Origin of the sequence: Clostridium sp., assembly GCF_029258205.1 — a bacterium.
In the GTDB taxonomy this organism is placed as follows: Bacteria; Bacillota; Clostridia; order Clostridiales; family Clostridiaceae; genus Sarcina.
Genome location: NZ_JARHZJ010000092.1, coordinates 1 through 55930 on the forward strand (window position 1 = coordinate 1; position 55930 = coordinate 55930).

At 26.6% G+C, this 55930-nt stretch carries 53 protein-coding genes, 1 other RNA gene and 1 riboswitch; of the genes, 46 read left to right on the forward strand and 8 right to left on the reverse strand.

Annotation, left to right across the window (positions count from 1 at the left end; genetic code table 11):
* The 13 genes from Q1J60_RS11550 to Q1J60_RS11610 form a co-directional block, all read left to right on the forward strand.
* Positions 1-1628, forward strand: a 1628-nt coding sequence (locus tag Q1J60_RS11550; protein WP_300262357.1) for a V-type ATP synthase subunit A, incomplete at its 5' end; no start/stop codon positions are given.
* Positions 1621-3003: a V-type ATP synthase subunit B gene (locus tag Q1J60_RS11555; RefSeq protein ID WP_003449785.1), complete on the forward strand. Its 1383-nt coding sequence runs from the start codon at positions 1621-1623 to the stop codon at positions 3001-3003. The genes Q1J60_RS11550 and Q1J60_RS11555, both read left to right, overlap by 8 nt.
* A 2-nt stretch (positions 3004-3005) precedes the next feature.
* Entirely contained in the window at positions 3006-3650 is a 645-nt protein-coding gene (locus tag Q1J60_RS11560) for a V-type ATP synthase subunit D (RefSeq protein WP_300262360.1), read from the forward strand.
* A 212-nt stretch (positions 3651-3862) separates the two neighbouring features.
* Entirely contained in the window at positions 3863-4429 is a 567-nt protein-coding gene (locus Q1J60_RS11565) for a helix-turn-helix domain-containing protein (protein ID WP_300262363.1), read from the forward strand.
* 142 nt (positions 4430-4571) lie between these two features.
* Positions 4572-5531, forward strand: coding sequence for an MraY family glycosyltransferase (locus tag Q1J60_RS11570; RefSeq protein WP_300262366.1), 960 nt, complete (start codon positions 4572-4574; stop codon positions 5529-5531).
* Between the two features lie 155 nt (positions 5532-5686).
* Positions 5687-6154: a peptide deformylase gene (gene def, locus Q1J60_RS11575; protein WP_300262369.1), complete on the forward strand. Its 468-nt coding sequence runs from the start codon at positions 5687-5689 to the stop codon at positions 6152-6154.
* A gap of 139 nt (positions 6155-6293) precedes the next feature.
* Positions 6294-7226 carry a ribokinase gene (rbsK, locus tag Q1J60_RS11580; RefSeq protein WP_300262372.1) on the forward strand — a complete coding sequence of 311 codons (933 nt, stop codon included), beginning with the start codon at positions 6294-6296 and terminating at the stop codon, positions 7224-7226.
* A gap of 2 nt (positions 7227-7228) precedes the next feature.
* Positions 7229-7624, forward strand: coding sequence for a D-ribose pyranase (gene rbsD, locus Q1J60_RS11585; RefSeq protein WP_300262375.1), 396 nt, complete (start codon positions 7229-7231; stop codon positions 7622-7624).
* Positions 7625-7711: 87 nt separating this feature from the next.
* Positions 7712-9217 carry a sugar ABC transporter ATP-binding protein gene (locus tag Q1J60_RS11590; protein ID WP_300262378.1) on the forward strand — a complete coding sequence of 502 codons (1506 nt, stop codon included), beginning with the start codon at positions 7712-7714 and terminating at the stop codon, positions 9215-9217.
* A 13-nt stretch (positions 9218-9230) separates the two neighbouring features.
* A complete protein-coding gene (locus tag Q1J60_RS11595; RefSeq protein ID WP_300262381.1) occupies positions 9231-10166 on the forward strand; it encodes an ABC transporter permease subunit in 936 nt (311 codons plus the stop codon).
* Between the two features lie 21 nt (positions 10167-10187).
* Positions 10188-11093, forward strand: a complete 906-nt coding sequence (gene rbsB / locus Q1J60_RS11600) for a ribose ABC transporter substrate-binding protein RbsB (protein WP_300262384.1) — start codon at positions 10188-10190, stop codon at positions 11091-11093.
* A 75-nt stretch (positions 11094-11168) separates the two neighbouring features.
* Complete coding sequence (locus Q1J60_RS11605; protein WP_300262387.1) at positions 11169-12170, forward strand: LacI family DNA-binding transcriptional regulator; 1002 nt, start codon at positions 11169-11171, stop codon at positions 12168-12170.
* Between the two features lie 169 nt (positions 12171-12339).
* Positions 12340-15594 (forward strand): SNF2 helicase associated domain-containing protein, encoded by a 3255-nt coding sequence (locus Q1J60_RS11610; RefSeq protein ID WP_300262388.1) that lies wholly within the window; start codon positions 12340-12342, stop codon positions 15592-15594.
* A gap of 207 nt (positions 15595-15801) precedes the next feature.
* Here Q1J60_RS11610 and Q1J60_RS11615 read toward each other — a convergent pair whose 3' ends face one another.
* Entirely contained in the window at positions 15802-17727 is a 1926-nt protein-coding gene (locus Q1J60_RS11615) for an FUSC family protein (RefSeq protein ID WP_300262391.1), read from the reverse strand.
* A 112-nt stretch (positions 17728-17839) separates the two neighbouring features.
* Positions 17840-18505: a hypothetical protein gene (locus Q1J60_RS11620; RefSeq protein ID WP_300262394.1), complete on the reverse strand. Its 666-nt coding sequence runs from the start codon at positions 18503-18505 to the stop codon at positions 17840-17842.
* Between the two features lie 141 nt (positions 18506-18646).
* On the opposite strand from Q1J60_RS11620, the gene Q1J60_RS11625 reads away from it, so the two are divergent.
* Positions 18647-19645, forward strand: coding sequence for a YybI family spore inner coat protein (locus Q1J60_RS11625; RefSeq protein ID WP_300262397.1), 999 nt, complete (start codon positions 18647-18649; stop codon positions 19643-19645).
* Positions 19646-19827: 182 nt separating this feature from the next.
* On the opposite strand, the gene Q1J60_RS11630 is transcribed toward Q1J60_RS11625, so the two are convergent.
* On the reverse strand, positions 19828-20298 hold the full coding sequence (locus tag Q1J60_RS11630; protein WP_300262400.1) for a DUF2383 domain-containing protein: 471 nt from the start codon (positions 20296-20298) through the stop codon (positions 19828-19830).
* A gap of 406 nt (positions 20299-20704) precedes the next feature.
* On the opposite strand from Q1J60_RS11630, the gene helD reads away from it, so the two are divergent.
* The 7 genes from helD to Q1J60_RS11665 all read left to right on the forward strand — a co-directional run bounded on the left by helD (position 20705) and on the right by Q1J60_RS11665 (position 26335).
* Positions 20705-22996, forward strand: coding sequence for an RNA polymerase recycling motor HelD (gene helD / locus Q1J60_RS11635; protein WP_300262403.1), 2292 nt, complete (start codon positions 20705-20707; stop codon positions 22994-22996).
* A 16-nt stretch (positions 22997-23012) separates the two neighbouring features.
* A complete protein-coding gene (locus tag Q1J60_RS11640; protein ID WP_195381663.1) occupies positions 23013-23270 on the forward strand; it encodes a DUF1292 domain-containing protein in 258 nt (85 codons plus the stop codon).
* Positions 23271-23286: 16 nt separating this feature from the next.
* Positions 23287-23682: a hypothetical protein gene (locus Q1J60_RS11645; RefSeq protein WP_300262405.1), complete on the forward strand. Its 396-nt coding sequence runs from the start codon at positions 23287-23289 to the stop codon at positions 23680-23682.
* 98 nt (positions 23683-23780) lie between these two features.
* Positions 23781-23976, forward strand: a non-coding RNA gene (gene ssrS / locus Q1J60_RS11650) — 6S RNA.
* Positions 23977-24115: 139 nt separating this feature from the next.
* A complete protein-coding gene (locus Q1J60_RS11655; protein ID WP_300262407.1) occupies positions 24116-24328 on the forward strand; it encodes a hypothetical protein in 213 nt (70 codons plus the stop codon).
* A gap of 204 nt (positions 24329-24532) precedes the next feature.
* Complete coding sequence (locus tag Q1J60_RS11660; protein WP_300262410.1) at positions 24533-25843, forward strand: murein hydrolase activator EnvC family protein; 1311 nt, start codon at positions 24533-24535, stop codon at positions 25841-25843.
* Positions 25844-25969: 126 nt separating this feature from the next.
* Positions 25970-26335 (forward strand): hypothetical protein, encoded by a 366-nt coding sequence (locus tag Q1J60_RS11665; protein ID WP_300262413.1) that lies wholly within the window; start codon positions 25970-25972, stop codon positions 26333-26335.
* Positions 26336-26426: 91 nt separating this feature from the next.
* Here the strand turns inward: Q1J60_RS11665 and Q1J60_RS11670 are convergent, their stop codons facing one another.
* Positions 26427-27080: a TVP38/TMEM64 family protein gene (locus Q1J60_RS11670; RefSeq protein WP_300262415.1), complete on the reverse strand. Its 654-nt coding sequence runs from the start codon at positions 27078-27080 to the stop codon at positions 26427-26429.
* A 100-nt stretch (positions 27081-27180) separates the two neighbouring features.
* Here Q1J60_RS11670 and Q1J60_RS11675 point away from each other — a divergent pair, with 100 nt between their 5' ends.
* Together Q1J60_RS11675 and Q1J60_RS11680 are read left to right on the forward strand one after the other, a co-directional pair.
* Complete coding sequence (locus tag Q1J60_RS11675; RefSeq protein ID WP_300262418.1) at positions 27181-27453, forward strand: hypothetical protein; 273 nt, start codon at positions 27181-27183, stop codon at positions 27451-27453.
* 115 nt (positions 27454-27568) lie between these two features.
* Entirely contained in the window at positions 27569-28552 is a 984-nt protein-coding gene (locus tag Q1J60_RS11680; RefSeq protein WP_300262421.1) for a polysaccharide deacetylase family protein, read from the forward strand.
* Between the two features lie 43 nt (positions 28553-28595).
* Here Q1J60_RS11680 and Q1J60_RS11685 read toward each other — a convergent pair whose 3' ends face one another.
* Positions 28596-28895 carry a hypothetical protein gene (locus Q1J60_RS11685; protein ID WP_300262424.1) on the reverse strand — a complete coding sequence of 100 codons (300 nt, stop codon included), beginning with the start codon at positions 28893-28895 and terminating at the stop codon, positions 28596-28598.
* Positions 28896-29075: 180 nt separating this feature from the next.
* On the opposite strand from Q1J60_RS11685, the gene msrB reads away from it, so the two are divergent.
* From msrB to Q1J60_RS11760, 15 genes are all read left to right on the forward strand, one after another.
* Positions 29076-29519 (forward strand): peptide-methionine (R)-S-oxide reductase MsrB, encoded by a 444-nt coding sequence (gene msrB, locus Q1J60_RS11690; protein WP_300262426.1) that lies wholly within the window; start codon positions 29076-29078, stop codon positions 29517-29519.
* A 42-nt stretch (positions 29520-29561) separates the two neighbouring features.
* A complete protein-coding gene (locus tag Q1J60_RS11695) occupies positions 29562-29870 on the forward strand; it encodes a DUF6483 family protein (protein ID WP_300262429.1) in 309 nt (102 codons plus the stop codon).
* Between the two features lie 42 nt (positions 29871-29912).
* On the forward strand, positions 29913-30719 hold the full coding sequence (locus tag Q1J60_RS11700; protein ID WP_300262432.1) for a RelA/SpoT domain-containing protein: 807 nt from the start codon (positions 29913-29915) through the stop codon (positions 30717-30719).
* Positions 30720-31051: 332 nt separating this feature from the next.
* Entirely contained in the window at positions 31052-32755 is a 1704-nt protein-coding gene (locus Q1J60_RS11705; protein WP_300262435.1) for an MFS transporter, read from the forward strand.
* A gap of 46 nt (positions 32756-32801) precedes the next feature.
* A riboswitch (TPP riboswitch) is annotated at positions 32802-32905 on the forward strand.
* A 125-nt stretch (positions 32906-33030) separates the two neighbouring features.
* Positions 33031-33225, forward strand: coding sequence for a sulfur carrier protein ThiS (gene thiS / locus Q1J60_RS11710; protein ID WP_300262438.1), 195 nt, complete (start codon positions 33031-33033; stop codon positions 33223-33225).
* Between the two features lie 79 nt (positions 33226-33304).
* Entirely contained in the window at positions 33305-34120 is an 816-nt protein-coding gene (gene thiF / locus Q1J60_RS11715) for a sulfur carrier protein ThiS adenylyltransferase ThiF (RefSeq protein ID WP_300262441.1), read from the forward strand.
* 115 nt (positions 34121-34235) lie between these two features.
* Positions 34236-35000, forward strand: coding sequence for a thiazole synthase (locus Q1J60_RS11720; protein WP_300262444.1), 765 nt, complete (start codon positions 34236-34238; stop codon positions 34998-35000).
* A gap of 12 nt (positions 35001-35012) precedes the next feature.
* Positions 35013-36116, forward strand: coding sequence for a 2-iminoacetate synthase ThiH (gene thiH / locus Q1J60_RS11725; RefSeq protein ID WP_300262447.1), 1104 nt, complete (start codon positions 35013-35015; stop codon positions 36114-36116).
* Positions 36117-36149: 33 nt separating this feature from the next.
* Positions 36150-36731, forward strand: a complete 582-nt coding sequence (locus Q1J60_RS11730) for a thiamine phosphate synthase (RefSeq protein ID WP_300262450.1) — start codon at positions 36150-36152, stop codon at positions 36729-36731.
* A 111-nt stretch (positions 36732-36842) separates the two neighbouring features.
* Positions 36843-37271 carry a DUF3783 domain-containing protein gene (locus Q1J60_RS11735; RefSeq protein ID WP_300262452.1) on the forward strand — a complete coding sequence of 143 codons (429 nt, stop codon included), beginning with the start codon at positions 36843-36845 and terminating at the stop codon, positions 37269-37271.
* A gap of 168 nt (positions 37272-37439) precedes the next feature.
* Positions 37440-37991 (forward strand): sigma-70 family RNA polymerase sigma factor, encoded by a 552-nt coding sequence (locus Q1J60_RS11740; RefSeq protein ID WP_300262455.1) that lies wholly within the window; start codon positions 37440-37442, stop codon positions 37989-37991.
* On the forward strand, positions 37992-39356 hold the full coding sequence (locus Q1J60_RS11745; protein ID WP_300262458.1) for a DUF4179 domain-containing protein: 1365 nt from the start codon (positions 37992-37994) through the stop codon (positions 39354-39356).
* Positions 39357-39471: 115 nt separating this feature from the next.
* Positions 39472-39795, forward strand: a complete 324-nt coding sequence (locus Q1J60_RS11750) for a thioredoxin family protein (RefSeq protein ID WP_300262461.1) — start codon at positions 39472-39474, stop codon at positions 39793-39795.
* A gap of 151 nt (positions 39796-39946) precedes the next feature.
* The gene (locus Q1J60_RS11755; RefSeq protein ID WP_300262465.1) at positions 39947-41656 is read left to right on the forward strand and encodes a phosphatidylglycerol lysyltransferase domain-containing protein; all 1710 of its coding nucleotides are present in this window, start codon (positions 39947-39949) and stop codon (positions 41654-41656) included.
* 351 nt (positions 41657-42007) lie between these two features.
* A complete protein-coding gene (locus Q1J60_RS11760; protein ID WP_300262468.1) occupies positions 42008-42775 on the forward strand; it encodes a hypothetical protein in 768 nt (255 codons plus the stop codon).
* A gap of 120 nt (positions 42776-42895) precedes the next feature.
* Here Q1J60_RS11760 and Q1J60_RS11765 read toward each other — a convergent pair whose 3' ends face one another.
* Together Q1J60_RS11765 and Q1J60_RS11770 are read right to left on the reverse strand one after the other, a co-directional pair.
* On the reverse strand, positions 42896-43387 hold the full coding sequence (locus tag Q1J60_RS11765; RefSeq protein WP_300262471.1) for a threonine/serine exporter family protein: 492 nt from the start codon (positions 43385-43387) through the stop codon (positions 42896-42898).
* On the reverse strand, positions 43384-44154 hold the full coding sequence (locus Q1J60_RS11770; protein WP_300262473.1) for a threonine/serine exporter family protein: 771 nt from the start codon (positions 44152-44154) through the stop codon (positions 43384-43386). Before Q1J60_RS11770 ends, Q1J60_RS11765 begins: the two co-directional genes overlap by 4 nt.
* 237 nt (positions 44155-44391) lie before the next feature.
* Between Q1J60_RS11770 and Q1J60_RS11775 the strand changes: the two genes are divergently transcribed.
* Positions 44392-45075 carry a YybI family spore inner coat protein gene (locus Q1J60_RS11775; RefSeq protein ID WP_300262476.1) on the forward strand — a complete coding sequence of 228 codons (684 nt, stop codon included), beginning with the start codon at positions 44392-44394 and terminating at the stop codon, positions 45073-45075.
* 323 nt (positions 45076-45398) lie between these two features.
* The gene (gene pulA, locus Q1J60_RS11780; protein ID WP_300262479.1) at positions 45399-48593 is read left to right on the forward strand and encodes a type I pullulanase; all 3195 of its coding nucleotides are present in this window, start codon (positions 45399-45401) and stop codon (positions 48591-48593) included.
* Positions 48594-48724: 131 nt separating this feature from the next.
* Here pulA and Q1J60_RS11785 read toward each other — a convergent pair whose 3' ends face one another.
* Complete coding sequence (locus tag Q1J60_RS11785) at positions 48725-49189, reverse strand: rhodanese-like domain-containing protein (protein ID WP_300262481.1); 465 nt, start codon at positions 49187-49189, stop codon at positions 48725-48727.
* Between the two features lie 221 nt (positions 49190-49410).
* Here Q1J60_RS11785 and Q1J60_RS11790 point away from each other — a divergent pair, with 221 nt between their 5' ends.
* From Q1J60_RS11790 to Q1J60_RS11815, 6 genes are all read left to right on the forward strand, one after another.
* A complete protein-coding gene (locus tag Q1J60_RS11790; protein ID WP_300262484.1) occupies positions 49411-49968 on the forward strand; it encodes an ECF-type riboflavin transporter substrate-binding protein in 558 nt (185 codons plus the stop codon).
* A 140-nt stretch (positions 49969-50108) separates the two neighbouring features.
* Entirely contained in the window at positions 50109-51815 is a 1707-nt protein-coding gene (locus tag Q1J60_RS11795; protein ID WP_300262488.1) for an ABC transporter ATP-binding protein, read from the forward strand.
* Positions 51815-52642: an energy-coupling factor transporter transmembrane component T family protein gene (locus tag Q1J60_RS11800; RefSeq protein WP_300262491.1), complete on the forward strand. Its 828-nt coding sequence runs from the start codon at positions 51815-51817 to the stop codon at positions 52640-52642. The genes Q1J60_RS11795 and Q1J60_RS11800 overlap by 1 nt, the downstream gene beginning before the upstream one ends.
* A gap of 396 nt (positions 52643-53038) precedes the next feature.
* Positions 53039-54328, forward strand: coding sequence for an NCS2 family permease (locus Q1J60_RS11805; protein WP_300262493.1), 1290 nt, complete (start codon positions 53039-53041; stop codon positions 54326-54328).
* A 141-nt stretch (positions 54329-54469) separates the two neighbouring features.
* Positions 54470-55384: a patatin-like phospholipase family protein gene (locus Q1J60_RS11810; protein WP_300262496.1), complete on the forward strand. Its 915-nt coding sequence runs from the start codon at positions 54470-54472 to the stop codon at positions 55382-55384.
* A gap of 403 nt (positions 55385-55787) precedes the next feature.
* Positions 55788-55930 (forward strand): hypothetical protein (locus tag Q1J60_RS11815; protein ID WP_300262499.1); only part of this gene is annotated, 143 nt, incomplete at its 3' end.

Genomic DNA, 55930 nt, shown 5'->3' on the forward strand with positions numbered 1-55930 from the left:
AGGTATATGAAGAAACATCAGGTATTGGACCTGGGGACCCAGTTATAACTACTGGTGAACCACTTTCAGTAGAATTAGGACCAGGACTTATAGAGTCAATGTTCGATGGAATACAAAGACCTCTAGACGCTTTCATGAAAGCAGCTAATTCTGCTTTCTTAAGTAAAGGGGTAGAAGTTAAATCTTTAAATAGAGAGAAAAAATGGCCTTTCGTACCAACTGCTAAGGTTGGAGATAAGGTTTCAGCTGGAGATGTAATAGGAACAGTTCAAGAGACTGCTGTTGTTCTTCATAGAATAATGGTTCCTTTCGGAGTTGAAGGTACAATAAAAGAAATAAAAGCTGGAGATTTTAATGTAGAAGAGGTTATCGCTGTAGTAGAAACTGAAAAAGGTGATAAGGATTTAACATTAATGCAAAAATGGCCTGTAAGAAAAGGTAGACCATATGCAAGAAAATTAAATCCAGTTGAACCAATGACTACAGGACAAAGAGTTATAGATACTTTCTTCCCAGTAGCTAAAGGTGGAGCTGCTGCTGTTCCAGGACCTTTCGGAGCAGGTAAAACAGTAGTTCAGCACCAAGTTGCTAAATGGGGAGATACTGAGATAGTTGTTTACGTTGGATGTGGAGAACGTGGTAACGAGATGACAGATGTTCTTAATGAATTCCCAGAACTTAAAGACCCTAAAACTGGGGAAAGCTTAATGAAGAGAACAGTTCTTATAGCAAATACATCTAACATGCCAGTTGCTGCCAGAGAAGCATCAATATATACTGGTATAACAATAGCAGAGTATTTCAGAGATATGGGATACTCAGTGTCAATCATGGCTGACTCAACTTCACGTTGGGCAGAGGCTTTAAGAGAAATGTCAGGAAGACTTGAAGAAATGCCTGGAGACGAAGGTTATCCAGCATACTTAGGATCAAGACTTGCTGATTATTATGAGAGAGCTGGTAAGGTTGTAGCTTTAGGTAAAGATGGAAGAGAAGGAGCTGTTACAGCAATTGGAGCAGTATCACCTCCAGGAGGAGATATATCTGAGCCAGTTACACAATCAACTTTAAGAATAGTTAAAGTTTTCTGGGGACTAGATGCTCAATTAGCATATAAGAGACATTTCCCATCAATTAACTGGTTAACATCATACTCATTATACTTAGAAAAAATGGGTGAATGGATGGATGCTCATGTAGCAGACGATTGGTCAACATTAAGAACAGAAGCTATGGCACTTCTTCAAGAAGAAGCAAACTTAGAGGAAATAGTAAGACTTGTTGGTATGGATGCACTTTCAGAAGGTGATAGATTAAAACTTGAAGTTGCGAAATCAATAAGAGAAGACTATTTACAACAAAATGCATTCCATGAGAATGACACATATACTTCATTAAATAAACAATATAAAATGTTAAACTTAATATTAAGTTTTAGACATGAGGCTGAAAAAGCTTTAGAAGCTGGCGTTTATTTAGATAAAATATTAAAACTTCCAGTTAGAGATAGAATTGCAAGAAGTAAATATATTTCAGAGGAAGAAATAAGTAAGATGGATGACATTTTAGTTGAATTAAAATCAGAGATGAATAAGTTAATCAGCGAGGGAGGTGTTCTAAATGCTTAAAGAGTACAGAACAGTTACAGAAGTTGTAGGACCCTTAATGGCTGTTGAAGGCGTGGAAGGTGTTAAATACGATGAACTAGTTGAAATAGAAATGCAAACTGGTGAGCTAAGAAGAGGTAAAGTTCTTGAGGTTAACGGAGATAAAGCTATGGTTCAGCTTTTCGAAGGTTCAGCAGGAATCAACCTTAAAAATACAAAAGTAAGATTCTTAGGAAGACCGCTTGAAATTGGTGTTTCAGAAGATATGTTAGGAAGAGTATTCGATGGTATGGGAAGACCAAAAGATAATGGTCCAAACATAATACCAGAGAAGAGATTAGATATAAATGGAGAAGCTATAAACCCAGTTGCTAGAAACTACCCATCAGAATTTATTCAAACTGGTATTTCTGCAATAGATGGACTTAATACTCTAGTTAGAGGACAAAAACTTCCTGTTTTCTCAGGATCAGGTCTTCCACACAAAGAATTAGCTGCTCAAATTGCAAGACAAGCAAAAGTTTTAAACTCAGATTCTAAGTTCGCAGTTGTATTTGCTGCTATAGGTATAACTTTCGAAGAAGCTGAATTCTTCGTAGATGAGTTTACAAAAACTGGAGCTATAGATAGATCAGTTCTATTTATGAACTTAGCATCAGACCCAGCTATTGAGAGAATAGCTACTCCAAGAATGGCATTAACTACTGCTGAGTACTTAGCATATGAAAAAGGAATGCACGTTCTTGTTATAATGACAGATATAACAAATTACTGTGAAGCTTTAAGAGAAGTTTCTGCAGCTAGAAAAGAGGTTCCAGGAAGAAGAGGATATCCAGGATACTTATATACTGACCTTTCAACATTATATGAAAGAGCAGGAAGATTAGTTGGAAAAGAAGGATCAATAACTCAAATTCCAATATTAACAATGCCTGAAGATGATAAGACTCACCCAATTCCAGACTTAACTGGATACATCACTGAGGGACAAATAATCCTTTCAAGAGAACTTTATAAAAAAGGAATAATGCCTCCAATAGATGTTTTACCATCATTATCAAGACTTAAAGATAAGGGTATTGGTAAAGGAAAAACTAGAGAAGATCATGCTGATACAATGAACCAGTTATTCTCAGCATATGCTCAAGGTAAGCAAGCAAAAGAACTTGCTGCTATCTTAGGAGAATCAGCATTATCAGATGTAGATAAAGCATACGCTAAATTTGCTGAAGCTTTTGAAAATGAATATGTTTCACAAGGTTTCACAACTAACAGAACAATAGAGGAAACTCTAAATCTTGGATGGAAATTACTTAAGATCTTACCTAGAACAGAGCTTAAGAGAATTAGAGATGAATATCTTGAAAAGTATATGCCTGTTGGAGAGGATGAGTAAGAATGGCACAAAGATTAAATGTCAATCCTACTAGAATGGAACTCTCAAAGCTAAAGAAAAGATTAGTAACAGCAACAAGAGGACATAAATTATTAAAAGATAAGCAAGATGAGTTAATGAGACAATTCATAAATCTTATCAAATATAATAATCAATTAAGAGATGAAGTTGAAAAGGAACTAGGAAGTTCCTTAAAAGACTTCGTTATGGCTAGAGCTGTTATGAGTTCAGAGTTCCTAGAGGAAGCTATAGCATACCCTAAAGAAGAAATTGAGGTTGAAGTGGGAAATAAAAATATAATGAGTGTAAATGTGCCTATAATGAACTTCAAAAGAAAATTAGAAGGTGATGAAGGTAGTATTTATCCTTATGGATTTATGAATACTTCAGCTGAACTTGATGATGCAATTTCTAAATTATATGGAATTTTACCAAAGTTATTAGAACTTGCAGAAGTTGAGAAATCTGGTCAGCTTATGGCAGACGAAATTGAGAAGACAAGAAGAAGAGTTAATGCTCTTGAATATATGACAATTCCTCAGTTAAAAGAAACTATAAGATACATCAGAATGAAGCTTGATGAAAATGAGAGAAGTGCTTTAACAAGACTTATGAAAGTTAAGTCTATGATAGAACAAAGAGGATAATATATTTAGATTAATAAAAGGCAATCTTATGTTAAAAAAACATCAAGATTTGCCTTTTTTCTTTACTATTTTCAAGATAAAATGTATAATTTTATTAAGAAAAATAGATATTTTAATGTAATAAATATTTTAATAATATTTATATATGTAAAATATTATTAAAATATGGTATAATGAGTAAATATTATGCTTAATATTAGGGGGGGCTTAAAATGAACAGTGTTATGAATTTAACTACTTTAGAACAAATAAAAGCATATTCAGATCCTTATAGACTGAAAATAATAACTTATCTTAGAAATAATCAAGAATCTGCTACGGTAAAAGAAATTGCTGATTTTTTTGGGGAAGTACCAGCAAAAGTTCATTACCACATTAAAAAATTAGAAAAAGCAGGAATAGTAGAACTTGTAAAAACAAAAGAAATAAAGGGAATAATAGCAAAATATTATTACCTGACTGCAGAAAGCTTTAATATAGAGGGAAATCAAATTAAAAATGAAGTTAAACAAGTATATAAATCTCAAATATTAAATATTTTAAGTGAATATTATGATAGTTCAAAGGAACAAACTATTAAAAAAATATCTGAGAAAGTAGATACTGGTAATGCAGAAGATTCTATTGGTTTTAATTATAAAAACATATATTTGAATGAAGAAGAGTTTAAAGAAATAAACAAAAAAATGAGAGAATTGATTAAGAAATACGAAAAAAAAGAACAAGGAAAAATGCCATGTCATGTATTTTCAGTTTGTTTAAAATATGAAGCAGAGTAATTCTTAAATCTATGACTAATTTTTTGGATTAGTGATATAATAAGTAATAAAATAATTTTAATTAAAATGTCATTAATATGACTTATTAATCTACTAGAATAATATATGTAAGAAAAATGTTTTTAATACAGAGGGAGAAAATATGATTAAGTATTTAATTGTAATGCTTATTCCTTTTGTCATAGTATATCTATTAATGCCAAAGTTTATTGAATTTGCAAATGAAAAGGGTTTTGTTGACAAGCCAACAAGAAGAAAAAAGCATGATAAATTAACACCTCTAATAGGTGGAGTTGTTATGTATATAGGATTTTTTGCAACATACCTTTTGGGAATAGATTCTACAAGGAAATTATCACAAACTTTTATTATATTTATAGCATCTACTTTGGTAATAATAATAGGAGTAATTGATGACTATTATAAAGGAAAGGGAAAAGAGTTTCCAATATATCCAAGAGTTATAATTCAAATTTTAGCTGCAACTATAGTTTTTAAAGCTGGGATTATTTTTAGAGGTGTAACTAATCCGTTTACTGGAGAATTTATTCAATTTTCAGGATGGATTCAATATATACTTACAATAACATGGATTTTTGGAGTTACTACAGTAATAAACTGGTCTGATGGAATGGATGGATTAGCAGGAAGTATTTCTATAATATCTGCTATGACTATGTTTGTTGTTGCTCTTGCAAAAGGACAATTTAACTCTGCATATATGTCAATAACTCTAGTAGGATCAATATTAGCCTTTTTAAGATACAATAGACATCCAGCACGAGTATTTATGGGTGATTCAGGTGCTAATTTCTTAGGGTTTATTTTAGCTATTATAGCCCTAGAAGGTGCTTTTAAACAAGCAACAGCATTATCTATATTAGTACCAGTATTAGCCTTAGGAGTTCCTATTTTTGATAATATATTTGTAATTTTTAGAAGATTCCAATCTGGAAAGCCTGTTTATGAAGCAGATAGAAGTCAAATACATTATAGGCTACAAGAAAGAGGAATGTCTGTAAAGCAAATTGTATCATATATATGTATACTAAGTGGATGTTTAAGTTTAGTATCATTATTAATAATTATGATAATATTATAAGTATTGACTGTCTTTAAAGTATAATAAGTTTTAACTTAGATGCTTTAAAGACAGTCAATAATATTTTATAGAGAATATAATATATAATTTATTAGTGAAAAATTTATATTTTTATGTTTTAATATATTTATAGGAATTTTGAAAGGAGAAGTTAAATGGCTGTTAAGAAAATAGTTCAAATAGGACATGAAGCTTTAAAAAAAGTTTCAGAACCAGTTAAAGATGTTAATGAAGTTAAAGGATTGATACAAGATTTAAAAGATACATTAGCAACTGTGGAAGGAATAGGATTAGCTGCTCCTCAGATAGCAGTTAATAAAAGAGTTGTTTATATAAATTTTGGTGATGGAGAGAATGAATATGTTCTTATAAATCCAGAGGTAACAGGAGTTTCAAAGGAAACTTATGAAGACTATGAAGGATGTTTAAGTTATGTAATGCATGAAGGATTAGTTGAAAGACCAAGAGCTGTAAGAATAAAAGCTTTAAATGAAAAGGGTGAATTAAAAGTTTATGAAGCTCAAGATCTTTTAGCAAGATGTTTCTTGCATGAGATAGATCATTTAGAAGGTATTATGTATGTTGATAGAGCTAAAGAAATATACGAATTAGTAGAAAAGTAAATAATCTAATTTAAGAGTATAGAATTTAAAGTCTATACTCTTTTTTTATTTTTTTAAAAAACCTCTTGATTATCGTTTACAAAAGTATTATTATATAGTTAATCGGTTTAGTGAAGCGATTAACTAAGGAGGGATATTAATGAATAAGATATGTGTACTTGGAAGTATGAATATGGATTTAGTTTTAAAAGTTAAAGATATGCCTAAAGTAGGAGAAACTATACTTTCAAAATCATTTCAGAAAATAGCTGGTGGAAAAGGAGCTAATCAAGCTGTTGCAGCTAAAAGAAGTGGTGCAGAAGTTTTCATGATTTCTAAAATAGGAAAAGATGAAAATGGAAGAGAGTTAAAAAATAAATTAGTGGAAGATAATATAGATGTTAAATATGTTTTTGAAGATAGAATAGAGCCAACAGGAATGGCTTTAATAATGGTTAATGATAATGGAAATAATTCAATAATTGTTAATGCAGGTTCAAATATGACATTAACAAAAGAGGAAATACATAGTGCTGAAGATGTAATAAAAGAATCAGATATTATAATTTCACAATTTGAAACACCAGAGGATATTACAATAGAAGCATTTAAAATAGCTAAAGAGAATGGAAAAGTTACAATATTAAATCCAGCACCAGCTAAAAAAATAAAAGAAGAATTATTAAAATATACAGATATAATAATTCCAAATGAGACAGAAGCAGAACTTTTAACTGGAATTGAAATAAAAGATATAGAAGATGCTAAGAAAGCTTCAAAGATATTCTTAAGCAAAGGAGTTAAGTTTGTAATTATTACTCTTGGTGAAAATGGAGCAGCCTTAATAGGAAAAGATTTTTGTGAAATAGTTCCGGCTTATAGAGTTAATGCAATAGATACTACAGCAGCTGGAGATAGCTTCATTGGAGGGTTAAGTTCAAAGTTAGATACTAAAAATTTAGGAAGAGAGACTTTAATTAACTCAATAAGATTTGGGAATAAAGTATCATCAATAGCAGTACAAAGAAAAGGAGCTCAACCATCAATACCATTTTTAGAGGAAGTTTTAGAAGTTTATAAGGGAGAAGAGTAATTATGAGAAAAACAAGTTTGTTAAATAGTAACATAAGTTCAGTGATATCAAAGATGGGACATACTGATATGTTAGCTATAGGGGATTGTGGATTGCCTATACCAAATGAAACTGAAAGAATAGATTTAGCCTTAATAAAAGGTGTACCAGGATTTGTAGAAACTTTAAAAGCTATTCTAGAGGAATTACAGGTAGAAGAAGTAGTGATTGCCAAGGAAACAGAAGAAATAAGTCCTGAATTATTTAAAGAAATAAAAGATGTTATAAAAGATACTAAAATAACTTTTATATCACATGAGGAATTAAAGAAAGAGTTAAAAGGTTGTAAGGCTGTTGTTAGAACTGGAGAACAAACTCCATATGCAAATATAATCTTAAAATCAGGAGTTGTTTTTTAAAAAAAGTGTAAAAATGAATATTCTACTTATTATTTATTGAGTAGAATGTTCTTTATGAAATAGTAATTATTTTGGGAGGTGTAGTAAATGAGTGAAAGAACACCAATGCTAAAAATGGTAGGTGTATCAAAATCATTTCCAGGGGTTAAAGCTTTAGATAATGTTAGCTTAATGGCTTATGGTGGAGAAGTTACTGCTTTGATGGGAGAAAATGGAGCAGGAAAATCAACTTTAATGAAAATACTAAGTGGAGTATATAAAAAAGATGAAGGTAAAATATTTATTGAAGGAAGAGAAGTAGAAGTAAAGGGGATCAAATCAGCAGAAGAAGCTGGTATAACAATAATTCATCAAGAGCTTAGTGTTTTAAATAACTTAACTGTTTCAGAAAATATATTTTTAGGTAATGAAAAACATAATAGGTTTACAGGAAGAATAAATAAAAAGTTATTAGATGAAAGAAGTAAAATGTTCTTAGAACAAATAGGTTGTGATATAGATCCAAATAGACTAGTTAGTACTCTTAATGTAGGTGAAAAGCAAATGATAGAAATAGCAAAAGCCTTAACTAAGAATGCTAGAATAATTATTATGGACGAGCCTACTACAGCCTTAACTGACGTAGAGACTGAAAACCTTTTTAAAGTAATAGAAAATTTAAGAAAAAAAGGAATAGCAATAATATACATATCACATAGAATGGAAGAAATATTTAAAATATGCCATAGAGTAGAAGTGTTAAGAGATGGTAGATATGCAGGAAATGCGCAAATAAAAGACATAGATAATGATAAGCTTATAGCAATGATGGTTGGAAGAACAATAGAGGATCAATTTCCATACAGAGATGTTAAAAAAGGTGATTTAGCTTTAGAAGTTAAAAATCTTAGCTGTAAGGAAGGAGTTAAAGGAGCTTCATTTACTCTTAGAAAGGGAGAAATATTAGGAATTGCAGGTCTTATGGGATCAGGAAGAACAGAGCTTGCAAAAACAATATTTGGAGAATATAAAAGGACAAGTGGTGAAATTTCTTTAAATGGAAGTACTATTAATATAAATTGTATAAGTGATGCAATAAATAATGGTATATGTTATCTTTCAGAAGATAGAAAAAAAGAAGGATGTATTTTAGGAATGTCTGTTGGGGAAAATATGACCTTATGTAATTTAAATAAATATGAGAATAAGTTTAAAGCTATTAATAAGAAAGAAGAAACAAAAGATATAGATTATTATATTAAGAAGATAAATATAAAAACTCCAAATAAGGAGCAGCTTATTAAGAATTTAAGTGGAGGTAATCAACAGAAGGTTATACTTGCTAAATGGCTTATGTTATCTCCAGAAGTATTAATAATTGATGAGCCGACTAGGGGAATAGACGTAGGAGCAAAGAAAGAAATTTATGAGCTTTTAAATGAACTTAAAGCTAGTGGAAAAGCTATAATAATGATTTCTTCAGACTTACCTGAAGTCTTAGGAATTAGTGATAGAATTATAGTTATGAGTGAAGGTAGAATCTCTGGAGAATTAAATAGAGACGAAGCAAACCAAGAAAGTATAATGAAATTAGCAGTTGGAATAAACAATTAAGGAGGATTACATAATGAAAGCAAATGTTAAAGCAAATATATCTAAATATAAATCTCTTATAGGACTAGTATTATTATGTATAGTTATTACTATAGTTACTCCAAGTTTTTTAAGTGTATCTAATATAACTAATGTATTTACACAAGTTTCAGTTAATGCAATAATAGCAATAGGTATGACTTTTGTAATTTTAACTGGTGGAATAGACTTATCAGTTGGATCTACTTTAGCTATTAGTGGTGCTGTAGGAGCTTCTATTGTTAAATCAACTGGAAACGTATTCTTAGCTATTATAGTGGCTGCTGCTATTGGTATAGTAGTTGGATTGATAAATGGTTTATTAGTATCAAAGGGAAAATTACAAGCATTTATAGTTACTTTAGCTACAATGACAATATTTAGAGGGGCTACTTTAGTATTTACAGATGGTACTCCAATATCAAAATTGCCTGAATCTTTTGTTAAAATAGGAAATGGTAAGCTTGGATTCATGCCAATACCAGTTATAATAACAGTAATAATAGCAATTATAGCAATATATGTTTTATCACAAACAAGATTTGGAAGATATTTATATTCTTTAGGTGGAAATGAAGATGCTTCAAGATTATCAGGAATAAATACAGATAAGATAAAAACTTTAGTTTATGTGGTATCAGGTTTTGCTTCAGCTATTGCAGGTGTAATAATAACAAGTAGAATAGGATCTGCTTCACCTAATGCAGGAACAGGATTTGAATTAGATGCTATCGCAGCTGTAGTAATAGGAGGAACTTCTTTAGCAGGAGGAGAGGGAACAATCACAGGTACTTTAATAGGTGCTCTTATTATAGGTGTACTTAATAATGGATTAAACCTTATGAATGTATCACCATTCTATCAATCAATAGTAAAAGGTTTAGTTATATTAATAGCAGTACTTTTAGATAAAAAGAGCAGAAAAAATTAAGATGCTTAAGAGGTGAGTTTTATGCATATAAATAAAAAAATATTTTCAGTTGGATTAATGCTCATGATGCTTATGACTTCATTTATGGGATGTACAAAGAACAATAAACCTAAAATAGGTATGGTTTTATCAACACTTAATAATCCATTCTTTGTAAATATGAAAGATGGAGCAGAAAAAGAGGCAGAAAAATTAGGATATGATTTAGTGGTATTAGATTCTCAAAATGATCCAGCTAAGGAAAGAGCAAATGTAGAGGATTTAGTACAATTAGGAGTTATTGCTTTACTTATAAACCCAACGGATAGTGATGCTGTAGTTAAGACTGTTGAGGTAGCTAATGAAAGTAATATTCCAGTTATAACATTAGATAGACAAGCTAATGGTGGAAAAATAACATGTCATATAGCTTCAGATAATATAAAAGGTGGAGAAATGGCTGCTGAGTATGTATTAGATAAATTTAAAGATGAAAAAGGACCAATAAATGTAGTTGAGATACAAGGTATTCCAGGAGCATCAGCTACTAGAGATAGAGGAGAAGGATTCCATAATATAATGGATAAAAATAATAAATTTAACTTTGTTTCAATACAAGCTGCTGATTTTGATAGACAAAAAGGTCTTCAAGTTATGGAAAATATAATTCAAGCTAATCCTAATATACAAGTTGTGTTTGCTCACAATGATGAAATGGCTTTAGGAGCAGTTAAAGCAATTAAGGCTAGTGGAATAAATGCATTAGTTATAGGATTTGATGGAAATGATGATGCTAAAGATTCTATAGATATTGATGAAATGTCAGCCACAATAGCTCAACAACCAGATTTGATTGGAGCATTAGGTGTAGAATTAGCTAATAAGATATATAACGGTGAAAGTGTTAAAGATAAAATAGCAGCAGATCTTAAGGTGTATACTAAATAATTAGGATATAGGTAGGTATAATATGGTATAATTACTGTTGTTATAAAACGAAGCAGACAAGAGGTGTTGCGTAAAATGGGAAAGACTACATTACTAGACATAGCTAAAGCAGTAAATGTATCAAAGACTACTGTATCTATGGTTTTAAATAATAAAGAAATAAATGTTTCAAAAGAGACTAGAGAAAAAATATTTAAAGCTGCAAAAGATATGAATTATATACCAAATTCATTAGCTAGAAGCCTAAGTACTAAAAAGAGCTATACTTTAGGCATGATAATACCAGATATTCAAAATCCTTTTTTCTCAGAAATGGCAAAGGCTATAGAAATTGAAAGTGAAAAGCATGGTTATAGTATTATTTTGTGCAACACTCTCAATGAAAAAAAGAAAGAAGAAAAATACTTAAAACTTTTAATTAGTAAATTAGTAGATGGTGTTATAATAGCAGCTTGTGGTGATGGTAAAGAGTGGATTAAAATTCTAAAAAATAATAAGATTCCATTTGTCATGATAGATAGAATGGTTTCAGATGAAAAAAATGCTAATGGTGTATTTTGTGATAATAAGAAAGGTATTGAATTGGGAGTAAATTATTTAGTGAATAAAGGTAATAAAAATATTGCTTTTGTTACAGGAAAGGCTAATTTAGAAATAGCTAATTTAAGACTAGAAGGTTTCAAAAATACAGTAAAGAGATTGGGAATATCTAGTGAAGCCATAATAGAAGAATCAGATTTCTCTATGGAAGGTGGAATAAATGCAACAGAGAGGATAATTAAAAATAATAAAAAGGTAGATGCAATTTTTTATAGTAGTGATGTTATGGCAATTGGTGGTATGAAATATTTAATAAGAAACGGATATAAAATACCTGAAGATATAAGCATACTAGGTTATGATAATATCAACATATGTTCTTATATGGAGCCAGAATTAACCACTATAGCTCAACCAATATATAAAATTGGAGAATCTTCTTGTAAACTTCTTATAGATTTAATAAATAATAAATCTTTAAAAAGTAAAATAATAAATTTAGAGCCTTCTTTAGTTGAGAGGGGAACAGTAAAATAAAATACTAAAATGGGGTTGTGTTAAAAATTATTTTGATACAACCTCATTTTTAGTTTCTTTTTTTACTTAAAAATCAATTGTATAAAAAGTGAAATTAACATAATTTTTTAGAGAAAATAAATTTATGTTATAATTGTAAGATATGAAGCATGTAAATAGAGGAGTAAATATGTTAGTTGAAGATTTATTATTACAAAGGTTTAAAGAAGAAACTACAGGAAGAAATTATGTTAAGGCTCAAAGAATAATCAATAATGATTTTGTGGAGTCCATAGAAATAGAAGATGAAGAAGACTTAGTGGCTGTTAATGGAATAGTAATTTCAGAAGGATTATTTAGTAAATATAGTACTAAATTAGAGATAGATATTAAGACAAAGGGAATTTTATCAACTTATTGTACATGTAAAGATTATGAAAAGCACGAATTTAGCAAGGAAAATTACTGTTGCAAGCATTTAGTAGCAACTTTTTATAAAGCTTTAGGGGATTTATCTAAGAAAAAAGAATTTGGCGGAAATAAAAAATTATTTTCTAAAAACAAAGAAAGTAAAATTTTAGACTTAATTCTTAAAGAGGAAACAGATAAAGAAGAGTTAAAAATAGATGTTTATATAAATAAAAATGAGTGGAGCAATAGTATATTAGCAGAGTTTAAAATAGGAACTAAGTCTATGAGTTCAAATAAACTTTACGTATTAAAGGATATTGAGCAATTTTTAGTTGCTTACTATAACAGAATACCTATTAAATATAGTAAGGCTTTTACTTTTGATATAAGGGAACAAAAGTTAAGTACTAAAGATAAGGAGTTAATAGAGTTTATAGAAAACTTAAAAGAAATCGAAAAGCCAATAAAAAGCTTTTTAAGAAATAGAGATACATTTATAGGTGGCAAAAGTATTAGGATACCTAATTATTTAGTAAGAGATTTTTTTAGCATAATAAAAAATCATAGAATTTATTTGAATGAAGGATTTTTTTATAGAGCAGTAGAAGGTGAAGTGCTTTTTGAAGATGTTCCAATAGATTTTTCTTTAAAAGATTCAAAAAATAATTTTGAACTTAGCTCTTTAAATGGAATGCCTAAGGTCTTAGGAGATAGAGCTGATGTATTTTTATATGGAACTAATATATATATTCCTAAAAAAGATTTTTGTTATAAAATAAAGAGTTATTTAGATGTATTTTCAGACTTAAAAGTTATAAAGATTGATAAATGTGAAGAAGAAAGAGTGTTTAGAAAGCTAATACCTTCTTTAAGAGATTTAACTGAGAATGTAGTACTTTCTAAAAATATAATGAGCAAGATAGTTTTAGAGCCTGTGAAATTTAATTTTTACTTTGATAAAGAGGGTAAAGAAGTAACTTTAACCTTAAAAGTAAAATATGGTTCTTATGAATTTAATGTATTTGATGATTGTAAGGAAAAAATAATATATAGAGATATAAAAAAAGAAAAAGAGGTTATTGCTTTAATTGAGAGATTTAGCATTGAAGAGATAAATAAAAAGTTTTATTTTTATTTAGGAGATGAATATATATTTAGCTTTTTTAAATATGATGTATGTAAATTGCAAGAGTATGGAGAAGTTTACTATTCAGAGAATTTTAAAGGTATAAAAAGTTTAGGAAGCAAGGGAATAAAAGGAGATATTAAGCCTGGAAGATATAATTACTTTGAGTTTGACTTTAAAATAGGAGACATACCTAGTGAAGAAACAAGAGAAATACTTAGAGCTTTTAGGGAGAACTTAAAGTTTTTTAAACTTAAAAGTGGAGAGTTTCTTGATTTAGAAGAATTAGAATTAAAGCAATTTTTAAAGTTATTAGATTTATTGGATAATGGAGATTTAGAGAATAATAGTTTAGAACTAAATAATAGTAGAGCATTATATATAGCTAATTACATAGAAGAACATGGTATTAGATACATTAATGGTAAAAAGAAATTAAGTGAATTAAAAAATAAATTTAAGAATATAAATAAACTTTCCTTTGAAATTCCTAAGGATCTTAAGGCAGAGCTTAGAGAATATCAAAAGTTTGGATATAATTGGCTTAAAACTTTGGAACATTTAGGGTTAGGAGGAATTCTTGGAGATGAAATGGGACTTGGAAAAACTCTTCAGGCAATTACCTTTATTCTTTCTAATAAGGGAAAGAAGAACTTAATAGTAGCACCAACTTCCTTAATATATAACTGGAAAGAAGAATTTAATAAATTTGCACCTAATTTAGTTGTAGAGGTGTTAAATGAAGGAAAGGATAAGAGGGAAGAAGCTTTAGCTGATATAATCAATAAGGATGTAATTATAACTACCTATAACTTATTAAAAAGAGATTTAGAGGAATATAAGAAAATAAACTTTGATTATTGCTTTATTGATGAAGCTCAAGCTATTAAGAATCCAGATTCTCAAAATTCTGAAGCTGTTAAAGAAATTAATTCAGAATATAAATTTGCTTTAACTGGTACTCCTATGGAAAATTCTCTTATGGAACTTTGGTCAATTTTTGATTTTATAATGCCAGGATATCTTTATGATAGAAAAAGATTTACTGTTAGATATTATAAAAAATTAAATGAAGGTGAAGAAGTATTAAGGGAAATACATACTCTTATAAAACCTTTCATATTAAGAAGAAAGAAGAGGGATGTTATAAGGGAATTACCTGATAAAATTGAAAAGATGCATTTAGTTGATTTAGGAGAAGATCAGAAAAAGGTGTATTCAATATATGCTAATAATGCTCTAGCAATTATTGAAAAGAAGCAGGATTCAGATGAGTTTAACAAGAGTAAAATAGAGATATTATCTCATATAACTAAACTTAGACAATTAGCCTTAGATCCTTCTGTAACAATAAATGATTATATGGGGGAAAGTGCTAAAATAGAAGCTTTAGTTGAAATATTAAATAAAGGAATAGAAGAAGGTCACAAAATTCTTGTATTTTCACAGTTTACTTCAGTATTAAAAAATATAAGTATTAGACTTAATAAAGAAAAAATTTCCTTTAGCTATTTAGATGGAAGTGTTTCATCTAAGAAAAGAATAAAAATGGTGAATGAATTTAATCAAGGGGAAAATTCAGTATTTTTAATAAGTTTAAAAGCTGGAGGAACAGGACTTAATTTAACTTCTGCGGATATTGTAATTCATTTTGATCCTTGGTGGAATCCAGCAGTAGAAAATCAGGCAACGGATAGGGCACATAGAATGGGACAAAAAAATGTAGTAGAGGTTATAAAATTAATAGCTAAAGGAACTATTGAAGAAAAGGTAGTAGCTCTTCAAGAGGAGAAGAAGGAATTGATTTCTAAGATTATTGAAGAGGGAGAATTAGGCGTAGGAAGTACATTTAATACCTTAAGTGAAGAAGAATTAATTGATTTATTCAAAGTAGATTATTTAGGGTAATAAAATTATTGATGTAAAATAAGAGTTTGTATCAAAATAGATTATAAATAAAACTTACAATTACTATAAAATGTTTTTATGTTTTTTTAGATTGTAAGTTTTATTAAGTTGATATAAGCTCTTATAATTATATAAAGAAGTTTTGTTTATATAATTATAAGTTTAATTCTAGATATTCTTAGAATGAGAGGATTGCTTAAGAGATAATTAATATATTAACCCATTAGAGGTAGGATTATAAATTATTTTTCTAGAGCAAGGACAATTAATAAGAGAATCAACTGTTGAGTCTAATAGGTTTATTATATCTATTAATGGAGCTTTTTCTTTAAGGGAATATTGTAATTTGCTTTGGAGATTAATTAATTCATCTTTGTTTATTCCACATACTAATCCTAAATCTTTCTTTAAAAGAGTATAATAGCTTAAAGAAGCAGTAAGATTTTCAGTTAAGCATATTAATCTACTTATATCCTTATTATTTTTCTGAATATTTCTAAGTGTAAGCTTGTTACACATAAGCTTTATGTGGATAGTCAAATTTATTATTTCCTCTTCATTTTTTAAAGGATTTTCTATTAGATCTTCTGCTAATATAGTTACATATTTTATTAATTTAAGGCTTAATTCCTTTAGTCCTTGATCTAAGTTATAAGGAAATAAAAATTTATTAACTAAGAAAGTTATTAATATTCCCAAAACTAGATAAAAAACTCTAAAAATAGCTAAGGTATTAACTCCATAGCTAAGAGATGCCATGCAAATAGCAGATATGGCAGTAAAGAGAGATAGTTTATAATAGCTTTTAAATCCATAGGTTAGATATAAGCTACAAATTAATATAATAATGTTAATAATTTGGCTTTCAAATAAGTTTAAAATAATAATTACAAGTAAAATAGCTAAAAGATTTCCCTTTAACCTATCTTTACTTTTATTTAAGGTATCTTCATAATAAGGTTGCATTATTGACATTATAGTTATTCCAAGCCAACTCATTTTAGTAAAATCAAATAGGTGGCTAAGAAGTAACACAAGGCTTAAAGTTAAAGAAATTCTTAGGGCAAAATTAAGTTTTATTGTACCAAAATGTAGGGAATCTCTAAATTTAAATTGATTTCTATCTGTATTTTTCCATAAATCGTAGCTTTTATATTCTTCACCTTCTTCAAGAGTAGTCATATCAGTAAAATATAAATAAAGATTTGTTACTGAAATTGATAAGTCATGAAAAAAGGTGAATTGATTAGGTAAATCTTCATGAAATCTATTTAATCTATATAGTTGCTTATCTATTTCATAATAAGAAATTTCATCATCTAAATATAATCTTAAAATATTTATAGATTTTTTTAATTCTTTTAAAAATGATTTAATTAGGTCGCTGTTATAATTAAATTTTGAGTAGAGATTATTTAGATTATATAAATCTAAGTTTAAGTTTTCTAATATTATATATATTTTAAATTGAATACTACCTAAATTATTAGTTAAAAATTTTCTCTTTCTGGTAGTATAAATGTTATAACAAATAGTAGTAAGCTCTTTAGAGATAGATTGCTGTAATTCTAAATTATAACTTTTAAAAATAAGGTTATTTACTTGGCTTTCTAATAAAAATAGAGATTTATCTATACTATTTTTTATTAAGGATTTATAACTTAGCTTATTTATAAATAAATGAAAGATTAGTGTTAAACTAAAGCCAAAGAATATGGATAATAATCTTTTGGGTAAGCCTTGGAAGTCTACCTTATAAAAATAAGTAAATACATATAACATTAAGAATGGTTTGTATAATAAAGGGGTGTAGGTAACTGAGAGCTTATAAGCTATAAAAAATATAGTGAAGAAGTTTATTATAATTGCTAATATAAATTTGCTTGATGCTAAAAAAGATAGAACAACTATAAAACAATATAAAAATAAAAGTCGTAAAGTCTTTTCTAAAGGATTTATTTTAAAATTTTCTTTTAAAAGAATTGAGGAAGTTAATGCTATTGGATATGCTAAAATTGCATTATTAATTCCAAAGAATATCCAAGAAGCTAAAAATATTAAAAATGCAATTGTTCCCTCACGTTTCATTGAATCCACATCTAAATTGTATTTTTTTATAATTTTATAAATCATAAACATCACCTAAACTAATATATAATAAATCTATTATTCCAATTAATATATAAATTTATGTTTGAAATTAAAAAAAAGGCATTTATCAAAATACCTTTTGATAAAGCCTTTTTTAGTTTAGATTTGGAAATATTGAACTAAGTAATGGAATAGTACCATTAAATACCATTACTATTTTATTATCTTCTACGTTTATAGATTTTATTTGAATATATTTTATTATATCCTTAAAAGAAAGGATTATATCTCCATTATTTTTATCAAAGGAAAGTATTGAATTATCTTGTAAATTTTTAAATATAGTATCCTTAGGAATATCAATAAAACCAACTTTTCCTTCTTTATAATGGAATATTCCTTTACCATCTTTGCTTTGAGCAGTAAAGGTAAGTTTTCCTTGGAAAGGTATATCTTTGTAGTTTATATCTATATAAACATTAATATTACCATTGTCTATATCTACTTTTAAACCTGTAAGATCTTTTATTGCATTAGGTTCTTCACGTAAAGCTAGTATAAATAAATCGGTTAATTCAGAATCAGAAAATTCAGTTGTAGATCTAACATTTATTTCTTTTAAAGAAAGATTTACATTGTTAGGAATAAATTTTTTTATCAAATTCCAATCGTTAAGTTGTATTGTAGAATCTATTGATGTTACAGGTACTTTAGGAGCAAAATATGATTTGTAAACTGTTTTTACTCCAAAAAAACAAGCTAATATTAAAATTAATATTGATAATATAACTATAAAAAGTTTCTTTTTCTTTTTAGTCATGCTGATTATCTCCAATCTATAAGAGTTTATTAATTCAATTATAAACTAAATTTATTTAAATTTCACTTATTTTTATACTCAAGTAACAGATAAGGATATAGAAGATAAAATAATATTATAACTATATAATTTGGAGTTAATATGCTTGAGAATAATAATGAAAAAATAATAGATTATAAATTAGGAGATGTTACAGGAAATGGTATTAATGATGAGGTTTATATTATGTCTTGTGCATTTACTCAATGTATAACTAAGTATTACTTAGTTATTAAGGAGGGCAATTCGGAAAAGGTTTTAAATTATGAATTACAAGAAAATAATTATAAGTTTGAATTTGATTTAGTATATTTTAAAGATAAAAATAAAAAACAAATATTCATAAGATCTATAGATGAGTGTTTTGGTGGATGTATTAAAGGACAAGTTCTTACTTATGAGAGAGGAGGACTAAAAGAAATTTTTAATAGCAATGAATTTTATGAGGAAAATAAAATAAGTGCTTTTTATAGAGAAAATTATAAGGTAGAAGTCCTTAATTATGAAAGAAATAAAAAATACATTGTTGATATAAAAGAAAATTTAGACTATTATTTAGATTTTGTATATTATTGTGATGGGAAAGTAAAAGAAGGAAAGGAGAAAGTAAATATAAGTAGTGTATGGGGATGCAACTCATATTATCCTATGGGAAGTGAAGTTGCCAACATAAGTATTATTCAGAAGGTTATTGGTCAATCTGATACCGATAATATATGTTTAATTGAAAGTACATTAAAATGGCAAGATAAGTCTTTTAATATAGTTGATCAAATTGTAATTTTAAATGGAAATTTGATAAATAAAAATAATAGAAGTGAAAAAAAATGTAATAATGAAGAGGTTTCAATTTGTACAAGAAATTCTTGTGAAAAGAACTGTAAAAGTTTAGTGAAATATTATAATGAGTATGTAGAATTTGATTTATCATCATCAATATATTGGTATTACTTAGCTAAATTACAGTTATTAACAAAAGATTTAGTTGAAGCTTTAAAATCAATAAATATGAATTTAAGTTTTCAATATCCATATCCTTCAAAGGAAAAAGCTTTAATATTAAAGGAAAATATTGAATATAGTCTTAGGTTAAATAAATAATTATCTTTTTAAAGTAACTTTGTCATATGAAATAATGATTAAAACATTTTATATTAAAATTTTATATTAAATTAGATATATGGAAAAGTTATTAACTCAAGGTAAAAGCTAAAATTTAAAACTTATAAATAGTATGAAAACTATTTATAAGTTTTATATAATATTTATATAGAATAGTATATTTAGAAAAAGTTAGCCTGATGAGGGCTTGAATATTCATTTAATTTTTTACTAAGCTCCTCATTTTCTTGTATAATATTTTTTATTAGATTAATTGAATCTTTATCTAATTGATCTTCTTTTTCATGTAAAAACTTTTGGAACATAATTATACCTGTCTTAAAAGCTTTTATACTTTCTTCTAAAATTTCACTATCTGTATCAGCTGCAACAGTTTTTATATTATAAATAATTTCAGAAGTTTTTCCTATAATTCCAATATTTGAAGCTGGAGAATCACCAAGAACAGATATTTTATTTGAAATTTCAGAAGCTTCCTTAGAATAAAGATTTATAACATCGTTAAGTAAATTTTTTAAATCATTAGATTTACATTTTTTAGCATAACGCTCAAAAATATCAATTCTCATATAAAGCTCTTTAAGATTATCGTTTAAAGCTTCACTAGGAGTTCTATCTGTAATTTTTTCCATGAATATCACCTCTAAGTTAGTTTAACCTATATAAAAAAATATATAACAAAAAATAGAATTGAACTTAATAATAAAATTTAATATAATTAAAAATATGATGTAGGAATGTTATAATAATAAGTTTATGAAAGAAAATAAATGTATTATACTTGAAAATATTAGCTATATTTAATATGATTTTAAATCAATGAAATTATATAATAATTTAATAGTAAAGATATATTTTACAAAACAAAGGTGTAAAAGGACTTACATTGTTATTAAATAATAATGAATTAGTCTTTTACACCTTTTAAGGTATGTTTTGGGAATTTGGATATTTTTATTTTATAAATAATATGGTTTAATTTATTTATTATGCATAACAAAAATTAAATAGGACTATTTAGTGAAGGAGGTATTTATTATGAGTGGTAATAAGATTTTAACCTATGAGAGAGAAGTCCTTTCAGAAACTAAAAGGTGGATTGAAAGCGAAGTTGAAAGACTAGAATGTGAAAAGTTAAAAGGAAATGAAAAATTAGATGCTTTAAATAAAAAATCTAAGGGAGCCTATAATCCGGAGATAGAAATTGTTAAGAAGTCTGTAGGATTTCTATCGAAGGAAGAAGAAAAATTTAAGGAAGCTTATAATAAGCCATACTTTGCAAGAATAGATTTTAGAGAATATAGAAAAGATTTTGAAAGTTTTTATATAGGTAAATGTGGACTTGGAGATATTATAGAAGGAGAAGAAAAGGTAATAGATTGGAGAGCTCCACTAGCAGATCTTTATTATAGTGGTACTCAAGGAGACGCATATTATAAGGCACCTATTGGAGTTATTGAGGGTGAGCTTAGTTTAAAGAGAAAATTTCTTTTTGATGATGAGAATAACTTAAAGGAATGTTTTGATGAGGGAATTAATGAGATTATTTTAAAATCTGGTCTTGATGAAGAAGGTGATGGATTAATAGACGAATTCCTTAGAATAAATTTAGAAAATAGCACAGGTACTAAATTAAAAGATGTAGTAGCTACAATCCAAAAAGAGCAAAATGATATAATAAGAGCACCGAAAAATTCACCTTTAATAATACAAGGGTCAGCAGGTTCAGGAAAAACTACTGTGGCTCTTCATAGACTGGCTTATTTATTATATAGATATAAGGAAACCATAACTGGAGAAGATATTTTAGTTATAGCACCAAATAAAATATTTTTAGAGTATATTTCTGAGGTATTACCTAACTTGGGAGTAGATAAGGTTAAGCAAAAAACTTTTGAAGAACTGGCATTAAAAAAGTTAGATATGAAAGGTAAAATTATAACTAAAGACAAAAAATTAGTAGAAATTTTAGAAAATGATCTAGAAAAAAATAAATATATAATGAATGATAGCAAAATAAAAGGGTCTATATTCTTTAAGGAAATATTAGATAGATATATTCAAATTCTTGAAAGAGAAGATAGTGATATAGATAATATAAGAATTTGTGGATATTCAGTTTTTGATTCAAAGGAGATAAAAAGATTATTCCTAAATGATTTAATAAAATATCCTGTTAATAAAAGAAAGAATGAAATCAAAAACTATTTTTCAAAGAAATTAGGAGAAAAGATAAGTAAAGTTTTAGATAAAGTTGATTTTCAGTATGAGTATAGAATAGCTAGACTTAAAAAAAGTATGGAAGATTCTAAAGAAAGAAGAGAAAAACTTATAGAGCTTTATGATGAAAGAGATAATCATAAAAAAGAAATAAAAAAATCGGCTAAAAAAGAATTTAATGAATATTTCAATAGATGGAAGGGTATAAATACAACCAATGTTTATAAAAATTTATTTGAAAACAAGCAGATTTTTAATGAAGTAACAGCAGGAAAAATACCATATAAGTTAGCTGAATATATGAGAGAAAATTTGTCTAATAATATAGATAAAAAAATAATAGACTCAGATGATTTAGCAGCTATGCTTTATTTGAAATTTAGAATAGAAGGCATAGAGGAGAGTAGCTTATTAAAACATATTGTTATTGATGAGGCTCAGGATTATTCTATGTTACAGCTATATGTTATTTCTATGATGGCTTTAGGCAAGTCTTTAACAATAGTTGGAGATATTGGTCAGGGAATATATTCATTTAAAGGTATTAATGATTGGAAAGAGACTATTAAGTTAGTTTATGATGAAAATGCAGAGTATAAGCACTTAAGTCAAAGTTATAGAAGTACAGTAGAAATAATAAATTATGCAAATGAGGTTTTAGTTAAACAAAATACCTATGAAGAACCAGCAAAGCCAGTTTTAAGACATGGAATGGTTCCAGAGGAATTTAAGTTTAATAATGCAAAAGAATTTTGTGAAAGAGTAGATAGCATAGTTAAAAAAGTAAAAAAAGAAGGAAAAACTTCAATAGCTATAGTCGGTAAGACTCTTGATGAATGTAAAAAGATAAGAACTTTAGTTAAGAAATATTCAAGTTATGACTTTGAATTAATAAAAGATGATCAAAAAGAGTTTGATTTGAACTTAATAATTATACCGTCATATCTTACTAAGGGGTTAGAATTTGATTGTACTATAGTTTATAATTTAAATAAAGAAAATTATAATGATAATGAGATAGATAAGAAGCTTCTTTATGTGGTTTTAACTAGAGCATTACATTATGAATATATATTTTATAAAGATGAAAAATCACCTTTAATAGGTTGATTTAGGAGGAGTAATAATGGAAGAAAAACAAATAATGGCTTTTAGAGATGAAGAGGGAAATAAAGTTGAATTTGAGGTTGTTGCTAAAATATATTTAGGAGAAAAGAATAAAAAAGAATATATAGTTCTTTCACCATTAGAAGGTAACGGAGATGAGGCTGATGACTTTGTTTTTAGAGTTGATAAAGTAAATGATTCAGTTGAATATAACCTAGTTGAAGATGATGAAGAATTTAGATTAGTAAAAAAAGAATATAAAAAGTTATTATACTAAAAAAGAGGTAAATATTATGGAAAAGTATAGAATAATAAATTTTTTATCAACTAATGGATTAACAGAAATAGAAGAAGTTTCTTCAGGAGATAACAAATTAGCTCTTAAATTTTATTATGATTTTGAAGATATAGAAATACAAGGAGCTAAAGCTTGTGCAAATGATGAAACAGACTATGAAGAAGATAGTAATCCATGGATTGTAGAAGGAGTTATTCCATATTTAGATGACATTGCAACAGATAGTGTTGAAGAAATTTTAGAAGAAGTTATGGAAGATTTTGAAATAATAGCTAAAGCTGAAGGATATGAAATAGAAGCTAGCAATTATTCAGGAAAACAGTTCTTAGCTGTGTTCTTACCAGAGGATGAAGAACTAGAAATAGATAATATTTTAGAGGAATTAAAGTAGTTTTAAGAACTATTTAACTAAATATAGATTTATAGTAAAAATATTTCAAAAAATTCAATGTTGATTTTTTTAAATCTTGTGTTATAATGAAATCATAATTAATCCTGAGATGTACGAGAAGCTTATTAATTTTAACCTACATGATAAATACGGGATTTGCAAAATAGCTAATGAAATCGGGCTTCAAGTTTTATTTCACTTTTGTGACGGAAGATGATAGAGTTAGTTTGCGTAAAACCCACCTGCGAGAGGCAGGTATAAAATTGTAAGTGTGACGGCATATTTGGGAATATTAATTGAGTTTGTTTAAAGGTTCAGCTTTTTGTTGGACCTTTTTTTCTTTGGATAAGTTTAAATTAATTTTATTTTATTTAAATAATGTGTATAATATTGTTATGAATAAGATATTAACTAACATGAGGAGTGAAAGATTATGAGCAAAGAGATAAGCAATAAAGATAGAGAGAATATAATAAAAAGAATATATGAAAGAATGAAACATGATTTTAAAGAAGAAGAGTTTTATACTGAAGTTTCATTATCAGAAATGGAAGATAGTATAAAAAAACATTACTTAAAAGGAAAAAATAAGTTTAAAACTCTAGAAGAACTTATAGATGATGAAATAAAAAATGAAAAATTTTAATTTATAATTACTGACTATATAAAAGCGTCTATTAAAAAAAGAATTAGGCTTTTATATAGTCTTTTTAAAAGTATAGGCAAGTATATATTAATGATATTCATTATATATACTTAATATATTAACAAAATTATTTTTATGGTGTATAATATGATGATGTGTGGTGTTTTAGTAAAATAATATATTTAAAGAAATAGGTGAAATATTATGAACAAGAGAAAACTAACTGCAATTATACTTAGTGTATCAATGATTTTTGCAGTTTCAATAAATAGCAGTAATATTGTACAAGCTAAGACTACAGAAGAAGCACAACAAGAAATTGATGATAATAATAATAAAATAAATGATCTTAAAGATAAGCAAAGTGATATAAATTCCGAGAAAAGTAAATCACAAAGTAAATTAGATGAAATACAAAAACAAGTAGCTGATAAAAATCAAAAGCTACTTAGTTCACAAAAGAAAGTTGAAGAATATAAAGTTAGTATTGATTCCTTAAAAGAAAATATAGATAAACTTCAAGGGCAAATCACTAATATCCAAAGTAGTATAGATAAGAAGAAAAAGGAACAACAAGAAAAAGAAGAAATACTTTCAAGTAGAATAAGAAGTGCTTATAAATCTAATTTAAGTAATCAATTTTTATACATAATGCTTGAATCAAAGAATGTAGGGGATTTCATAAGTAATATATCAAACATAAAATATGTAGTAGACACAGATAATAAGTTAATTGATGATATAAAGAAAGTTCAAGGCGAATTAAAGGAAGAAGAGTCTCAATTAAAAAATCAAGAGGAAGATTTATCAAGCAAAAAAACTAAGTTGGAAAATGAGAAGAAAGAATATGATACTTTAGTAAGTCAATATCAATCTCAATTAAATGAATTAAATTCTTTAGAGCAAGAAAAACAAGATGAAATAAATAGATTAAGTGAAAAAGAAAGATCATTATTAAATGAGATTAATAGTTATCAAGAAGATAATGCTAATCTTAAAGATTATATAAATAATTTAATTAATCAAAAGAAAAGTGCAAATTCAGATAGTAATAATAAAAACAACACAAGTAGTAATGAATCAAATTCAACTAGTAGTGAGGGAAGTTCAAGTACAAAACCTAATGTGTCAAGTGGTTTTATGAGACCTGCTCCAGGTGGAGTTACAGATCCTTTTGGACCTAGAGTGCATCCTGTTACAGGAAAAAGAAGTGTTCATACAGGCGTAGATTTAGGAGCATCTTATGGAACTCCTATTCTTGCATCAAAGTCAGGTACTGTTGTTGAAGCAGGATGGAATACGGCTTATGGTAATATGGTTATAATAGATCATGGAGATGGTACAAGCACTTTATATGGACATTCATCTAGTCTTGCTGTACAAGCTGGACAGCATGTATCACAAGGACAAGTAATTGCTTATGTAGGCTCAACAGGATATAGTACAGGACCACATCTTCATTTTGGTATAATGATAAATGGAGAATGGGTGAATCCTATGAACTATATAAGTTAATTTAAAGGAAGTGTATTAAAATTATATTTACAAAGAAAACTACAAGAGAATTTCTTTGAAGTTGAATTTTAATATGCTTCTTTTTATTTAATATATTTTACAAAAAATTATTTTGGAGATGATTAGGTGAAAGCTTTAATTTTAGTAGGAATAATATTATTAGCTGTAGGTTTATTATTTGAGTCAATGTATAAGATAAAAATGGTATTTAATAGTTTTTCTAAAGAGACTAATGGAAATTTTGGAAAAGATTTTGATTTTGACTTTAAAAATCAATTTAATAATATGTCAATAGAAAAAAGAGAAGAATTTATAAAAGTTTTACCAGAAGATAAGAAAGTTTTATTTAAAGAATATTTAGCTTGTAATAAAGATGATGAAAATGGGTTAAGAGAAAAATTAAATGAAAAACATGTTTTTAATATGTTTAATAGATGGGCAAGACAAAATAATATAGAACCAATAAATATGAGTAGCTATAAGAATTTATAAAAAATCATTTTATAAAGATATAAAAAATAGTCCAAGGAAGAAAAAATCTTCCATTGGACTATTTTTATTTTATGAAAAGTTTAAAAAAGCTTTAGTTTTCTTTAGATAAATGTTTGTTTATATAAATTTTCTTTAAGAATACTGATACTATGATAAATAATATTAATAGACTTATAGATAGATATATACTTGTTTTATTAAAACTAATCCATTGAGCTCCTAGATTTACAAAAACTAATATACCAGGAATAGTTCCTATTAAAGTACCTAAAGCAAAGTCTTTATATGATATTTTAGTAAGACCAGCTCCATAGCTTATTAAATCAAAAGGAAAAAGAGGAATTAATCTTAGAAGTAAAATCATTAAAAATCCATTGTCTTTTAACAATTCTTGTATATTTTTAAGTTTATCATTTTCAAATTTTTCTACAAATGATTGACCAAGGAGTCTAGAAATAAAGAAAGAAATACTTCCTCCTATTAAAGCACCAATACTGGTATATAAAAATCCTCCACTTAGTCCAAATATAGTTCCTCCTAATATGGCTAAGATAGAATCTGGGAAAAATGTTAAAGGAACTAAGGAAAAGGCTATTATATAAATTAATGGAGCAAAATAACCAGAATTTAAAATTAAATTCTTTAAATTATTCATATTTAATATATTGCTCTTAGCAAGGAAAAATATAATAAAGACTAGTGCCAATATTATTATAGAAATTAAAAATTTATGAAAATTCTTCATTATTAAACCATCCTTTATATTTATTCAGCAATTTTTATTGTAAAATAAAAATATAGAATTGTAAAACTTAATTTAAATATAGTTTTAGTGAGGGAGGAATATGATGATAAATTGGGAGTTTATTATAAGTTTTATTGTTGTAGCTTGCATTATATACCTTATATATGTATGTTACGGTAAATATTTAGAAAAAAAGCAAAGATATCTTAAAGCTTTAACTATATTTTTGATTATAGAAGTCTTAAGAAGGATTTTTATTTATGGAAAAGTAAACAGTAGTTTAATAAGTGGACTTTCTTTTATTCAATTAATATTTTTGCTGATTTCAGTAAGTATGTATGGATTTATGTATTTAAAGAATAATTTAAGCTAATAAATTGAAAATGTAACTATTTTGAAATGATAAATTTAAAATTTTAAAAGATAATTAGTTAAGTAAACTAATAGAATAATTCTAAAAATATATAAAATTAACATAGGAGGAAGAAATGAGTAAGGATATTTTTTCTAAAAAAAGAAACTCAGATAAAAATAAATTTTTAAAAATACTTTTAGCAGTTTTAGCAATTATAATACTATTATGGTCTGGAATAAAAGTTATTACAATGATAGGTAGCAATTTAGCTAATAAGTCTTCAAGCAATGTAGAACAAGTTAAACAGGATAATGTGGTAAAGCCTAATCCAGATGATATTATTCCTGGTATGAATATTACATATGAAGCAGATAAATATGCAGTTGATGCTAAAGACGTACAAGCAATGGCCAATGATACATATAAAGGTGATGGTAAATATGTATTTTTAACTTTTGATGATGGTCCATCTAATTCGACAGAAAAGATATTAAATATATTAAAAGAGAAAGATGTACATGCAACATTTTTCGTTTTAGGTACTAGTATAGAAAAAGACTCTAAAAGACAAGATTATTTAAAAGAAGAATTAAAAAATGGAAATGCAATTGCAAATCATAGTTATAGTCATGACTTTAAAAAATTATATCCAGGAAATAAGCTAAATATTGACTATTTTATGGAGGAGTTTAATAAGACTAATGATATAATGAAGGGTATTTTAGGAGAAGAATTTGATTGTAAGGTAATAAGAATGCCAGGTGGATATGGAACAAGAAAATATTATAAGGATCCGTATCTTAAAGAGTTTGATAATGTATTACAAAAAAATGGAATAGTAAATGTTGATTGGAATGCTTTAGATGGTGATGCAGAGGGAAAACCATATTCCACAGAGGAAATGCTTAATTATGTTAAAAAGACATCAAAAGGAAAAAATCATGTAGTTATCCTTATGCATGATGCAGCAGGAAAAGAAAAAACTGTAGAAATATTACCACAAATAATAGATTACTACAAAAATGAAGGATATGAGTTTAAAGTTATAAAAAATACTTTTAAAGAAGAAAATAATAGTAATCAAACTCAAAATAATACAGAAAAAACAAGCAAATAATAAAAGGATGAGAAAACATCATTAGAAAATACTAATGATGTTTTTATTTTTTACTTGCATTAAATTTCCATTTCCAAAAAGATTCATTAGTTAATTCGTATATATGTTTCTTTTCTTTAATTGTAAAATCTCGACTAGAAAAAATATCTCTAATCTCTTTTTCAAGTAGTTCTAAATAAATTTTTTTATCTTTTAGATCGTCATAAATTTCTTTTGAAAAATCTTCTTCTAAATTTTTTTTCTTTTTTGAATTTCTAAGCCAACTACATTGTTCTTTAAAATGACTTTCAGAGATCATTTTATTATTTTTTGCTTGAACTTCTTTTATGTTATCAATATTCATAATAACTCCTTTCTAAAAGAGAGATTATATTATATATTCTTCCATTTTATAGAAAATCCTTCAAAAGAAATATAAATACATTGATAAATTAAAAAGAGTATAAGTTTTCTTGAAAAAATTTAACATATAATTATATAATAGAATTTAAAATAGTAATAAATAAAAAATGGAGTGATTATTTTGAAATATACAAAAAAAGAAAAAGAGGAATTAAAAAAAATCTTAACTGATGAAGAATATTATGTTACTCAAGAAAATGGAACAGAAAGGCCTTTTATAAATGAATATTGGGATTTTAATTGGGAAGGAATATATGTTGATGTAGCAACAAATCAGCCTTTATTTACTTCAAAGGATAAATTTCATTCTTCTTGTGGATGGCCTGCATTTTCAAAACCAATAGATAGAAGCGTAATAAAAGAAAAGGTAGATAAAAGTCATGGAATGATTAGAACTGAAGTTAGAAGTAGATTAGGAGATTCACACCTAGGGCATGTATTTTGTGATGGACCAGAGGAGTTAGGTGGATTAAGATATTGCATAAATTCTGCTTCTCTAAAATTCATTCCAAAGGAAGAATTAAAAGAAAAGGGGTATGAAGAATATCTAAAGCTCTTTAAATAAATTGATATATTATAATAAAGTAATAGAAAAGTAGGTGTTTTAATGGGATTCTTATTAAATAATGATGGAGAAAATGATTTTCTTTTAGCTGATACTTATTCAAAGGATGATATATTTTGGATAACTTTAAGGGGATTAATATCTAAAGGTAAAATTGATGAGGCTGAGGATATGCTTTTTAAAGAAGCAGAAAAAAATCCTTCTATGAAGATATATGAAATAGGAGAGAAAATGTATAGCTTACTAGCCAATAAAAGTGAAGAAGAACTTAAAAAATGCAATTTCTCAAAAGAAGAAATTGATTTAGGGCTAGAAGATTTAAGGAGATTAATAGAGAAATATAGCTTATAGTCTATTATATACAACAATAAATCAAAATAAAGGGAGATAATTATGAGAAGTTTAAATAAAGAAATTTTTCTTCAAAAATATCCTCATGTAGAAGAATACATAGAAAAAAATAAAATTAAGTTTGAAGATTTACAGAGAATATATAAGGATTTTGTAAAGTTTGAGGGTTCTTATTATAATCAAGCTGATTTTATAGCAAATATACTTCGTTCTAATGAAAATGTTCATTCTGTTAAATCAAGGATAAAAAATCCAGATAGATTAATAGAAAAAATAATACGAAAAACAGAAGATAGAAAAGAAAAATATGGTGAAGATTTTTATTTTAATGAGGATAATTATAAAAATGAAATAACTGATTTAATAGGAATAAGAGTATTACATATATTTAAGGATCAATGGAAGGATATACATGATTTTATAATAAAGACTTGGAATGTAATTGAAATAACAGCTAATATAAGAGATGGAGATGATAGAAGTATATTTGATAATCTTGGTATTGAAGTTATATCAAGGCAATCAGGATATAGATCAGTTCATTATCTTGTGGAATGTTATCCTACCAATCAGAAGGTTATTGCAGAAATTCAAGTAAGAACTATTTTTGAAGAGGGGTATGGAGAAATAGACCATAGACTTAGATATTCTCATAATGAGATTCCAGAGATATTAAAATCTAATCTGTTACTTTTCAATAGAATTGTAGGAAGTGCAGATGAAATGGCTTCATTGATAAATATGCTAAATAATAATTTAGATGATAAAGACAATTATTATGAAAGTAAGCTAAAAGAAAAAGATGAAGAAATAAGAAAATTAAAAGAAGAAATTGAAAAGTTAAAATAATGAAAATGGGCTACATTTAGATATCTTTTAAATAAAACTCATAAATATTTGTTAAAATTATTTATAAGTTTTATTCTTAAGGTGAAATGTAGCCCTTAATTTTAAAAAAATATAATGTTAATAAAATATTAACTAAATGTGAATAAAAATAAAATTAATAAGGAGTTTTAATAAACTTTGGAGGAATTTAAGAAAATTTAAACTTTGATTTTATAAGATTTAAGGAGTAAACTGAACATAGTTCATTGTGAGGTTTATTAATGGTATAAAAAAAATAATATTAATAAAACTCACATTTAGAATAAATAAAAAATTAAGAAAGGATGACAATAATGAAGAAAAAATCAGTTGGAATTACCATGGCTGTTTTCTTATTAGGAATATTTATGGGAGCTATTGACTCTGGTATAGTTTCGCCAGCAAGAGATATAATAGCTGATGGATTAAAAGTTTCACAGAATGCTAGTGTTTGGGTTGTAACAATATATACTTTAGCATATGCAGTATCAATGCCTCTTATGGGAAAACTTTCTGACAAATATGGTAGAAAAAAAGTTTATATGTTTTCAATAACTCTATTTGGACTAGGATCTTTATTATGTGGAATATCAGATTACGTAAATAGTTATACATTTTTATTATTATCAAGAGTTATAGAAGCAATAGGTGGCGGTGGTATAATGCCAATAGCTACGGCGTATATAGGAACATCATTCCCAGTTGAAAAAAGAGGTTCAGCTCTAGGAATGATTGGAGGAGTATATGGAATAGCAACAGTTGTAGGACCAAGCTTAGGTTCAGGAATACTTTCTATCTTTGGAGATAAAAACTGGGGATTTTTATTCTTAGTAAATGTTCCAATCAGTATAATAATATTAATTATGGCAACTAAATTAGAAGAAAATACTTCTGCACAAGGAATTAAAAAGTTAGATATTCTTGGTTCAGGCGTATTAACAATACTAATTTTATCATTAATGTATGGAGCTACAAACTTAAAATTCTACGATTTTACTAGTTCAATAAAATCACTAGATGTTTGGCCATATCTTTTAATATTTATAATATCAATTCCAGTATTAGCTTGGGTGGAAAAGAAAGCTGAAGATCCAGTAATAAACTTATCTTATTTTACTAATAAGGAAATAGCTATAACTTTAATATTAAGCTTTGTTGTAGGTTGTGGATTAATGGCAACAATATTTATTCCTCAATTTAGCGAAAATATATTAAAAACTCCAATGGGTAGTGGTGGATATATAGTTACAATATTTGCAATCTTTGTAGGTATAGCAGCACCTTTAGGTGGAAAATTCATTGATAAAATAGGAGTTAAAAAAGTACTATTAATAGGGATGTCTTTAGTTATCATAGGAAATCTTTATCAAGGATATGTAACAACTAAAAATCCAGGTATGGTGAATTTGGTAATAGGACTAGCTATTATTGGATTTGGCTTAGGATTCTCTATGGGAACACCAATAAATTATTTAATGCTTAGTTTAGTACCAGATAATGAGGCTACAGTTGGACAATCAGCAGTATCATTGATTAAATCCATAGGTATTGCAGTATCACCAAACATTCTTATTAATTTTATATCAGATGCAGGTAGAAGAGTGCCAGAAGCATTACAAAAAGTTATGCCACATGTAGATGGAATATCTAATATTATGTCTAATAGTGGTGGTGGAGCATCAAATGTTGCTAATTCAATGGGAAATGCTAGTGTTACTAATATATTTAGTATTATAAAAGGAATAGCACAATCACAATTTGCAAATTTAGGAGACAAGTTTGCTAATAATCCTCATATGAACATTGATATGATTGAAAAATCATATATGCAAAGTTTAGATGGAGCTAAGAATGCAATAGAAAATGCATTCCAACAAACAATGAATACAGGATACACTAAATTATTTTTAACATGTTCTATTATAGCTTTAATAGGATTAATATTAACAGCTATGTTAAATAATAATTTAATAACAATGAAAAATAGAAGATTGGAAAATAAGGAAAAAAATAATTGATAAAAAGTGTTTTTTGAGTTATGATAAATAAAAACAAATAATTTTAAGATATTGCTAGGGGTGCTGTAAAAGGCTGAGAGGAATTTTAAATTCTAACTCTAATAACCTGATTTGGTTAATACCAACGTAGGGAAGTATATTTTAAGTTGTGATTTTTCATATTAGAAAATATTATTATGATTAATTAGAGAATATATTTTTAAAAGGTTTAGCAATATTGCTAAACCTTTTTTTGTTGGTATAAAAGCGCTAGTTATTTTGAAAGAGGTGAAAAGATGATTGTCAATGGTAAGAATGTAGAAAAAGGTGAATTTAATACAGTTTATGATTTACTAAAAAGTTTAAATGTAAATAGTAACAGGGTTGTTGTAGAACTTAATAAAGAGATAGTTAATTCCTGTAATTACAATGAAATCTTACTTAATCATGAAGATGTAATTGAGATTATTGCATTTGTTGGTGGAGGATGATTAATTAATAAGGATTTAAGATGCTTAAGACAATAAAAGATGAGTTAAAATAAAATTAAAAAAAGATAAGAGGGCCTTTATGAATATAAAGATTAATGAAAAGTGGAGAGAGGTAAAAGAAAATTGTACATTATATTCTTTAAGAAATGAAGAATTTTGTGGTGCTGATATTATAATCTTAAATGGGTTTCCAATTGCAGATGATAAAGAGATTAAGGATGGGGATAGAGTTGTCTTTATAAAAAAAGGAATTATACCTAATAAAGAGGAGTTAGAAGAACTAATGGTATCTAGGCATACACCAGGTATTTATGAAAAACTTAAAAGAATTAAGGTTTTAATAGCTGGATGTGGAGGACTTGGATCTAATATTGCTATTTCTCTAGGAAGAATAGGAGTTGGAAATATAAGCTTAGTAGATTTTGACATAGTAGAACCTTCTAATTTAAATAGGCAGCAGTATTATATTGAGGATATTGGAGAATTTAAAGTAAATGCTTTAAAAAGAAATTTAATGAGAATAAATCCTTTTATAAAAATAGAGGCTTTAAATCTTAAGCTTTCTGAAGAGAATATGGATGTTTTAGAAGGAGCTGACATAATAATAGAAGCTTTTGATAATCCGGATTACAAAGCCTTATTGGCTAATTATGTTTTAAGAAATATGAGGGATAAATTTTTGATTTCTTCTTCAGGAATGGCTGGTTTTTATGATTCAAATTTAATAAAAACAAAGCAAATAACAGATAAGTTTTATATTTGTGGAGATTTAGTAAATGAAGCTAAGGAAGGCTGTGGGTTAATGGCTCCTAGAGTTTCTATATGTGCAAATCACATGGCTAATTTAGTTGTAGATATAGCTGTTAATAAAATAGAATTTCACAAGAAAAACTAATAAAAAGACAATAGGTTTTAAATATTTTTTAGACATAGTTTATATGTAAAAAAATAAACATTAGCTTAAAATGTTAAGAATTAAGAATAGTAGTGAGAAGAAAAGGAGAGTTTTTATGGACAAGCTAATAATAGGTGGAGTAGAAATAAAAAATAGACTTTTTGTTGGAAGTGGTAAATATCCTTCAAATGAAATAATAAAGGATGTTTTAAAGGGAAGTGGTTCTCAAGTTATAACTTTAGCCTTGAGAAGGGTAGATTTAGATAATAAGGAAGAGGATATCCTTGAAAATATACCTAAGGATGTAATACTACTTCCTAATACTTCTGGAGCAACAAATGCAGAAGAGGCTATTAGGATAGCTAGAATAGCAAGAGCTATGGGTTGTGGAAACTGGATAAAGATAGAAGTTATATCAGACTCTAAGTATTTGCTTCCTGATAATGAAGAAACCATAAAGGCAACTAAGGTATTAGCTGATGAAGGCTTTGTAGTACTTCCTTATATGTGTCCAGATCTTTATGCAGGAAGAAGGTTAATAGAAGCTGGAGCAGCAGCTGTAATGCCACTTGGTGCACCGATAGGAAGTAATAGAGGGTTAAAAACTAAAGAATTGATTCAAATAATGATAGATGAATTGGATATTCCTATTATAGTTGATGCGGGTATAGGAAAGCCATCACAGGCTATGGAGGCTATGGAAATGGGAGCTGCAGCTTGTTTAGTTAATACTGCCATAGCATCTTCAGAAGATCCTATAAATATGGCTAGAGCTTTTAAAATGGCTGTAGAAGGTGGTAGATTAGCTTATGAATCTAAAATGGGAAGAAAATCAAAGTTTGGAAATGCTTCATCTCCGCTTACTGGATTTTTAGATTAGGAGATGATTTGATTGAGTTTTTATGATGTAGTAGAAAAATATAGAGATTTTGATTTTTATGGATATTTTGATTCTGTAAAAAATGAAGATGTATTGAGAAGTATTTATGAAAGAAATAAGAGACCAGAGGATTTACTTAATTTAATATCTCCTATGGGAGAAGAGGTTTTAGAAGAGATGGCTCAGGAAGCAAGAAATCTTTCTTTGAAATATTTTGGAAGAACAATATTACTATATACACCTATGTATATATCAAATTATTGTGTAAATAAGTGTTCATATTGTGGGTATAATGTAGAAAATAAAATATGTAGGAAAAAGTTAAATCAAGAAGAAATAGAAAAAGAGGGAGAAGCTATTTCAAATGAAGGATTTAAACACATTCTAATATTAACAGGAGAAAGTGAATATCATACTCCAGTAGATTATATAGAAGAGAGCATTAAAACTTTGAAAGAGAAATTTCCTTCAATAACTATTGAAATATATCCAATGACAGAAGAAGGATATAAAAAGGTAGTAGAGGCAGGTGCTGAAGGTCTTACTGTATATCAAGAGACCTATGATGAAAAAATATATGATAAGGTTCATGTTTCTGGTCCAAAGAAAAATTATAAATTTAGATTAGAAGCTCCAGAGAGAGGATCAGAAGCTGGAATTAGAAGCATAAGTATAGGGGCATTATTAGGATTGGGGGATTTTAGAATAGATGCTTTTTTTACAGCAATGCATGGAAAATATTTAAGGGATAAGTATCCTCATATAGATATAAGTTATTCAGTACCAAGAATAAGACCTTGTGAAGGAGGGCTTGAAAAGTTAAATGAAGTTGATGATAGAGAATTAGTTCAAATACTTTTAGCCTATAGACTATTTGATCCTCAAGGAGGAATAAATATCTCAACTAGGGAAGAGAAGAACTTTAGAAAGAATTTAATTCCTTTAGGAGTAAGTAAAATGAGTGCTGGAGTTTCTACTGAAGTTGGAGGACATTCTTTAAAGGAAAAAGGGACAAGTCAATTTCATATAAGTGATGAAAGTTCTGTAATTGAAGTTAAGGAATTAATCAAGAGTCAAGGTTATCAACCTATATTTAAGGATTGGCATAGATTTTAAAATAAGTTTTTAATTATTAGAATGGTGATTTTTATGTTTTTAATAACAAATAGAAATTTAGTAAATAGAGAAAGATATTTTAATACTATAGAGGAAGCAAGCAAATACGGTGTTAAAAATATAATTTTAAGAGAAAAAGATTTAAGTACAGAGGAATTAATAGATATTTATATAAAAATAAAAGAGTTAGTTACAGATGAAACAAATATAATAATAAATTCCAATATTGAAGTAGCAAGGATTTTGAAAACAAAGTTTATTCATTTAAGTTTTAATGATTTTAAAAGAAATTTAGAAGAAATTAAATCCTTAGAGGTTGGAGTATCTGTTCATTCTGTTCTTGAGGCCTTTGAGGCTGATAGATTAGGGGCAAAGTATATATTAGTGTCTCCTATTTTTGAAACACAATGTAAGAAGGATGCAATTCCTAAGGGAAGTAGGTTTATAAAAGAAATTAAAGAAAAAGTAAATTGCAAGGTTGTAGCCTTAGGAGGAATAAATGAATATAACTTTAAAGAAGTATTAAAGGCTGGTGCTGATGATTTTGCATGTATGTCACTTTTGTTTATGAGTAATAATATAAAGAAATGTTTAGATACTTTTAAATCATCTTAAATATATATAGACTTACATAAAGGAAGGTTTAAATTATGTAATTATTAATAGAAATATGGTATAATTGATACTAATTAATAATTACAATTTGTTATAAAAGGAGAATTTATTATGTCATTTGAAAGAATAGATATTTCAGATAGAAGTGAACAAGAGGGGAGAAGTTGTGTAATATTATATAACTTTGGAAATAAAGAATTAAAGAAAATACAAAACTTTGCTAGAATAATGGGAATAAAAGATCAAATAGTTTTAAACTCTAAAAATGGAGAAGAAACTATAAAGAATATATTGGAAGATAAAATTGAAAAAACAGAAAGTGAAGGAGTTAAAGAAAGAGCAATAATATTTAATGCCATAGCTCCAGGAAAAGTTCATGTATTTTTAGAAAACTTAAAAAAAGTAGGCATACAAAGACCGTTAGTTGCAATGGTTACAGAAACATCTATTAATTGGACTATTGATGTTTTAGTTAAAAATTTAATAGCTGAAAGAAGAGCATTAAAATCAGGCGATATGACTACTCACGAAAATAACTAATTTACAAAGTTTTTAATTTGTATTAATACAGAGAAATTAAATATTTTTTATACTTAAAATCTACAGATATTTTATCTGTAGATTTTTTTCTTTTAGGGAACTTTTTATTTACACAGAGAATCTAAATAATGAATAAAAAATAGCTATGTAAATAAAAGTGGAGGGGTAATGGAAATAGGAAATTTAGTAGAGTTTAATAGATTAAAAAATGGAAAAAAGAAAGTAAAGAGTAAAGTGAATTTAGCAATGGAAGGTGATAAGGAAGCGTTTATTTTTCTTATAGAAGAAAATATTGATTTCTTTTATAGGGTTAGTAAAAGAATATTACAAAATGAGTATGATGTAGAAGATGCTGTTCAAAATATGATAATAAAAGCTTATGAAAATATAGAAAATCTAAAGAAGGAAGAATATTTTAAAACTTGGATAACTAGGATACTTATAAATGAGTGTAACAAGATACTCAATAAGAGAAATAAGATAATACCGGTGTCAGAAATATTTGCTTTGGAAACTTCTGATGAAAAAATAAGTGAAATTGATTTGAAGGATGCAATTAAAACTTTAAATGTAAAATTTAGAGTTGTTATAGAATTATTTTATTTTGAAGATTTATCTATAAATGATATAAGTAAAATTCTTAATATACCTAAGGGAACTGTGAAATCAAGATTAAGTAGGGGAAAAGAAAAACTTTTTAAAATTATAGGGGGAGTTTAAATGAGAAAAGATTTAAATGGAGAATTTGATAAAGAACTTATGGATATAGGAAATAAAGAAAGTTTAAAAGCTAGTGATGAATTTAAAAATAAAATGATAAAAGTGTTAAATGAGTTACCAGAACGTAATAATATAAGAAAAAAGAAAAAATATAAAAAAGTTATTGGATTTTCATTAATTGGTATTTTAAGCCTAGGAAGTGTTTTAAATGTTTATGCTGAAAATAATGAAACATTAAAAGCTACATTTTCGAGCATTAAAAAGACACTAAATATAGGAGAAAGTTATTACGAAGAAAAAGGAAAAAGTATAAATTTAGAGGATTCATTTTGGGGAACAACTATGAAATTAAATGATGTTTATTATGATGGATCAATATTAGGAATAACATATGAAATAAAAAGTCATAGTAAGCTAGATAAAAATAAAAAGCCAATTATTTTTCCTATAATAGATAGTGGAGATAGGGAATCTATATATTATAGAAATTTAAATCATGATGGAGAATTTATTAGTGATAATACATATGTTGGGATAGCAGAGTATGATTTTACAATGAGTGATTTGGGAGAAAAAGTTGATTTAACATTTTTAGTAAATGATTTATATGGAGATTGGAAGGGTAGATATCCAGAAAAATATAAATTTCAGCTTAGCTTAGATTCAAAAGATATAGATAAGGATGTATATAACATAGAAGAAACTATAAATTATAATGGTGTTGAATTTAAAATAGAAAGTTTAACTAATACTCCTATTCAATCTATTTTAAATTATAAAGCTTTAGGTAAAATTTATGAAGGTAAAGAAGATGTTAGAGGATATGTATTAAAACCTATAATTCTTGATGAAAAAGGTATTCCTATAGAAGCTAAAGGGTTTAACTATAGCTTTGATGATGGTAATAATATTTTAAACGGAGATGGAAACTTAATGTTTGAATACATTGAGAAAAAACATAAAAATGTATTATTAATACCAGCTTTAAAGAATGGATTTGATGATATTAATGCTGAATTAATTAAAGAGGGAAATATGGAAATAAAAAATGATAATAATGGTGCTTTATATGAAATAAATACTTATCAAAATGGAGAAAATCTTGAATTTAGTTTAACTGCTAAGGGATATATAAGCACAATTAGAGATTTATTCAAAGTCACTAGAATCGAGAAGGATACAGAGGGAAATGAAAATTTTTCAGAAGTTGATATTAACTGTGAATTCTTAGGGTTTACAGATGAAGGATATTCATTTAAAGGTACTATAGAGAATTTTAGTAAAGATGCTAAATATAATATAGAATTTCCTGGAGAAAATTATAAAATAGTTGGAAATAATATAAGAATTAATATAGAAAAGTAGTATAAAAGGAAAATTAAACATGGCTATAGGATTAATTAATTGATATAATCATATTAGGGGATGAATTTTAGATTGAATTCATCCCTTTATACATATTTAGAAAGAAGATGAGTTTATGAAGATTGTTAATGATGAAAAAGAATTTAAGAAATTCTGTAATGAGAAAGGTATAAGGTTGGCTTATTTAAGTACTAATACTTGTTGTGCTTGTGGTGTCTTAAAGCCTAAAGTAGATAATTTAATAAAAAAATATGACAATGCAAAAATTATAGAAGTTGAGGCTGATAAAAGTGTAGACATAGTAGCACAGTTAAGCATTTTTATGTTTCCCGCAATTATTTTATATATAGATGGAAAGGAGGTACTAAGAGAAGCTAAATATATAAGTGTTGTTGAGTTAGAAAAGGTTATAGATAGATATTTTGAACTTTATAATTAAAAAATAAGAAAAAGGTTAGTGGATAATTTTAGATTCTATTTCTATTTTTTATTAAAATATTAATTCAATTTGCTTTGTAAAATAAAATTTTATATACTATATACAAGTTAAATATGAATAATTTAACAATATTTAAAAGAAAGGAGATAGCATGTGGGATTCACTAAAAAAAAGTTATAGACATTTAAAGAATATTTTAGGATTTATCACTGATAAAAAAAATTATGAAAATATAAAGAAGCTATTAAAAAACTACAAAATACTAAGTGATATATCAAATATAATAGTATCAGTTTTAGTATTTTTAAGTGGTATTCTTTTAATAATTTCAGGAATTTATCCTAGTATATTTTATAAAATAAAATTTTTAGACAATATACATAGTTTATCTTTTTTAAGATTTTCACATAGAGCTTCAGTATTAATAGGATTAATGTTAATAATGATATCTAAAGAAGTTTTCTTCAAGGTAAAAAGAGCTTATTATGTTACATTAACATTGCTTATAATAGGAGGAGCTTTTGCCTTTGTAAAAGATTTAGATTGCAAAGAAGGAATTTTTATTTTAGGAGTAATAATACTTTTAATATTATCAAAAAAGAGCTTTTATAGGAGAAGTATTCCTATTAAAGTTACTAAATTAAGTGGTATATTAATAATTCTTTCGGTTGTAATGATTATCTTTGCAAGTTTTATACATAAATTTAATATACATTTTAGTAGGAATTATAGGTACTATGTGGACTTCTACCATAGTATGAAGGGATATTTAAGAATAGCCTTATATACCTATGTAGCATTTATAATATTTATAATAATATGGTATTTGACAACGCCTAAAATAGAAGATGACAAAAGGTATATGGATGCTGATTTAGAAAAGATATCAAAATTCTTTGAAGAAATAGATTATGGAACAATATTTTCTCATTTAGTTTATTTAAAGGATAAAAAGGTTTTTTGGGCTAATGAAGGCAAGTCCTTAATAATGTACAGTAAATACAAAGATAAGATAATAGTTTTGGGAGATCCTATAGCCACCAAGGAAAATCTATATAGCTGTATAGAAGAGTTTCAATCTTTTACAAATTTATATGGATATGATGTTGTATTTTATGAAATAGAAGAAAAAAATTTTTCTACTTATCATGATGCAGGTTATTATTTCTTTAAATTAGGAGAAGAGGCAAGAATAGATTTAGAAGAATTTAATTTAACTGGTTCTAAAAAGAGTGCCTTTAGAAACACCTTAAGAAGGGTTGAAAGGGAAGGGTATAGCTTTAGCATTATAGAGCCTCCATTTGATAATAAAGTAGTAAGTCAATTAAAGGAAATATCTGATAAATGGTTAGGAGATAGAAAGGAAAAGGGATTTTCTTTAGGGTGGTTTAGCGAGGATTATATACAAAGATCACCTATAGCTATTTTAAAAAATGAAGAGGAAGATAAGATCATGGGATTTGTAACAATAATGGATGCTAATGATGGGGGCAAGACAGTAGCAATAGATTTAATGAGAATAGATAAAAATGCACCTAATGCATCTATGGATTACTTAATGCTTAATTTATTCTTAACATTTAAAGAAAAAGGATATAAATATTTTAGTTTAGGAGAAGCACCACTATCTAATGTAGGATTTAACACTCATTCACATTTACAGGAAAAACTTGCAAGATTAGTTTATAATAGTGGTAATATATTCTATAGTTTTGATGGATTAAGAAGATATAAGTCAAAGTTTTCTCCTATTTGGCAACCAAGGTATTTAGCATATCCTAAGTTTATGTCATTACCGGAGGTCTTTATTAATCTATGTTTATTAATAGCTAATTCAAAGGAAAGAGTAGAGAAAAAATAAAATATTATATTTTAAGTTAAGGTTAAATTTTCATTATATGTTTATACATAACTTAATTAAGTTTATTATATTAAAGAGAGTCTTTTATTTATGAGACTCTCTTTATTTATAAAAATTTATTTTTTATAAATAAACATTATTTTTTATATTGAAGTTTAAAAAAATAAGCATAATATTTTTAATTTATTTAGAATAAACAATGAGTTTTTAAATAAATATAAAAAATATAAGTGTTTAAGATAAAATTTATCAAATAAAAATGTTTTGAAGTGATTTTTTAAGAGGTGTATAATAGAAATAAATATTTAATAAAACAAATTTTAATATGTTTTATTAAGGAGGGAATAAAATATGGGAAACTTTTTTTTAGAAAGTGATTTTAGAGCTTTTGATATAGACAAATCAAGAAGTAGAGATAAATTGATATTAGAGAGAAGAAGAGTTACAGCTGAGAAGTTAAGAGAACTTAATAATTTAGGGCTTTTTGAATTTATGAATTCTAGAGGATTAAGTTCTCATTGGGAAAAGCAATATTTAACTAGTATAACTTGGCCATTAAAAAGAGTTAATGATGAATATGTTGATAGAATCTATTTATCCTATGGGAAGAATAAATCTGATGTTAGAAAACTTATAAAGGTTTTAAACCTATTCAATAATATTGAAGGAAGTAGAATAGAAGATGACGTGGTATTTAATTATATTCCTCGTATCCAATTAGGATTAGACTCTAATTCTTGGAATACAGCTTTATATTTAGATAAATATGGAGTAATAGAACAAAAAAATCTTGTTAACAAAATAAGAAAAAACTATGAGTTAAAAGAGAAATTTAAAAATATACTTATGGCTTTAGAAGAAAAGGGATATAGATTATATTTAATTAAGGACAATAATTCAAGAAGTTATGAAGATGAAACAGATTACGTTGAGGATATAATAAAATATACAGATAGTGGAGAAAAGTATGGATTAACCATAAGAAAAGATTATGATAAAAATCATGTTAGAAATTCTAGAAATGAAATAGTAGATTTTGTTAAAAGTGAATTTGATAATTTAATGGATGTTTATTATTTTATTTCTTGGGATTCAGAAGAGAATGACTATTTAAGATAGTATTTTAATCTATATATAGAAATTAATAATAGTTTATAATAGGATTTATATAAAAAGACTAAACTAAAGGTTTAGTCTTTTTTATATAAATTATTATGAATATAAAAGTATTTAAGTAAATTAAATACTTTTATTTAAATAGTTATTATTCATAGTGTTTTTAACTTTATTATTAATAAGTCTTTTTATAGAAAAGTATAGTTTAGTAAAGGATGAAACTAAAACAATTCCAGTAGCTATTGATCCAGCTAACATTAATGTATTACAACCTAAATATAAAGACTTGTCTATATTTCCTTTTAAGGTCTCTAGCATTGTATAAAACATACCTCCTCCAGGGACTAGAGGAATTATTCCACATACTAAAAATACTAATACAGGAGTTTTTAATACTCTAGCTGAAATCTCAGAGAATAGGGATATAAAAATAGCGGCTAAAAAATAATTAAAGTTTTCATTTGTGCTTATAAAGTTTGAGGAAAAAAGATAAACAAACCATCCTAAACCACCGCATAAGGCAGAAAAAAATAAGTTCTTACCTTTTATATTGAATATTATTCCAAAGCCTAAAGAACTAAAAAATGCATATATTGAGTTTATTATTAAGTTCATATAGCCATACCTCCATAGTGATTTATTAGTATTGATAAAATACTAGCACTTCCAATAGCAATCCCTACGGCTATTAAAAAGGCTTCAATAAATTTAGCACTTCCAGCAACTAAATCACCAGCTATTATATCACGAAGTGAGTTTGTTATAGCTAGTCCAGGTACTAAGGGCATTAAAGAACCTATTATTATTTCATTTAGGTTAGGAGCAATATTAAATCTTACTGCAAGAAAAGCTAGTAATGAAGCTAGAGCTCCGGATATTATATTTATAAAAAAATTGTTTGTCTTTAAAATATTAAAAAAGTATGCAAGAAGACAAAGAACTATTCCTATAAAACCTGAGATTAAAGAATCCTTTAAATTGCCTCCAAAAAGTAAAGTAAATGCTGAGGCTACAATTAAATATCCTAATATTTTTGTTTTAAGAGGATATTCTTTTTCATTATCTATACTACTTAGTTTGTTTTCAGCATCTTCAATAGAAATTTTATTAAATGCAACTTCTCTTGAAAGGTTGTTTAATTTAGATATTTTATCTAAATTAATAGTTCTACTTTTTACTCTTCGAGTTCTCGAAAGTGCATTTTTATAGGTTTTTATTGTTATTATTATGTTTGTAGGAATTACAAAAACATCCACTTTTTCTATTCCATAAGCCAAACAGATTCTACTCATAGTTTCCTCAACTCTATATGTTTCAGCACCATTTTCAAGCATTAGAGTACCAAGTTCAGTTGAGAAATTGATAATTCTGTTAAAATCCATATGTACCTCCAATAAGTATTTACGATTACTAAGAAACATTTTTTGATTATTATAATATTTCTTTTCTATTATACTTTGAAGAATAGTTTATTATAAAGATTTTAAATTAAAAAAATGTAAATAATTTATTTTTCAGAGGAAAATAGTTAATAAATTTAATTTGTAATTTAGTTGCTATAGCTAAAAGTTTGCATAGATTAATTATGAATAGAATTAATTTGAGAGGATTTAATTATAATGGTTATTTTAGATTATAAAGTTGGACATATAAAAAGTAGAATTTCTAAAGATAAAGTAGTATTAAAATCAATTTATCCATTTGAAGAGGGAGAATTAGCAGATGAAGTTGAAATAAATTTACAATTAGAAGGAAGAGATGAAGTTATAAAAAAAGAATTACCTTATGGTGGATATAATATGCATTTGTTTTTGGGGGATTTTTTAGGGAATGGAAGGGACTGTATTTTGGTAAAGGGAAGATTTCAAGGATCTGGTGGAATTGCTATTTTATTATTATATGAATATGACAAGGGAGAAATAAAAGAAATAACTAATCAGTGGGAAATAATTGATAAGAATAAAGCTATTATAAGATATTTATCAAATTATAAAGTGGAGATATTATATGGAACAAAAGAAAAATATATTATAGATATTTCTTCAAAGGATAAATCTTACTTAAATTTAATATATGATGAAAGTGGAAATGTAAAATTAAAAATTAATCCTGGTATTTCTGATATTAACAATTATTATGAAATAAAGGAATTGGGAAGTAATAAATATGATTTTTTAATACGTCAAAATATTATAGGAGTAGTACTAGTGGATGTTATAGGTATAATGCAAAGTAAAGTTATTTTTTATAGTAATGGAAACTTTAAAATAAAAGATAGAGAATTGATATTGAGTAAAGTATAAATAAGGCATTTTAGTAATTAATTGTAATTTAATTACTAAAATGGTACAATTAAAGAAAAATTATATTTATAAAATTTGTAATGGTTTTTTATAAATTAAGAGGTTAACTATTGTAGTTAAATAGAAGAAAAATTGTAAAAAAACTTAAGTTTAAGAAAAGATGGTAACGTTATCGAGAAAATAGGGAAAACAAAGGAAAAGACCAAAAGTATCTAAATATGAGACTTTATTAAGCTTTAATTTATTTTTAGAAGGAAAACAAATTAAATTTTGATAAATAGTGGCTTTTATTACATAAATAATTAATAGAGGAGCATTTTTATATGTTTGATTCTGTAAAAAGAAAACTTGTTTGTTATGATGATAATGAATACTACATAGAGATTAGTCCCTTAACTAATACAATAAGAGCAACCTTATACTACAAGGAAGCAGTTGAGGCTTATTTAGTTGGAGATTTTAATAATTGGGAAAAAAGTGAAAATTTTAAGCTTACTTGGTACTTAGATACTAATGATGATAGAGTAAAAATGATTAAAGATATAACATTTCCTTGTGGGCTAAAAAAGGGAGAATATAAGTATGGATATATAATTATTACTTTAGATGGAAAAGAGATATATGTAGATAATTTAAATGAAGAAAAAAATGATTTTTATTTTTTTTGGGAGCCTTTTGAAGAATCTTTAGGAATAAAAACTTCAAGAAATTTTATTTCTAGAGGATATCCAGTTGAATTAGTAGCTGTTAAAAACTCATTTTATGGAAATATAATAATTGAAGAGGATATTCTTTCTATAGAAAACTTTTTAAAAGGAGTAACTTTAGAAAATGGGTTTTTAAAAATTAATGAAGAAGTAGATGTTGGTACTAAAATTTTAGTAAAGGCCTATGATTCTTTAAGTGATATGATAGCTTATAAGGAAATTGAAGTTATAGAAGAAGAGGAAAAGGGAGTTTTTGTACAATTTTTAAAGGATGACGGATTGTATTATGGAGAAAATTTCAGTTGGAATATTTGGGGCTTTGGAGAAAATAGCTTAGGAAAAGAATTTGATTTAAATATTAAAACAGATTTTGGTTTAGGAACTTTTGTAGACGAAGATAAGTTCATAGTAAGAAAGAGAACTTGGGGATGTAACTGGGTAAATGATTGGAATGAGCAGACATATACTTTTAATTTAAATAAGGAAGATAGGGATTTATTTTATATATATGAAAATAATAAGATATTAACTTCTTTAAAAGCTGTCATAGAAGAAACTATACCTAAGATACAAGTTGCATTAATGGATCATAAAAATACTATAAAAGCATATCTTTCTCATAAGTCTTTAATTGGAATTAAGTATGGAATGTATATAAATGGGATAAAGGCTAATGATGCTTCTATTATAGTTAGAGAAAATGAAAAAGAAGTTTTAATCACTAATATTCCAAGTGATATAGATCCATCAGATTTGATAGAAATAAGAGCTTCTAGTATGTTTTCAAGTTGTAAAGTAATAGTAAGGGATTACTTAAATGATTATTATTATGGAGGAAATGATTTAGGAGTAATATTTAGTGAAGAAAATATAAGTTTAAGATTGTGGTCACCTACTGCTAAAAAAGTAGAACTATTAATATATGATGATTATAAATGCCTAAAGGAAAGCCCTATAAGAAAATATGATATGAATAGGGAAAAAGAAAATGGTACTCATTTAATTAGAATACCAAGGAAAGAAAATGAGGGGAAATATTATTTATACAGATTATATTTTAATGAGTTAAGTGTAGAAAGGAAACATGTAAACAAGATAACATATGCGGTAGATCCATATGCTGTTGCTGTAGGAGTAAATGGAGAAAAGGGAGCTTTAGTAGATTTATTTAGTAAAGAGTGTGTACCTGAAGGATGGAATAAATATAATAAGCCTAAGCTAATAAATAAAGAAGACTCAATAATTTATGAGATGCATATTAGAGATTTTACAATAAATGAAAACTCAGGAGTTGATGAAAGATTAAGAGGAAAATTTTTAGGGGCAGTTGAAGAGGGAACGTTCTATATTAATAAAGAAAATGGAAATAAAGTTAAAACAGGATTAGATCATTTAATAGAATTAGGTATAACCCATGTTCACTTACTTCCAGTCTTTGATTTTGCTTCTGTTAATGAAGAAATAACTAAGGATGAAAATAATAGAAATTGGGGATATGATCCTAAAAATTTTAATGCAATAGAAGGAAGTTATTCAACTGATCCATATACACCTTCAATAAGAATAATAGAATTTAGAGAAATGATAAAAAAGTTTCACGATAATGGAATAAGAGTTGTATTAGATATGGTTTATAATCATATGTATGAAACTTACAACATGGATAATATTGTTCCTGGATATTACTTTAGAAGTGATAAATTAGGGGAATATACAAATGGATCTGGCTGTGGAAATGAAATGGCTTCTGAAAAGCCTATGGTTAGGAAGTTTATTATGGATTCCATATTAAATTGGATTAAAAATTATAATATAGATGGATTAAGATTTGACCTAATGGAGCTTATAGATTTAGATACCATGAAAGAGATAGTGAAAATAAGTGAAGAGAGTGATGAAAAAATACTTATTTATGGTGAGCCTTGGAAAGGTGGAAACTCTCCTTTAAACAATGGAACTTGCAAGGGAAGTCAAAAAGGTCTTGGATTTTCCATATTTAATGATGAGTTTAGAAATGCTCTAAGGGGAAATAATGATCCATCTAATGGATTTATAAATGGAGAGCAGCATAATAAAAATAAAGCTTGGCAAATAATAGAAGGAATTAAAGGTTCAATAAATTCAATAACCTATAAACCTATGGAAAGTATAAATTATTTAGAAGCACATGATAACTATACTCTATGGGATCAAATAGTAAAAAGCCAAAATCATAGTATGGAAAAAGAGTACTATAGAGGTTTAAATGAAAAAAAACTATTAGATAACTTTTATGTTAGGGAAGACTTGCTTGGAGCTGGTATATTATTTACTTCTCAAGGAATTCCCTTCATACAATCTGGAGCTGAATTTTTAAGATCGAAGTATGGAGATCATAATAGTTATAAAAGTTCAGATAGTATAAATGCTTTAAATTGGTCAGATAAAGAAAGGTATATTGAAGTTTTTAAGTATTATAAAAACTTAATAATATTAAGAAAAAATCACAGTGCTTTTAGAATGAAAGATTCAGAATATATAAGAAAAAATTTAGATGTTTATTTTCATGAAAATAATGACACTAGTGGAGTGATTATAGCTCACTATAAAAATAATGCTAATGAAGATTTGTGGAAAAATATAGTAGTAATATATAATGGAACTACTATTAATGATTACAATGTAATTTCTTCTATACCTAAATCAAGTAATGGCATTTGGAATATTGTAGTACAAAATTGTTTTGTAAATGAGAAAATTATAGAAAGAGTAAGTGAGTATGAAATTCCTAAAATAAAATCTCATTCTATGATGATACTTTATGATGAATAAAGTTTTTTAGAGTATTTCTTATTATGAACTAAAAACTTTAAAAAAGATAGTAAAAGATATTAAATAAATATAAATGAGGTTATAAAATAAAGAGAAATACTTAAAAAGTATTTCTCTTTATCATTAAAAGATTATTTTTCAATATCTCCATCCCATTTAGATATTCCATCTTTCATGTGAATAAGATTTTTAAAACCATTTTCTTTTAAAATATCCATAGCTTTAGCACTTCTTTTTCCGCTTCTACAGTAAACTAAAACTAATTCATCTTTAAATTTTTCTATATCACTTAAGCTTTCTTTAAGGTTATCAACTGGAATTTGAATAGCATTTTTTAAATGTCCCTCAGCAAATTCATCTTCGTTTCTAACATCTAAGATTAGAGTAACTTCTCCTTCGTCTATAAGTTTTTTTGATTCTTCTATAGAAATATCTTTTGCTATTGGTTCAGCTTGTGTTTCACTTGATGACTCAGAGCTTGTCTGTGTATTAGTTTGAATATTAGCCTCTCTTTTTTCAGTATTACTATTACCACAGCCTATAAATAAACTAGCTGTTAAAGTTAAACTAAGTGATAATAATGATAGTCTTTTCATAAATCTTCCTCCATAATTTAAAAACATCTATATAAAATTTAACATATTATTACATAATATGGCAATTAAGAAAGTGTTAATATTTAAAGGGCGAATTTAAGGTTATTGACAATTACTTTAATAATATTTATAGTTAATTATGTAAAACTATGTTTATAATATAGATATTAAAGAAGAATTTTATTATTTAGAGATAGATTTTTCTAAAATGGAGATGAACAATGAAAAAAAACAAACTATCAATTAAAACAATTGTGGCTATAGGTATTGGCTCAGCGGTTTTTATGATATTAGGTAGATTTGGTTCTTTGCCTACAGGAATTCCTAACACAAATATAGAAACTGCATATGCATTTTTAGCCTTAATGGCATTATTATATGGTCCTTTAGCTGGGTTTTTAATAGGATTCATAGGACATGCTTTAAAAGATATAGTATTTTTTGGATCACCTTGGATAAGTTGGGTTTTTGCTTCGGGTATAGTAGGATTAATAATTGGTTTAGGAGCTAGATTTATAAAAATTAATCAAGGAATATTTAAATTCAAACAAATATTTATATTTAATTTAATACAAATAATTGCTAATGGGGTAGCTTGGTTTTTAGTAGCGCCAACTTTAGATATATTAATTTACTCTGAACCTGCAAATAAGGTTTATCTACAAGGGATAATAGGAGGTATTTCTAATATGGTTACTGTTGGAGTTTTAGGAACTATTTTAATAGCTAACTATGCTAAGACAAGGATACCAAAAGGTAGCTTAAGAAAAGAATATTAGAAGTATATGAGGTTGTGGGAAATATATTTTCAGACAACCTTTTTTTGAAGTTTAATTTAAGGATGTATAAAACTTAAATATAGAGTTGAAAAATAATATATACAATTCCTTAAAAATGACTATTTGTAAAGGAGATTGACATGGAAAGAAAAGCAATAATAGAGTTCAAAGATTTTACTGCTCATTATACAGTTCAATCAAAGCCAACTTTAAATAATATAAATTTAACTATATATGAAGGAGAAAAAGTGCTTATAGCTGGTCCTTCAGGTTCAGGAAAAAGTACATTAGCTAACTGTATAAATGGATTAATACCATTTTCAACAGATATTGAGATTTCAGGAAGTCTTAAAATAGAGGGGAAAGAGACAAAGGATTTAAGTGTTTTTGAAATATCTAAAATGGTAGGTACTGTACTTCAAGATCCAGATAGTCAATTTATAGGGTTAACAGTAGCAGAGGATATAGCTTTTAAATTAGAAAATAACTGTGTATCTCAAGAAGAAATGAAGAAAAAAGTTAATTATGTATCAAAGATAGTTGATATAGAAAATAGATTGGAATTAGCGCCATATAGTCTTTCAGGAGGACAAAAGCAAAGAGTAACTTTAGCTGGAACTATTGTTGATGATGTTGATATACTTCTTTTTGATGAACCTTTAGCAAGCTTAGATCCAGCAGCAGGAAAAGCTTCTATAGAGCTTATAGATAAAATACAAAAGGAAGAAAAAAAGACAGTTATAATAATAGAACATAGATTAGAAGAGGTTTTAAATTGTGATGTAGACAGAATAATACTTATGAATGAAGGAGAAATTATTGCTGATACAACTCCGAATGAAATCTTAGCTTCTAATATATTAAAAGAGTGTGGAATAAGAGAACCTTTATACATAACAGCACTTAAATATAGTGGATATGAATTAAATAAGGAAATGAACCTTGAACATATAAATAAGTTAAAGCTTAGTGATAATGGAGAGAAATTAAGACAGTGGTATAAAAGTTTAAAATTTAATAAGAAAGAAAGAGAAAATGACACCCTATTAGAATTTAAAAATGTATATTTTTCTTATGACAAGAAAAAAGATATATTAAATGATATTAATTTTAAAATCAATAGAGGAGAAATAGTAAGTGTAGTTGGAAAAAATGGTGCTGGTAAATCAACTATATCTAAACTTATATGTGGCTTTTTTAAACAATCAAAAGGAGATATAATATTTGAAGAAGAAAGCTTAGATGGAAAGACTATTAAAGAAAGAGGAGAAGAAATAGGAGTTGTTCTTCAAAATCCAAATCAAATGATATCTAAAACAATGATTTTTGATGAGGTGGCATTAGGATTAAGAGTTAGAGGAATTGATGAAAAAGAGGTTAAAGAAAGAGTAAATGAAACTCTAAAAACATGTGGTTTGTATCCATATAGAAACTGGCCAGTTTCTGCACTAAGTTTTGGGCAGAAAAAAAGAGTTACTATAGCTTCAATATTAGTTTTAAATCCTAAGGTTATAATACTTGATGAACCAACAGCAGGACAAGATTATAAACATTATAATGAAATAATGGAATTTCTTCTAAAACTTAATAAAAAGGGAGTTACAATAATTTTAATAACTCACGATATGCATTTAATGCTTGAATATACAGATAAGGCTATTGTAATTTCAAATGGAAAGAAAATAGCTGATACAACTTCAGCAGAAATACTTACAGATAAAGAAGTCATAGAAAAGGCAAGCTTAAAAGAAACTTCATTATATGATTTAGCTTTAAAATTTAAGGTTGAAGACCCTAAGGACTTTGTTTGTAAATTTATTGACTTTGATAGGGAGGCAAGAAATTAGTGGATGCAATGCTTACATATATAAAAAAGGATTCTCCTATTGATAAACTTACAGGAGCAACTAAACTTATTTGTTTTATACTTTGGACTTTAGCTGCCATGCTTACATATGATACAAGAATATTAATTGGGATGCTTATATTTAGTTTGATTATTTTCAAAGTATCAAAAATAGAGTTTAAAGAAGTTTCGTTTATAGTTTATTTTATATTATTCTTTTTACTTTTAAATGATTTAGCTATTTTTATATTTTCACCTTATGAAGGAGTTAATATATATGGAACAAGACATGATATATTTCATATAATTGGTCCATACACATTAACATGGGAACAATTATTTTATGAATTTAATGTTACATTAAAATATTTATCAGTTATACCTATGGCACTTTTGTTTATACTTGCAACAAATCCAAGTGAGTTTGCTGCATCTTTAAATAAGATAGGTGTAAGTTATAAAATATCATATTCTGTATCAATAGCTTTAAGATACATACCAGATATTCAAAGAGAATATCATGATATATCCTTTGCTCAACAAGCTAGAGGAATTGATATGTCAAAGAAAGAAAAGTTAGGAAAAAGAATAAAAAATATGTCATCTATTTTAATGCCACTTATTTTTTCAAGTTTAGATAGAATAGAAAATATAAGTACAGCAATGGAGCTTAGAGCTTTTGGAAAGAATAAAAAAAGAACTTGGTATAATGAAAGAAAATTTTCTAAGGGTGATTACTTAGCTATTATTGTAGTTATATCAATATTTGTTTTATCATTATGGTTTACATTTAACAATGGAAGTAGATTTTACAATCCTTTTGCGTAGTAATGTAGTAATGAAGAAAATGGATAATTTAATAGTTTTTATGAAATAAAGATAAGTTATATTTAATAGACTTATCTTTATTTTATTACAATCAAAATTATTTTGTAGAAGGATGCACAATTAGTTAAATTAAGTGAAAAATAATATTTGAAAAGTTCGCATATTTAATAAAAAAGTATTTATTAAATATATTTAAATTATAAAAATATGTTTTTATACGCATTATAAGTAAGAAAAATTATTATAATATACGTAATTATTAGGTTTGTATTACAAAATAACTTATTAATTTCATTTTTTCGACAAAAATATTCGCAAAAGTATTGATAAATATAAAAAATCTGATAATATATTATAGGTGATTTAGAAAAAACAAATAAAAGAAAGAGTGAGATTATGGAAAAGTTCTTTAGGCTTAAAGAAAATAATACTGATGTAAAAACAGAATTTATTGCTGGATTAACTACTTTTATGACAATGGCTTATATACTTATAGTAAATCCATCAATATTATCAGCAGCAGGAATGGATCAAGGAGCTGTATTTACAGCAACAGCTTTATCGGCAGTAATAGCAACTTTAATAATGGGGCTTTATGCTAAGTTACCATTTGCACAAGCGCCAGGAATGGGACTAAATGCATTTTTTGCTTATACAATAGTTATTCAAATGGGATATTCATTTGAATTTGCTCTAACAGCTGTTTTATTAGAAGGAATAATATTTATACTTTTAACTATATTTAATGTCCGTGAAGCAATAGTAGACTCAATACCAAAAGGAATAAAAAATGCTATATCAGTTGGTATAGGATTACTTATTGCTCTAATAGGATTAGAGGGTGCAGGAATAGTAGTACATACAGATGGAGGAACTATAGTTTCTTTAGGAAATATAGTTTCAGGATCAGGACTTTTAGCAATAATAGGACTTTTAATAACAAGTGTTTTAATAGCTAAAAATGTTAAGGGAGCGTTATTTATTGGTATGATTATTACAGCAATAATAGGAATACCTATGGGAATAACTTCATTACCAAGTAAGATTATTAGTATGCCACCTTCAATAGCACCTACTTTCTTCAAGTTCGATTTTCACAATATATTCTCTTTAGATATGGTAATAGCATTATTTACATTATTATTTATGGATATGTTTGATACAATAGGAACTTTGGTTGGAGTTGCAACTAAGGCTAAAATGTTAGATAAGGATGGAAAAGTACCTAACATAAAAAAAGCTTTATTTTCTGATGCAATAGGTACAACACTAGGAGCTTGTTTAGGAACAAGCACAGTAAGTACTTTTGTAGAAAGTGCTTCAGGGGTTGCAGAAGGAGGAAGAACTGGATTGACAGCAGTTTCAACTGCATTTATGTTCTTCTTAGCTTTATTCTTTGCTCCATTATTTGGGGTTATAACTCCAGCTGTTACAGCATCAGCTTTAGTTTTAGTTGGATTATTTATGATAGAACCAATAAGAGAAATAGACTTACATGATTTTACAGAAGCTATACCAGCATTTTTAACAATAATCATGATGCCATTTGCTTATTCAATATCAGATGGTATAGTTTTTGGTGTTATATCTTATATAATATTAAAATTATTTACTGGAAAAAGAAAAGAGATAAGTTTAACTACTGTTATTTTAGGATTAGTATTTTTGCTTAAGTTTTTAATATAATAAAATGGACTATGTGATAGCTCACATAGTCCATTTGTATAATAATTTTATTATCAATTTTGTGTATAATGTAGTAAAATAATATAATGAATATCTTATTAGTATAAAACAATTCATTTAATAATGAATGGAGGAAATATTATGAGAGTTGGATTAGTTTTATCAGGTGGAGGAGGAAAAGGTGCATATGAACTAGGTGTTTGGAAAGCTTTAGTTGAAATGAAATTGGACAAGTATATAGAAGTTATATCAGGAACTTCTATTGGTGCATTTAATGCTGCTCTATTTGCCCAAGGGGATATGGAAAATGCTCAAGCCTTATGGGATGAAGTTACAATGGAGAAATTAATTCCTATGACTAAAATGGATTTGTTAAAAAAAGGGGTAGCTTTAGCCTTAGGGATAAAAAGTATTAATTTTGTAAAGAAACATATGTCAGATAGATTAGAAAATGGGGATTTTCCTAAAGATGGAGCTTATGAAGTCGTAAATAAATTTATAGATATAAATAAGGTTAAAGAATCAGGGAAAATTTGCTATGCTGCATGTACAGAATTACCAGAATGTAAGGTTAAATATTTTAGAATTAATGATTATGATGAAGAAGTAGGAAGAGAGATAATAATGGCATCAGCATCACTTCCTTTGATATATGATAGTTCAGAGGTAGATGGTAAAAAATATTTAGATGGAGGAATGGTAGATAACACACCAATTCAACCTGTTTATGGAGAAGGTTGTGATTTAATTATTGTAGTACATTTATCCAAAGAGGGAACTGTAGATAGAAGTCTTTATCCAAATGCTCAGATAATAGAAATAGTTCCTAAGAGTTTAGATGATGGTATGATAAATGGAACATTAAATTTAGATATAGATGCAAAAAGATTAAGAACTCAGCAAGGATATGATGATACTATGAATCTTATGAGACCTATAATAAGTTTAGCAAAAACTAGCTTTGAATTTGAAATGAATGAAAGAAACCCAGTATTATATAGATTATTTAATAGTTTTAAAGAACTTAAAGAAAAATTTTCTGAGAAGGCACTATAGTTAAAAGCTATAGTGCTTTTATTTATAAAATAAAAGAGAAAGGCTATTATAAAAATAAAAGATTTTTAATTTTGGAAATAAATCATATTAATTAATAAATGTTTTTAGTATCTTTAGATATTTGTAGAAAACAAAAGTAATTTTGAAAAAATAGAAGAAAAATATGAAATAAACCTTTGACTATATAAGAATTTTCTTATATATTTATAATAAAGTCTAGAATTCCTATAAGAATTAAGGTGATTAATTAGTGATATATTATTTTTATTGATTAATATAATTTTTAAGAAAAATAGATTAGTTCATAAATAATACATAAGTAGATGTTTTATTATAAATGATTAAATATAAATGATTAAATATAAGTGGTTAGTATAGATAGGAGAAGTTCAGGAGGAGAAAAATGGTGAATTTAGATGAAGGTTTATTAAAAATTATAAAAGATGAAAGTTTAGAAGATTATTTTATAAAGGCTAATTTTGGTTTAGAAAAAGAAAATGTTAGGGTTACAGAAAGTGGGAAACTAGCTTTAACACCTCATCCAAA

Bases quoted from the DNA above. Each gene is read 5' to 3' on its own strand.
- thiF (WP_300262441.1), top strand. From the start codon at position 33,305: ATGAATATAAAGATTAATGAAAAGTGGAGAGAGGTAAAAGAAAATTGT.
- Q1J60_RS11775 (WP_300262476.1), top strand. From the start codon at position 44,392: ATGGTTATTTTAGATTATAAAGTTGGACATATAAAAAGTAGAATTTCT.
- Q1J60_RS11570 (WP_300262366.1), top strand. From the start codon at position 4,572: ATGATTAAGTATTTAATTGTAATGCTTATTCCTTTTGTCATAGTATAT.
- Q1J60_RS11760 (WP_300262468.1), top strand. From the start codon at position 42,008: ATGGGAAACTTTTTTTTAGAAAGTGATTTTAGAGCTTTTGATATAGAC.
- Q1J60_RS11805 (WP_300262493.1), top strand. From the start codon at position 53,039: ATGGAAAAGTTCTTTAGGCTTAAAGAAAATAATACTGATGTAAAAACA.
- Q1J60_RS11630 (WP_300262400.1), bottom strand. From the start codon at position 20,298: ATGGAAAAAATTACAGATAGAACTCCTAGTGAAGCTTTAAACGATAAT.
- Q1J60_RS11615 (WP_300262391.1), bottom strand. From the start codon at position 17,727: ATGATTTATAAAATTATAAAAAAATACAATTTAGATGTGGATTCAATG.
- Q1J60_RS11810 (WP_300262496.1), top strand. From the start codon at position 54,470: ATGAGAGTTGGATTAGTTTTATCAGGTGGAGGAGGAAAAGGTGCATAT.
- def (WP_300262369.1), top strand. From the start codon at position 5,687: ATGGCTGTTAAGAAAATAGTTCAAATAGGACATGAAGCTTTAAAAAAA.
- Q1J60_RS11655 (WP_300262407.1), top strand. From the start codon at position 24,116: ATGAGCAAAGAGATAAGCAATAAAGATAGAGAGAATATAATAAAAAGA.
- Q1J60_RS11640 (WP_195381663.1), top strand. From the start codon at position 23,013: ATGGAAGAAAAACAAATAATGGCTTTTAGAGATGAAGAGGGAAATAAA.
- Q1J60_RS11595 (WP_300262381.1), top strand. From the start codon at position 9,231: ATGAAAGCAAATGTTAAAGCAAATATATCTAAATATAAATCTCTTATA.
- Q1J60_RS11730 (WP_300262450.1), top strand. From the start codon at position 36,150: ATGTTTTTAATAACAAATAGAAATTTAGTAAATAGAGAAAGATATTTT.
- Q1J60_RS11790 (WP_300262484.1), top strand. From the start codon at position 49,411: ATGAAAAAAAACAAACTATCAATTAAAACAATTGTGGCTATAGGTATT.
- Q1J60_RS11700 (WP_300262432.1), top strand. From the start codon at position 29,913: ATGAGAAGTTTAAATAAAGAAATTTTTCTTCAAAAATATCCTCATGTA.
- Q1J60_RS11785 (WP_300262481.1), bottom strand. From the start codon at position 49,189: ATGAAAAGACTATCATTATTATCACTTAGTTTAACTTTAACAGCTAGT.
- Q1J60_RS11770 (WP_300262473.1), bottom strand. From the start codon at position 44,154: ATGGATTTTAACAGAATTATCAATTTCTCAACTGAACTTGGTACTCTA.
- Q1J60_RS11610 (WP_300262388.1), top strand. From the start codon at position 12,340: ATGTTAGTTGAAGATTTATTATTACAAAGGTTTAAAGAAGAAACTACA.
- Q1J60_RS11705 (WP_300262435.1), top strand. From the start codon at position 31,052: ATGAAGAAAAAATCAGTTGGAATTACCATGGCTGTTTTCTTATTAGGA.
- Q1J60_RS11765 (WP_300262471.1), bottom strand. From the start codon at position 43,387: ATGAACTTAATAATAAACTCAATATATGCATTTTTTAGTTCTTTAGGC.
- Q1J60_RS11735 (WP_300262452.1), top strand. From the start codon at position 36,843: ATGTCATTTGAAAGAATAGATATTTCAGATAGAAGTGAACAAGAGGGG.
- pulA (WP_300262479.1), top strand. From the start codon at position 45,399: ATGTTTGATTCTGTAAAAAGAAAACTTGTTTGTTATGATGATAATGAA.
- Q1J60_RS11605 (WP_300262387.1), top strand. From the start codon at position 11,169: ATGGGAAAGACTACATTACTAGACATAGCTAAAGCAGTAAATGTATCA.
- Q1J60_RS11625 (WP_300262397.1), top strand. From the start codon at position 18,647: ATGCTTGAGAATAATAATGAAAAAATAATAGATTATAAATTAGGAGAT.
- Q1J60_RS11685 (WP_300262424.1), bottom strand. From the start codon at position 28,895: ATGAATATTGATAACATAAAAGAAGTTCAAGCAAAAAATAATAAAATG.
- rbsB (WP_300262384.1), top strand. From the start codon at position 10,188: ATGCATATAAATAAAAAAATATTTTCAGTTGGATTAATGCTCATGATG.
- Q1J60_RS11740 (WP_300262455.1), top strand. From the start codon at position 37,440: ATGGAAATAGGAAATTTAGTAGAGTTTAATAGATTAAAAAATGGAAAA.
- thiS (WP_300262438.1), top strand. From the start codon at position 33,031: ATGATTGTCAATGGTAAGAATGTAGAAAAAGGTGAATTTAATACAGTT.
- Q1J60_RS11745 (WP_300262458.1), top strand. From the start codon at position 37,992: ATGAGAAAAGATTTAAATGGAGAATTTGATAAAGAACTTATGGATATA.
- Q1J60_RS11675 (WP_300262418.1), top strand. From the start codon at position 27,181: ATGATGATAAATTGGGAGTTTATTATAAGTTTTATTGTTGTAGCTTGC.
- Q1J60_RS11755 (WP_300262465.1), top strand. From the start codon at position 39,947: ATGTGGGATTCACTAAAAAAAAGTTATAGACATTTAAAGAATATTTTA.
- Q1J60_RS11565 (WP_300262363.1), top strand. From the start codon at position 3,863: ATGAACAGTGTTATGAATTTAACTACTTTAGAACAAATAAAAGCATAT.
- Q1J60_RS11750 (WP_300262461.1), top strand. From the start codon at position 39,472: ATGAAGATTGTTAATGATGAAAAAGAATTTAAGAAATTCTGTAATGAG.
- Q1J60_RS11590 (WP_300262378.1), top strand. From the start codon at position 7,712: ATGAGTGAAAGAACACCAATGCTAAAAATGGTAGGTGTATCAAAATCA.
- Q1J60_RS11720 (WP_300262444.1), top strand. From the start codon at position 34,236: ATGGACAAGCTAATAATAGGTGGAGTAGAAATAAAAAATAGACTTTTT.
- helD (WP_300262403.1), top strand. From the start codon at position 20,705: ATGAGTGGTAATAAGATTTTAACCTATGAGAGAGAAGTCCTTTCAGAA.
- Q1J60_RS11560 (WP_300262360.1), top strand. From the start codon at position 3,006: ATGGCACAAAGATTAAATGTCAATCCTACTAGAATGGAACTCTCAAAG.
- rbsK (WP_300262372.1), top strand. From the start codon at position 6,294: ATGAATAAGATATGTGTACTTGGAAGTATGAATATGGATTTAGTTTTA.
- Q1J60_RS11645 (WP_300262405.1), top strand. From the start codon at position 23,287: ATGGAAAAGTATAGAATAATAAATTTTTTATCAACTAATGGATTAACA.
- Q1J60_RS11680 (WP_300262421.1), top strand. From the start codon at position 27,569: ATGAGTAAGGATATTTTTTCTAAAAAAAGAAACTCAGATAAAAATAAA.
- Q1J60_RS11555 (WP_003449785.1), top strand. From the start codon at position 1,621: ATGCTTAAAGAGTACAGAACAGTTACAGAAGTTGTAGGACCCTTAATG.
- Q1J60_RS11660 (WP_300262410.1), top strand. From the start codon at position 24,533: ATGAACAAGAGAAAACTAACTGCAATTATACTTAGTGTATCAATGATT.
- Q1J60_RS11695 (WP_300262429.1), top strand. From the start codon at position 29,562: ATGGGATTCTTATTAAATAATGATGGAGAAAATGATTTTCTTTTAGCT.
- Q1J60_RS11795 (WP_300262488.1), top strand. From the start codon at position 50,109: ATGGAAAGAAAAGCAATAATAGAGTTCAAAGATTTTACTGCTCATTAT.
- Q1J60_RS11620 (WP_300262394.1), bottom strand. From the start codon at position 18,505: ATGACTAAAAAGAAAAAGAAACTTTTTATAGTTATATTATCAATATTA.
- rbsD (WP_300262375.1), top strand. From the start codon at position 7,229: ATGAGAAAAACAAGTTTGTTAAATAGTAACATAAGTTCAGTGATATCA.
- Q1J60_RS11670 (WP_300262415.1), bottom strand. From the start codon at position 27,080: ATGAAGAATTTTCATAAATTTTTAATTTCTATAATAATATTGGCACTA.